The 43301-nt window shown below is 41.7% G+C and carries 33 protein-coding genes; 12 read left to right on the top strand and 21 right to left on the bottom strand.

Annotated features, from left to right (window positions below; genetic code table 11):
* Positions 1–398: 398 nt before the first annotated feature.
* Positions 399–1172 (bottom strand): hypothetical protein, encoded by a 774-nt coding sequence (locus tag ACM0OX_RS22965; protein WP_414517300.1) that lies wholly within the window; start codon positions 1170–1172, stop codon positions 399–401.
* A gap of 113 nt (positions 1173–1285) precedes the next feature.
* On the opposite strand from ACM0OX_RS22965, the gene ACM0OX_RS22960 reads away from it, so the two are divergent.
* Complete coding sequence (locus ACM0OX_RS22960; protein ID WP_414517299.1) at positions 1286–1753, top strand: hypothetical protein; 468 nt, start codon at positions 1286–1288, stop codon at positions 1751–1753.
* Between the two features lie 40 nt (positions 1754–1793).
* Here ACM0OX_RS22960 and ACM0OX_RS22955 read toward each other — a convergent pair whose 3' ends face one another.
* The gene (locus ACM0OX_RS22955; protein WP_414517298.1) at positions 1794–2201 is read right to left on the bottom strand and encodes a hypothetical protein; all 408 of its coding nucleotides are present in this window, start codon (positions 2199–2201) and stop codon (positions 1794–1796) included.
* Positions 2202–2268: 67 nt separating this feature from the next.
* On the opposite strand from ACM0OX_RS22955, the gene ACM0OX_RS22950 reads away from it, so the two are divergent.
* A complete protein-coding gene (locus ACM0OX_RS22950) occupies positions 2269–2934 on the top strand; it encodes a class I SAM-dependent methyltransferase (RefSeq protein ID WP_414517297.1) in 666 nt (221 codons plus the stop codon).
* Positions 2935–2988: 54 nt separating this feature from the next.
* Here ACM0OX_RS22950 and ACM0OX_RS22945 read toward each other — a convergent pair whose 3' ends face one another.
* From ACM0OX_RS22945 to ACM0OX_RS22925, 5 genes are all read right to left on the bottom strand, one after another.
* Positions 2989–4668 carry a fasciclin domain-containing protein gene (locus tag ACM0OX_RS22945; protein ID WP_414517296.1) on the bottom strand — a complete coding sequence of 560 codons (1680 nt, stop codon included), beginning with the start codon at positions 4666–4668 and terminating at the stop codon, positions 2989–2991.
* A 744-nt stretch (positions 4669–5412) separates the two neighbouring features.
* Positions 5413–5880 (bottom strand): N-acetyltransferase family protein, encoded by a 468-nt coding sequence (locus ACM0OX_RS22940; protein ID WP_414517295.1) that lies wholly within the window; start codon positions 5878–5880, stop codon positions 5413–5415.
* Positions 5881–5941: 61 nt separating this feature from the next.
* On the bottom strand, positions 5942–7627 hold the full coding sequence (locus ACM0OX_RS22935; RefSeq protein WP_414517294.1) for a M14 family metallopeptidase: 1686 nt from the start codon (positions 7625–7627) through the stop codon (positions 5942–5944).
* A 40-nt stretch (positions 7628–7667) separates the two neighbouring features.
* A complete protein-coding gene (locus tag ACM0OX_RS22930) occupies positions 7668–11525 on the bottom strand; it encodes a CHAT domain-containing protein (RefSeq protein WP_414517293.1) in 3858 nt (1285 codons plus the stop codon).
* 197 nt (positions 11526–11722) lie between these two features.
* On the bottom strand, positions 11723–12409 hold the full coding sequence (locus ACM0OX_RS22925; protein WP_414517301.1) for a hypothetical protein: 687 nt from the start codon (positions 12407–12409) through the stop codon (positions 11723–11725).
* A gap of 386 nt (positions 12410–12795) precedes the next feature.
* Between ACM0OX_RS22925 and dnaX the strand changes: the two genes are divergently transcribed.
* Positions 12796–15357 (top strand): DNA polymerase III subunit gamma/tau, encoded by a 2562-nt coding sequence (gene dnaX, locus ACM0OX_RS22920; RefSeq protein ID WP_414517292.1) that lies wholly within the window; start codon positions 12796–12798, stop codon positions 15355–15357.
* Positions 15358–15424: 67 nt separating this feature from the next.
* Here the strand turns inward: dnaX and ACM0OX_RS22915 are convergent, their stop codons facing one another.
* A complete protein-coding gene (locus tag ACM0OX_RS22915) occupies positions 15425–16831 on the bottom strand; it encodes a glycosyltransferase (RefSeq protein WP_414517291.1) in 1407 nt (468 codons plus the stop codon).
* An 821-nt stretch (positions 16832–17652) separates the two neighbouring features.
* Here ACM0OX_RS22915 and ebsA point away from each other — a divergent pair.
* Entirely contained in the window at positions 17653–18027 is a 375-nt protein-coding gene (ebsA, locus tag ACM0OX_RS22910; RefSeq protein WP_289797664.1) for a type IV pilus biogenesis protein EbsA, read from the top strand.
* A gap of 478 nt (positions 18028–18505) precedes the next feature.
* Here ebsA and ACM0OX_RS22905 read toward each other — a convergent pair whose 3' ends face one another.
* Both ACM0OX_RS22905 and ACM0OX_RS22900 read right to left on the bottom strand, forming a co-directional pair.
* Positions 18506–19309, bottom strand: coding sequence for a PEP-CTERM sorting domain-containing protein (locus tag ACM0OX_RS22905; protein ID WP_414517290.1), 804 nt, complete (start codon positions 19307–19309; stop codon positions 18506–18508).
* Between the two features lie 381 nt (positions 19310–19690).
* Entirely contained in the window at positions 19691–21688 is a 1998-nt protein-coding gene (locus ACM0OX_RS22900; RefSeq protein WP_414517289.1) for an AAA-like domain-containing protein, read from the bottom strand.
* A 487-nt stretch (positions 21689–22175) separates the two neighbouring features.
* Here ACM0OX_RS22900 and ACM0OX_RS22895 point away from each other — a divergent pair, with 487 nt between their 5' ends.
* Positions 22176–23726, top strand: coding sequence for a PAS domain-containing protein (locus ACM0OX_RS22895; RefSeq protein WP_414517288.1), 1551 nt, complete (start codon positions 22176–22178; stop codon positions 23724–23726).
* A gap of 303 nt (positions 23727–24029) precedes the next feature.
* Here the strand turns inward: ACM0OX_RS22895 and ACM0OX_RS22890 are convergent, their stop codons facing one another.
* From ACM0OX_RS22890 to ACM0OX_RS22870, 5 genes are all read right to left on the bottom strand, one after another.
* The gene (locus tag ACM0OX_RS22890) at positions 24030–24233 is read right to left on the bottom strand and encodes a hypothetical protein (protein ID WP_414517287.1); all 204 of its coding nucleotides are present in this window, start codon (positions 24231–24233) and stop codon (positions 24030–24032) included.
* Between the two features lie 54 nt (positions 24234–24287).
* Positions 24288–24890 (bottom strand): nickel/cobalt transporter, encoded by a 603-nt coding sequence (locus ACM0OX_RS22885; RefSeq protein WP_414517286.1) that lies wholly within the window; start codon positions 24888–24890, stop codon positions 24288–24290.
* Complete coding sequence (locus tag ACM0OX_RS22880; protein WP_414517285.1) at positions 24887–25438, bottom strand: DUF6640 family protein; 552 nt, start codon at positions 25436–25438, stop codon at positions 24887–24889. Before ACM0OX_RS22880 ends, ACM0OX_RS22885 begins: the two co-directional genes overlap by 4 nt.
* A gap of 176 nt (positions 25439–25614) precedes the next feature.
* The gene (locus tag ACM0OX_RS22875) at positions 25615–26484 is read right to left on the bottom strand and encodes a helix-turn-helix transcriptional regulator (protein WP_414517284.1); all 870 of its coding nucleotides are present in this window, start codon (positions 26482–26484) and stop codon (positions 25615–25617) included.
* Between the two features lie 79 nt (positions 26485–26563).
* Positions 26564–28219: an SIMPL domain-containing protein gene (locus ACM0OX_RS22870; protein ID WP_414517283.1), complete on the bottom strand. Its 1656-nt coding sequence runs from the start codon at positions 28217–28219 to the stop codon at positions 26564–26566.
* A 386-nt stretch (positions 28220–28605) separates the two neighbouring features.
* Here ACM0OX_RS22870 and ACM0OX_RS22865 point away from each other — a divergent pair, with 386 nt between their 5' ends.
* The 5 genes from ACM0OX_RS22865 (at position 28606) to ACM0OX_RS22845 (ending at position 33224) form a co-directional block, all read left to right on the top strand.
* Positions 28606–29202 (top strand): cytochrome b/b6 domain-containing protein, encoded by a 597-nt coding sequence (locus ACM0OX_RS22865; RefSeq protein ID WP_414517282.1) that lies wholly within the window; start codon positions 28606–28608, stop codon positions 29200–29202.
* 27 nt (positions 29203–29229) lie between these two features.
* Entirely contained in the window at positions 29230–30663 is a 1434-nt protein-coding gene (locus ACM0OX_RS22860; RefSeq protein ID WP_414517281.1) for a bifunctional orotidine-5'-phosphate decarboxylase/orotate phosphoribosyltransferase, read from the top strand.
* Positions 30664–30807: 144 nt separating this feature from the next.
* Positions 30808–31908, top strand: a complete 1101-nt coding sequence (locus ACM0OX_RS22855; protein WP_414517280.1) for an AI-2E family transporter — start codon at positions 30808–30810, stop codon at positions 31906–31908.
* Positions 31909–32026: 118 nt separating this feature from the next.
* The gene (locus tag ACM0OX_RS22850) at positions 32027–32743 is read left to right on the top strand and encodes a serine/threonine protein kinase (protein ID WP_414517279.1); all 717 of its coding nucleotides are present in this window, start codon (positions 32027–32029) and stop codon (positions 32741–32743) included.
* A gap of 256 nt (positions 32744–32999) precedes the next feature.
* Positions 33000–33224 (top strand): DUF4351 domain-containing protein, encoded by a 225-nt coding sequence (locus ACM0OX_RS22845; RefSeq protein WP_414517278.1) that lies wholly within the window; start codon positions 33000–33002, stop codon positions 33222–33224.
* A gap of 128 nt (positions 33225–33352) precedes the next feature.
* Here the strand turns inward: ACM0OX_RS22845 and ACM0OX_RS22840 are convergent, their stop codons facing one another.
* The 4 genes from ACM0OX_RS22840 to ACM0OX_RS22825 all read right to left on the bottom strand — a co-directional run bounded on the left by ACM0OX_RS22840 (position 33353) and on the right by ACM0OX_RS22825 (position 36985).
* Positions 33353–34636, bottom strand: coding sequence for an ATP-binding protein (locus ACM0OX_RS22840; protein ID WP_414517277.1), 1284 nt, complete (start codon positions 34634–34636; stop codon positions 33353–33355).
* Positions 34637–34977: 341 nt separating this feature from the next.
* Entirely contained in the window at positions 34978–35370 is a 393-nt protein-coding gene (locus tag ACM0OX_RS22835; RefSeq protein ID WP_414517276.1) for a hypothetical protein, read from the bottom strand.
* A 26-nt stretch (positions 35371–35396) separates the two neighbouring features.
* Positions 35397–35951, bottom strand: coding sequence for a hypothetical protein (locus ACM0OX_RS22830; protein WP_414517275.1), 555 nt, complete (start codon positions 35949–35951; stop codon positions 35397–35399).
* Between the two features lie 404 nt (positions 35952–36355).
* Complete coding sequence (locus tag ACM0OX_RS22825) at positions 36356–36985, bottom strand: response regulator (protein WP_414517274.1); 630 nt, start codon at positions 36983–36985, stop codon at positions 36356–36358.
* Positions 36986–37294: 309 nt separating this feature from the next.
* Between ACM0OX_RS22825 and ACM0OX_RS22820 the strand changes: the two genes are divergently transcribed.
* Both ACM0OX_RS22820 and ACM0OX_RS22815 read left to right on the top strand, forming a co-directional pair.
* Positions 37295–39205 carry a GTPase family protein gene (locus tag ACM0OX_RS22820; protein ID WP_414517273.1) on the top strand — a complete coding sequence of 637 codons (1911 nt, stop codon included), beginning with the start codon at positions 37295–37297 and terminating at the stop codon, positions 39203–39205.
* Between the two features lie 323 nt (positions 39206–39528).
* Entirely contained in the window at positions 39529–41208 is a 1680-nt protein-coding gene (locus tag ACM0OX_RS22815) for an ATP-binding protein (protein ID WP_414517272.1), read from the top strand.
* Positions 41209–41244: 36 nt separating this feature from the next.
* On the opposite strand, the gene ACM0OX_RS22810 is transcribed toward ACM0OX_RS22815, so the two are convergent.
* Positions 41245–41703: a DUF29 domain-containing protein gene (locus ACM0OX_RS22810; RefSeq protein ID WP_414517271.1), complete on the bottom strand. Its 459-nt coding sequence runs from the start codon at positions 41701–41703 to the stop codon at positions 41245–41247.
* Between the two features lie 360 nt (positions 41704–42063).
* Positions 42064–43173 carry an S-(hydroxymethyl)glutathione dehydrogenase/class III alcohol dehydrogenase gene (locus ACM0OX_RS22805; RefSeq protein ID WP_414517270.1) on the bottom strand — a complete coding sequence of 370 codons (1110 nt, stop codon included), beginning with the start codon at positions 43171–43173 and terminating at the stop codon, positions 42064–42066.
* Positions 43174–43301: the final 128 nt, after the last annotated feature.

The following is a 43301-nucleotide window of genomic DNA, read 5'->3' as shown; positions in this document are numbered from 1 at the left end:
TATCAGTAAAATTGCTCTTTCCTATTGTACTGGACTAGACTAATAACCGCTATAAGTAACCAATACCTAAAGTCAGTTGTATCTGATTCACCGTGAGTACTCCTGAAGTTATGTGAGCTTCACTAAGGGAACTCCAAGAAATAAATTATCCAATATTGTGGGGTGGGCAACATGAGCGCCCTATGGACTGGGCGGGCGAGACGCCCACCCCACAAGAGTTAATTATTTGGAAATCCCTAATCATCATTCGTACAAAGTTATAACATATACATTCGGAACCTCACCCCGTATTTGCTTATGCAAACACTCCCCTTTGTGAGGAGAGGTTTGGGGTTGAGGTTCAAAAATTTACTTTATATAAACGATAACTGCTATAGCTGTAGCTATTAAAGCAATCATTAAGCAGTCTTAAAAAATCGAATAATTTCGCGGACATGATCGAGAAATTGCCCGTCGGTAGAAAGTTGCGCGATCGCATTTCTGGCTTCTCTCCCCAAACGCTCATGTTCTGTTTGATTTGTCGCCCGTAATTCTTCTAAGTTAGCCGCAATCCGGGCTAAATCTCTGCGAGTTTCTTCGGCAAAACGTTGTTGAGTTGCGGATAAAGAATAGGGTTGTTCCGGGTTGAGCTGATCTTCCAATGACTGGATTTTTTGTTCCAATATAGAGAAGCGATCGCGCAGTTCAAAAATATCTTCGCGCGGATACTTCCATTCTTGGCGAATCATCGCTAACCGCGCATATAAATACTCGTAAGCGCGAATCGCGGGACGCAGAATTGTTAATAACAAAGCTGCACCAGAACTTATATATCCCACCGTACTAATCCCAGTGACAGCAAGCGTATAAAGCCCAATGGCTGAGAATAAGTGTAAAGCAATAGCAACCCAGAGCGATCGCTTTGCCAAAAGTGTGACATACTTCACTTGTTTCTCATCAACTGGAATTCCTTTCTCAGTTGATTGTGCTGCTTCTGCTAAGACTTCTTTGGCTTGAAAATGCACATTCCACGGTACGGTGACAATTACCAACAGCCACCAAAAACTTGCACCACCAATCACCCAATCAAGAAAGTTACCTGTAGGGATGTGCAACCATTGCAGTAAGCCAAAAGCCACTAGCACCGGAACCACAATTCCAACAATGGAACTGATGAAAAAGTTGATATACATCTTACCCTGTCTCCGATGAAACTATCACCTCGATTATGGCTAGTGGTTCTCAATTATACAAATATATTTGTGATGGTTTTTCTAGTTGCACATAATAAAAGAAGGGAAGAATAATGGAATACTGTTTTGTAGAGTTTCAAGTAGATGATTCCAAAAGATTCAATGCTCTTTGTGAAGTTTTCAACGAAATTAAAAAAGATAAAGACAACGATTCTTGGCGTAATGAAGAAGATTGGCTAATTTTTTTTGATCGCAAAGCATTATCACATTTTTGGTGGCCTAGTGAAGAGGAAGTGACTGAACATTTCCGTCGCTGGTTTGCAACACCTGTAGAACAGAGGTGGACAGATCCTAGCCTCAAACATCCTTGGGGATTTTATTCTATGTTTGATGCTTTTCAAAATGGTGAATATCAATTAATTGCTTGTAGGATGGTTTCTGCCGACAGAGCTAAACTTGAATTTGAACCCTTTGGTCATCCCTATGGCGGAACTGCTGCAATACAGGCGTTAGTTAAATCCTTCGATTTTGTAATTTTTGCAGAAGATGACGGTATAGAATACACAAATTTTAACCTGTAGTTTGGGAAAAGAATGAGACAATTTAAACCTTTCCCCGTCACTATTGGATGAGATAGCTACGCCAAATTGATTGACTATCTTTACTACCTTTTTCTGGAAGCAGCAATCGCCAAGTTTTACCTTCTTGCTGAATTTGCAAGTAAACGTCAAATGCTTGTTGTGGTTGCGTTAAGCGTCGTTTTGGTAGCTTAACAATCAAGTCGTAGGTTCCCCGGACGTGGAAAGCTGGTAAATTTTCAATCGTCAGGGGTTGTTCCTGGGTAATTGATAGCCGCTTGATTTCAAATCCTTGAAAATCTAAATCCAACTGTTGGCTAAGTTTTTGTTGAGTTTGTTCTAGCCCAAGTGCGATCGCTTTTTGCACTAAATCGCTAGTTGGTAGCAGTCCAATACTGCCACAAGCTGTCACTAGCACCAGCAATATTGCTGTCAAAACTAACCGCACCATGTTATTCCTGAGATTCCACTTATCAGCGATAGTATAACTGTAGATTCTCTCAATTCTCTCATTTACCATGCCAAAACAGTCTATAGGTCTTGATAATCAACTCTACAATTATCTTTTATCCGTTTCGCTGCGAGAACCAGAAATTCTTGAAAAGTTGCGCCAAGAAACCGCCAATCATCCCCGGAGTGGAATGCAGATTTCGCCAGAACAAGGGCAGTTTATGAGCCTTCTGGTACAGTTAATTGGAGCGAAGAAAACCCTAGAAGTTGGAGTGTTTACGGGTTATAGCTCACTTTCTGTAGCTTTGGCGCTACCGGCTGATGGCAAAATTATTGCTTGTGATGTGAGTGAAGAATTTACTGCGATCGCTCGGCGATATTGGCAAGAAGCTGGGGTTGCCGATAAAATCGATTTACGATTAGCACCAGCTTTGGAAACTTTAGATGAGTTATTAGCAACTGGGCAAGCCGAAACTTTTGATTTTGCCTTTATTGATGCTGATAAAGAAAATTATGATGGATATTATGAGCGATCGCTGCAATTAGTTCGTCCAGGTGGATTGATTGCGATCGATAATGTTTTATGGTCTGGACAAGTAGCTGACGAGCAAAATCAAGATGAAAGCACCCAAGCAATCCGGGCGCTGAACGAGAAGTTACATCATGACGAGCGAGTTACCCTCTCCCTTGTCCCCATCGCCGATGGACTTACTTTAGCAATCAAGCGACCTTAATACAGCAAGAGCGCACAACTAGCTGTGCGCCCTTATTACATGTTCTACTTCTACTTACCTGAAGTTATAGCCAATTCCTAACTGTAGTCCTACATCAGTATCATCTACAAAAGCAGCATTTACACCACCTGTTAGCGTAAGTCTAGAACCGAGAGGAACGTCTACACCACCTGTTAACAGTAATCCAATATCAGTATCAGCATTAGCTTCAATTGCTATACCAGCACCTATGTAAGGAGATATACTATAGGTTCTTTCACCCACTGAACCTGCTCTGCGAGGAGAAAAATCTAAAGTTACGGGAACTAGAAATATTGTATCGTCCCCAAAGATCACTGATGGTCGCACTGATAGATAGTTTGTCAAACCAAGTTTACTGATTACTGTAAAGTTAGTGTCGCTCAGAGCGGTATCGTTGCCGCTCAAACCAATGTTACCACCAACTCCGATATAGCTTCTGCCACCACGAGTAGCTCTACCTACGTTAACATCAGGTGTCCCATTATTTCCTGTTGGTGGCTGATTTAACTGACTGATGTTAACATCAGGCGGAATCAGGACTTGGTTAATTGCATGGATGACACCATTGCTAGCTTTCACGTCTGCCTGGAGAACTCTGGCATTATTCACCGAGACTTGACTGTTAGCGGAATCGATTTGAATATTTACAGGTCTTCCTTCATCGGTTGTCAATTCCCCTGCTGAGAGTTGACTAGCAGTTACCGCACCGGGAACCACATGATATCTCAAAATCTTGACTAACGCTTCTCTGTTTTCTGGTTGCTCTAACTGCTGTAAGGTAGCAGCAGGCAAAGCAGCAAAGGCATCATTGGTGGGAGCGAAGACTGTATAAGGGCCTGGCTGTTGAAGAATATCTGCTAGACCGGCTGTCTTTAATAAAGAAGTCAGAGTTGTAAAAGAACTACTGGATGCCGCTAGAGAAACAATATCAGTACCGCCAGGAGTTCCAGCTACAATGTACTGGCTAGCTGGAAGATTGCTAGCAATAGGTTGCACCCGTCCTTGTTTAACTAAAGCTTGATATAAAAGTGCTGCTGCTTCAGCACGAGTCAAAGACTGTTGCGGATTGAGTTGTTTTACATCTGGGTAGTTGACAACAAGATTACTTACTGTCGCTGCTGCCACACTGCCAACAGCATACTCTGGGATAGCTGAGGCATCGTTGTAGTAAGTAGTAAGAGTACTTGTATCGCCACCAGTTAAACCTAAGCCACTACTTAAAGCAACGATCCCCTGCACTCTAGGAATTTCTTGATTTGGTCTAAACACGTTCCCAGGATAGCCTGCCAAAAATCCAGTTTCGTAGGCGTTTTGAATTGCCGCAGCCGCCCAGTAGTTAGCAGGAACATCACTAAATCCACCTGCACTTAATTGCCGGACTCGGTTTTGGTTACTGAATGCTTTTTGAATTAAGGCAGCAAACTCAGCACGAGTCACAGGCTGATTTGGTCTATAAGTGCCATCAGGAAAGCCACTAATCACGTTATTCTCAGCTAGGGCTTGAATGAAGGGACGCGCCCAATAATCTGAGGAAACATCAGATAGGTTAACTGTTGAAGTCGGCGATGGTGTCGCAGGTGCTGGTGTCGCAGATGGAACAGGAGTTTGAGATGAAGCTGGGGCAGAAATTACGATGGGGGTTAATGTAGCAGCTGTCATTCCCAGAACTAGCAAAGTAACCTTTGTTGATGACCAACGAAACAAACTAGACATGGAAATATCCTCTTTTCAATTTCTTGGGTTGACTATTGGAAAATACCGGATGCAAGGTTAAGTGAATACAAATATCCAGATAATTCTTTGGTTCGCCTTGATATGGAAACCAAAAATGAAACCCGTTAACTCTGGAAAATTTAAATGTGGGACATTATGAGTAGCTGCTCTGATATCTCATAACATTTATCTAAATGTTTACCACATGTAGTATCGGATTCCTATTTGTGTGTTTTTTAAAGAACCGCAGATCGCACTAAAGAGAAGCAGGCATACTGTGGTCATCTCTTCTGTTGCAACAATAAAGATAATTAATGCAGGTAGGCGATTTTATCAGTTCTAAAATTGCAGTCAAGCAGTAAAATAATTGGCTTTTAATAGCCATCTCTTTATAATTGCCGACGAGGGTTCATGCCGTCAAACTTAATGTATCATGATCTTTAGCAAGATTTAAGAAATAAAATGCCTCTTGGCGATATCATGTATTATTAATCTTTGATCGAAATTATACAACTAACTCAGGGCTGGATTTTGAGGAAAAAGTTTCACTCTTTAGATAGTTGTCCTTGATGGTAAATTTTCAAATACTAGACTGAAAATTAGCGATCGCAATCAAAAATTCCGAGCCTGATTGCGCCAAGATTTTTGGCTAAGAATTATTTTTTTACAAAAGACTATTTTATAAAAGGGAACCCAAAGATAAACTAGGATTTTTGGAAGCTGGCTAATCTGTATAAATTTTGCTCACAGCTCCTCTGGAGGTAGGGCAACAAATCCGGTTTTTAGTCCACGCTTGAATCCTGCCTTTTCATAGAAGTGCAACGTCTCCTCGTTTTTTGAGCCGCTTAGAAGCATCACTTTATAGCACTGTTGCTGCCATGCTAAAGCTAAGGCATAATGTAGCACTTTTGTACCAAATCCCTGTTGTCGAAAATCGAGATGGGTGACAACATTTTCAATAATGCCGTATGGACGTGCGGCACGCGTTAAGTTAGGAACAATAGTTAAATTACATGTTGCTACTAGCTGGTTATGAACATCAGCCACTATGTAATACAAACGGGGATCGTGTAAAATCTCATCCCAAATAGATTGTAAAACATCATCAGTCGGTAGAGATGCATCGACAGGATTTAGGTGGTTATATAAAACCAAAAGTTGGGGAAGTTCGTCGCGTGTAATTAGGCGAACGGTAATTATCGGTTTAGACAAAACTGCATTAAAGTAATTTAATTATCCCAGGAAGTATATTTGACAATTTCAAATGTCAAAATTATGGGAATGTCAATTCAGTGCGAATAACTCCAGCGCGTTCGTGGCGGGCTAGTAGTTTAGCTGTACTACCTGAAGGGGCACGCACCACCCATTCCACTTTTGCCCGATCCTTGGTAGGATCGCTGTGCCGCCTAATGGGAGTTGAAGGCTTGTAGGCTCGTCCTTCTAATTGACCTAACTCTTCACGCGGCTTACCCGTTACCAAAGTTCCTCCAGAAGGCAGTTCAATTTCACAGATACAGCCCCGTACTAGCTTTTTTTCTAAAGCTTTTTGGGTGACATTGGTGGGCAACCAGCCTGTATTATGCACAACCAATTGCACCCGATAAGTATCATCACCCAAGCTGTGGATACTGGTTTCGTAAATCTCTAAACGCGGAGATATTAATAGATGCCAAACCAGCCATTCTGGGAAGAGGGCTATTTCTTTCTCCAGAAACTGAGAGGGTGGATTTGCCCAAGCGTACATGGTATCCCAGCCGCCTAGTTCAATCTGACCGAGTTGGGGATGCTCGAAGGGATACCAATCTATGTAGCCCTTACCTGCAAGTTTTTCATCGTTCCAACGCAGTAATTTCAAGTCATCTTCTATAGGGTGTTCTCGCTGCCAATCAATGTATTTGTAATCAGTGATTCCAGCTTGGCGTTGCGGACTCCAGACTTCTACTGTCCAGGCAAATAGACCTTGATATTCATAAGCCCAGTCATGGAATGTACCTGTAATTACATCTTTGGGGTCATAGCGGAAATCATGAAAGGCAGAGATGGCTGGGTATTGAGTAAGTTCAGTACCTTTTGCGCCAATGTGTTGATAGGTGCGGAGGTCATTGACCGGGAATTCGTCATCGCTGAGGTGCGTGTAGGAACGGATAAGAACACCGCTGAAAGTGTGAAAGGCGATCGCTCCTGTAATATTAGGATGTGTAGTGATAAACTGAACAAGCGATCGCACTTCTGTTTCAGATGTAGGATAAGAACCAGCCCCCGATTGCTCAGATTCTTGCCGCCACAAAAATGGAAAATTCCGGTTTAAATCTAGCCCTTCTTTAGAAGGCTGAATTTTAATCTGAACTCCGTCATAATTTTCGATATTTCCTTCTGGTAGTACGCGATAATACTGACCACCTGTTTCTGTTGGTTCGCGTCGTATCAGCAGGCGTGGTTCAGTTGGACAAACTTTCCAAGCCCCATTAGCATCGGGGATTCGCATCAGTAAAATCCGACCATCGCCATCGATATCTTCCATCACTAACCCATCGTTGCCTTCCTCATCATGGGGATAGGGACGAGTACCGGAGCGAATAAATTTCGGTTTGTCAGCCAATGCCAACTCCGCACCATCAGGATTAACACGGGGACAAATGTAGAAGGTGCGGGTATCCAAACAACGGGTAATTTCTGAGTGAGTACCGTAAGCTGTCACTAATGTTTGCAAGAGATATAGACAAACACTTGACGGTGCTAGTTCAGTGGCGTGAATGTTGCCATCAACCCAGAGGGCAGGTTTTTCTTGATGTGCGCCAGTGGCAAAGTTGCTAACTGTTAATACCCAGATGTCACGTCTTTCGTAACTTTTGCCAATGCTTTCTATGCGTACTAGTTGGGGAAATTCCTTCGCATAACTGTGCAGAATGCGTGTTAAGTCTTCATAACGATAGTATTTATCAAACCGAACATCTGGCATAACAAACCTCCCCATTACGAATTACGAATTACGAATTATTCTAATTAGGTTTACCCGTAATCGTGAATGCTGCCCAGTAGTAAGGATGGTTATAAAGAATTTTATCTGATGCCATTTTACTATTTCTATATAGTTGTGTCGCTAAATAAGTTTGAATTCTTACTTCCTCTGGATGCAGATTATTTAAGATGTCTTCATACCATTTTGTCAGTTCTCCAGCAGTTAGTTCTTTCAGCCATCGTGTTGCTTCGGCTAAAGCAGTAACGGCTGATTTATTGGGCTGTAATCGTCGGTAAAACTCGATCATCACTAAGGCACTAGCCGAAGATTCTACACTCCAGAGAGTACTCACTACATGAGGTATACCCTGAGTTACAAAACCACTGACTAAACTAACATATTCACTGCTGATGGTGTAGTTGTTAGTACTTAAATTTTCACAGGCAGAGAGGGTAATAAGGTTGTAACTATCTAGATGTTGTTGGCAGATTTCATCTAGAGTAAGTCTGTCTTCACCTGCTAATGCTAATTCTGATTTTTTAGGTTCAGCTAAATTATGAGTGACATTACCCGCAAAATGCAAGATATTATAATTATCAGATAGGGCATTTTCAACAATACTTTTTGTAGCTTCTGCACCCTGAATTCTTTGGATATTATTGAACATCTGACTAACAATTTCAGACTCCAGTTTGGCAAATTTCAGTGTGGGATAACCTGTACTTTCAGGATGTTCAACACTGAGCAAGAACTTATTTTGCCACTGCCAAATATCTTCAGTTCTGATTGATAAACCTATTTGGGCACTAGGTAGATAGGTGACACTGAAATTTGATTCTACGTTGGGTAACTCTTCTGGTGATGGCGAAGAAAGATGGAACAGTGTATGAATGGGCAATCTGTACAAGTCACGGTGAGGAATTAATACCAGTTGGGTGATGCCTTCGAGCTCCTGTGCAATTGTGGAAATATTTAGGATTTCATACAGTTGCAACAGTTTCTCTTCCATCTCAACTCGCCAAGAATGGTGACTTTTACTTTCTTTGTCTTGGGCTGTGCTGCGATATTCTTGGTATTGTTGATGCCAATCTTCTAGCCAAATTTCAAATTCAATTAGGCGCTGCACTGCTTCGGGTAGAGGCAATTCATTGAGACGAATAGCATCTTCTCCTAAAGGTATTACCCCAGTATCTTGCATGGGTGTAAACAGGAGAATTGGTGATGGGGCTTGGTCTTTGAGAATGAAAGTATGTAGGGCAACTGGACTAATATGCCAGTAAATAATTGCTGTTGTGGGATTGAATAGTTGTTGAATTGCGCCATAATAAGGCGAGTAAATATTATCATTCCAACCAGAAAGCAGCCAGTTTAAACAAGCATTTTTACCTTGTTCGGCAATTTCCCAAGCTTCTACTAAATCACCCGACTCTACAGCTAAGTCAACTGCCAATTGATCGAAGCCGACAAATTTTAGAGCTAGCTGTTTTTTACTTTCATCTGAGCGAGTTTCTTCGCTCAGTAATTGTCGCAATAAATCTGTCCCACGTTGCAGCAATTCTTGAACTTGTGTGGTTTGTCCCAAACCCATCAACACTTTGCTTAGAGATTGTAAAACCTCTAAATGCAACTGGGGAAAATATTCTAATGTCAGAGTTAAGAGCGCCTGATGGTACTCAGATGCAGCTTTGCGCCAATAATCACGGGTATTGGTATGTTTTTTACCTTCTTCGTAGTAAGTATTAGCGATCGCAAAATGCAATCTACCCCAACCTTCTGGATGGGTATCTGTCCGTAGATGCCTTAACCCTTCTTCGTAGCTGGCTAATTTTCCTTCGTAGCCGCCCTGTTGTAAGGCGGGATTTGTCGCTATGATACTACTCGACAAATTCAGCAATACGTCAAAATCTACTAAATGACCGATCGCAGTTCCCCGACCAATCCAAGCTTCCCAATAATCTTGTTTGATTTGCAAAGCGTTGTCATAACAAACGATCGCATCAGCATACTGTTCTAAATGAAACAGTGCTATTGCCTGATTATACCAAGCTAAGTGGAAGTCGGGTTTAATGGCGATCGCTTGCCGATAGGAGGCGATCGCTTCTTCTCTCCGTCCTAAGTTGTCTAATGCTATACCCCGGTTGTACCAAGCTAAGTAGAAATCAGCTTGAACTGAAAGGGCTTTATCCCAGGAGGCGATCGCTTCTGACCATCTACCTAAATTAAACAGCACTACACCCCGGTCTATCCAAACTTCATGGTACTCTGGGTTAATTTCTATAGCTCTGTCGTAAGATATAATCGCCTCGGCAAATTGTTCGCTGACAGCTAAAGCTATGCCTCGGTGATACCAGTTTTCCTGGTCTTCTGGTTCGAGTTGCAGCGCTTGGTCATAACTAGCAATAGCTTCTGGTAGCCAACCTAATTTCAGCAGTGCCAAACCCTTGCTAGACCACGCTTCTTGATAGTCTGGCTTGATTTCTATAGCTTTGTCAAAAGAAGCGATCGCTTCTTCAAAGTATCCTAATTCTCCGAGAGTTCCACCCCGGTTGTACCAAGCTTTGTAGAAGTCTGGCTTCAGTTCAATGGCTGTTTCATAAGACGCGATCGCTTCATCAAAACGTTCTAAATGGAACAGCGTTAAGCCTCGATTAAACCAATATTCTGAGAATTCGGGTTGCATTTCAATCGCTTGGTCATAAGATGCGATCGCGCCTAGCAAATCGCCTGTTTTCGCTTGCTGAAGACCTTGGTAAAACCACCCTTGAGCGTGGGTAATCGGATTATCGCTATGCCGCTCAATAACACCAGGGGAATTACTGCTTTGAACTGCCAAATCCGAAGCAAGTTGCTGGACTAAATTGGTACTTTGATCCAACCTCACCCACAACTCATCTAAAGTATTTGCCACATTCGGCTCTAAATTCGTCAAAGTGTTATCCCAGGTTTCCACCGAGGGAGACGTTGCTAATTCAGTCCTTTGTCTAGTGGAAAGGAGATTTGCTGGTGTTGTAATTTGAACAACTTCTTCTTCGTCGAACCGAAGTTGGGTTAACAAGCTGATTGAATCTTCCGCTGCCGGGAGAGGGATATTTTCTGGTATTGTGGTTTGGGCATCTTCCCTTTCATATTCCCATACCACTTCCTCGAAGTTTTCGGGGGATGTCTCATCAAAAGAGGCATTTTGAGGTGCTGACGTTATTGGTTCAACATCTGGCACATCATATTCCCATAATTGTTCACCAAAGCTAACGATTAGCTCTTGTTCAGGAGGAGTGGGGAGAATTTCTTCATCGGTTGTAGTTTCTACCACATGTGGCTCATCATACTCCCATAACTGTTCGCCCAAATCGCGGATCAGTTCTTGCCCAGGAGTAGTTTCTAGATCATCTGGCTCATCATACTCCCATAACTGTTCGCCCAAATCGCGGATCAGTTCTTGCCCAGGAGTGATTTCTAGATCATCTTGTGCCTGATTCTCCTGGTAATCTTCTATTTCTGTAGGTAAGTTTTGCATTAGCCGAATGCCAATGTCATAAGCAACTTCTCCAATTCTGCCAACACCAAGTTCCCCCAATTGCACCATCTGTGTTGCTAAAAGAGGATTTGGTGTAGGTGAAGCTAGTAAGCTTTCACCAAACATCACCAACCAGTCTATCCAACGTTCAGCCGGAACGCGATTTTCGATCCGTTGCAGATACCTCAATGCCCACTGTCGTCCTCGTGCTTGATGCACGCCTTCTAACAATTGAATGAACAATTGTTCCAGATCCGCATTGGTTAGTTCTGGTAGTACCCCCACCAGATTGCGTCCTCTCGCACCCTTGAGAGAACTATTCTGTTTACTTGCAATGAGGCGCTTTAAAAACCTTTTAAGCGACTGCGATATCCGCCTGAGCATCTGCCACACTCTTGGATTTTGTTTTTCTAGATTGTAGCCATCGTTGTGTTAAAAAAATCATCAATTACGTAAAAATCCATTAGATTCGGACAGCGCTTCCGTAGCAGGTTAGCAAAAAATATACAAATCTTCAAGAGCATAGCATTACAACGTTACAATTCCCAGATTTAACTCTTGAATTTGACTCTGGCAAGCAGTTAATTTTCAGTTTGCTCTGTAGTCGATTGACCAGCAGGATATAACTGACTAATTAATGCCTGGACAAGCACTTGTGGATCGTCTGTTTCAACGGCAAGCTGTTGAGCAATTTGCTGACGTAAATTTTCATCCTCCTGTAACATTACAAACAACTGTTCTAGGGTGACAGTTTGGTATTCTCCCTCTGGGAGGTTTTCTGGTGCATCTGCTGACTCTAATACTGGGGCAACTACCTCAGAGGGCAAAGGAGTGCTAAAAGCATCTGGGCCTTCATATTCCCAAACTGGTTCGCCTTCATTGCGTGTCAACAACTGCATCCCGATATTATAGGCAACATCTCCAATTTCTCCGACGCCCAACTCACCCAATTGCACTAACCGCGCAGCCATTTCATTATTGGGTGTCGGAGATGCGAGCAATCTGTCGCCAAAGCGCCCTAACCACTCAACCCACTCTTGAGTTGTAATGCGATGTTCGATATTATGCAGCCACTTCTGTGCCCATGCTTCCCCTCGTGCTTGATGTACTCCTTGCAACAGTTCGTTGAAGAGAAATTCCAGATCCGTATCGCTCAAGGGTGGTGCTGGTTCTTTTTCCACATTTCCCCTAGATTTTGAGGTAGTCTGTTTTCCACCAAACAAGCTCTGAAAAAGCTTTTTGAGCCATTGAAATAGCCGCTTGAGCATCTGCTGCACCATCGAGTTTTACTTTATCTATAAAATTGTAGCGATCGCACTGGACTATGGCGTTAGTTCAGTCAATAAAACGTATAGTCATTTGTCATTTGTCACTTGTCATTTGTCAAGAGTTTTTTCCTTGCTCTCTACTTCTTAATTAGAACAAATGTACTAAATGGTATGCTATAATTCCCATACATTGATGTTGAAATCATAGTAGAGGATAAGCTCTGGTTGCTTGCTTTGCTGAGTGCCAAAATTTACGGCATTAGTTGAGTCTTGGGCTATGGCAACATCGATAAATAAAGCCAGGTACGAGAGTTTAAAATAATTGAATCCTCAACTCGACTCGGTGCTACTAATTCACGTTGAAAGGCATTGAAGTCTATTTTTCCATGTCTTACGAACCCCTGCACCACAAATATCGCCCCAAAAGTTTTGCTGAACTGGTGGGACAAGAGGCGATCTCGACCACCCTCACGAACGCGATCGGCACATCCAAAATCGCCCCCGCCTATTTATTCACCGGGCCAAGAGGTACGGGGAAAACTTCTAGTGCCCGGATTTTGGCTAAATCCCTCAATTGTCTCAAAGGTGACAAGCCCACTGCTGAACCCTGCGGCGTGTGTGAGGTTTGTCAGGGGATCGCTAAGGGGTATGCCTTAGACGTAATTGAAATAGACGCCGCCAGTAACACTGGTGTCGATAATATCCGCGAGTTGATTGAAAAAGCCCAGTTTGCTCCTGTGCAGTGTCGCTACAAGGTTTATGTTATTGATGAATGCCTAACTGGAGATTCTCTGGTTTTGACTGATGAGGGACTTCAAAGAATTGACGATCCCACAATTAAAGACAAGAAAGTTCTAAGTTACAACGACTCATCTCTTAAATGGGAATTCAAGAAAGTTGTCAGGTGGTTAGACCAAGGAGAACGGCAAACCCTGGTTATCAAGACAACTAACCGAGAAATTAGATGTACGGGTAATCATTTAATTAGGACAAACCAGGGATGGCTACCAGCAAAGGACGTAAAAGAAGGAGTGAAGATACTATCCCCTGTGAATGTGGATGCGGCATCTTCATTTACAAATTTGGTATTGATGGACGCACCAGTAGAAAATGGCTGGCAGACCTTAAACAATATTCCATCCCCTCGATGGATTACAAGTTTGGAGACAGTCGAATCTGTCCACCTCGCTGGGGTTGAGCGAGTTTATGACATTGAAGTAGCAGATAATCATAACTTTGTGGCAAATGGGCTTTTGGTACATAATTGCCACATGCTCAGTACCCAGGCATTCAATGCGCTACTCAAGACACTAGAGGAACCACCGAGACACGTGGTTTTTGTATTGGCGACAACAGACCCGCAACGGGTGTTACCAACGATTATTTCGCGCTGTCAAAGGTTTGATTTTAGACGCATTCAGTTAGAGGCGATGGTGAAGCATTTAAGTGCGATCGCATCTTATGAAAACATTCATATTTCACATGATGCTGTCACCCTGGTAGCCCAACTTTCTCAGGGGGGATTACGGGATGCCGAAAGTCTACTCGATCAATTGGGCTTGTTAGCGGGTGAAGTCACACCAGAGCGAGTTTGGGATTTGGTGGGGACGGTAAGCGAACAGGACTTGCTAGCGCTTTTAAATGCGATCGCTCAAGATAAACCGGAAGCTGTTTTAGACTGTACTCACTACATTTTAGATCGTGGTCGAGAACCCCTAACTATTCTGCAAAATCTCGCTGCTTTTTACCGCGATTTACTGATTGCTAAAACAGCACCTCACCGCCACGATTTAGTTGCTTGTACTCAGCAAACCTGGACAGCGTTGGTTGAGTTTGCTCAATACTTCGATATGAGCGTGATTTTGGCGGGACAGAAACACTTGCGAGAAGCTGAAGTACAAATTAAAAATACCACTCAGCCGCGTTTGTGGTTAGAGGTAACATTACTAGGATTGTTACCCAGTGCGACGGCGAATATTCAGCCACAAGCCCCAAGTGTCGCGCCACGAGTTAATAATACACCTGCTGTATCTCCAAGCTATCCTCCAGTAGTTGCCCAAAATCACCCAGTCTCTTCTGTACCTCTGGCTGAACTGCAAACAAATCATAATTCTGCATCTGCCAATCATCAAACGGTTGCCCAAAATCAGCCCGTCACTTCATCTCCCCCAGTTGAACAGCAAACAAATCACAATTCTGCTGCTAACTCAGTTTCACCACCAATCCCAGAACCTGTATCTGTTCCTGCGCCACCTGCGAACATTGAACCAGTAACTTCAGAAGTTGTTGGCGAAGCAGAATATGACTTAACTCAGATTTGGCAACAGGTGCTTGCCAACCTCCAGCCAAAATCAAGACAAGAAATGCTGCGTCAAATGAGCCAACTCATAGATTTTGATGGTGTTGTGGCTCGAATTGCTATTAAACAGGCATGGTATGACAAGGGAAAATCTTATCTACCGATGATTACGGCAGCTTTCCAACAGACTTTCCAGCGTGAAATCCAGATAAATATAGAAAAAGGAATTTCTTCAAACTCTACCTCAGCCAAAAAAAATCCTCCGCCAAAAGACTCTACTCGCGTTCAGCAACCACCTACACCTAGCTACAACCAGCAAATTTCGCCTCCAGCGCCAGCACCACAGCCAACTAATCCACCACCAACATCGACAGCAGCAAAAAATGGAAATGGTGTAAATGGAAATGGGACAAATGGAAATGGGGCAAATAGAAACGGCGCAAATGGAAACGGAATGCAAACTTTGCCTCCACCCCCAAAACAAACACCCGCACCTGATTGGGAACCTGACGAAGTAGCGATCGCAGCTCAACGTGTAGCAGAATTTTTCAATGGGCAAATTATCCGTTTTGCAGATGATTTCCCAGAATTCTCCGATTCCATAACTACACCAGAATGGGTAGAAGAAGCAGACGTGGATGATGAATAAAAAAAATGCAAAATTATTTTTGGTAATTTTGCATTTTTAATTTTTAATTTTTAATTCCCCAAAGGGGCTATTCCCCATCCCCCGTATGCAAGGTTTTCACCCATTTCAGGCGCTTTGGTCTTACCGACATCCGGGCAGTAGTACTGCTCATGACGACTAACCAGTGCAACATATATAAACTGCCACGCAGGGTTTGCACCAGCATCGTAAGATATGTAGAAAGTAGGAACTTTTGATCTTGACGTACCCGCTTCAGACCTGTAAACATCCCTACCATCGACATAGAAATGGACAAACCAGTGATGGGACTTAACATGGGTGGGCGATGACGAGCGATCGCCATTAATAAATCTGGGACTGCTGCTGTCGGTAAGATATACATAATCAGCATAAAAATCAGCAAATCCCAGCTTTTACGCGTTCCCATCCGGTTTTTGAGAATTAAATCCCAATAATCCAAATAGCGCTGATAACCGCCTTCTGCCCAACGGTTGCGCTGATGCCAGAGTGAAACTGCATTTGTCACTCCTTCTTCTTGCACCGCTGGATGGAAAACACACTCAATATCCCATTTATCCAAATGTAAGCGGATTGTCAAATCCAAATCATCGGTAATGGTTTCTTCATTCCAGCCACCGCAGCTTTCCAAGGCGGAACGCCGGACAAATTGACCATTGCCCCGCAGTTCGCCAATGCCACCAAGGGCAGTCCGCTGTTGCTGAAACCAGGTATCAAGTGCCATTTCGGCCATTTGGCCCTTAGTCCAAAAGTTGTCTTTAGCGTTGGCGATCGCTTTTCGCACCTGCACCGCCCCCACATTTTCTCTTTGAAATAAAGGTATTACCTGTTGCAGCAAGTCTGGTGTTACTTGGGCATCAGCATCAAATACTGCTATAATGTCGCCCTTTGTCAGCGGCAATACCTGATTCAACGCCCCCGATTTGCCACCAGTAGCTTCTGCTGAACGCCTTAGTACTTTCAGTTGGTCGTGTTTTTGTTCGAGTTCCGCTAATAAATGTGGCGTGCTATCACTGCTGCGATCGTCAATTATCCAAATTTCGTACTGCCCACCTGGATATTCCAGATTACAAAGATTTTTGACTAATTTAGCAATTACCGCTTCCTCATTTTTCGCAGCTACCAGCACAGAAACAGAAGGTAAATCTCCCTGTATTTCTTTTGGATAGCGACGGGATTTAGTAAACACCACCACCAAAGCATGAAATCCTAGAATGGTGGTTAGTCCTAGAATAAAAATTGAAGCCCAAGAAACTAAATGTAGAGCGATCGTGCCACTCCAGACGATAGTCAAGACTAGAGCCGCTTTGCGTCTACGACCTTGAAACCGGGATGGTAGAGACATAGAATCTGTCTCTAACACTGGCTCCTCATCTACTGATAGGTCAGATAACAAGGAGTTGAGCGGATCGAGCTCTTGATAAGAATCTTCTTCGGGCCAGGAATTCGCTGGCATAGGTTAGGTTGCTTGATTCAAAAACCACTATTTGTCTACAGTTAGTAATTTTACGGACAAATATCCCTAAGCTACTTTTCCCGATATTAATCGGAATGGGCAAACTGCAATACCCGCTATCCCTAAGCCAAAAGCCGCTGGGACTACCTTTGTTGTCACCGCCACTGTGCGTAATTACCTCATATTAACCGCGTTTGCTACTCTTAGACAGAAGCTTGATTCCTTTGATAGCCACTTCGGCAGGAAGCTTGTAGAGTCGGACTTTCTCTAATGAGAACTCCGGTTTGGGTAAAGTAATAGCAAGGTAGCAGCAGCTTTTTGTTGGGAAAAACTGCAATAACGGCATCCACCACTATACAGTAGGGATTTTTAGTGTTACCGTTCCCAGATTCGATAACAGTTAATGCAGCATCATTGTAACCGAAATTTTAATATTTCTTAGTAGTAACTTCATTTATTAGGCATGGGGCATTGGGATTAGGGAGAGGTGATAGGTGACAGGTGATAGGTGACAGGTGACAGGTGACAGGTGATAGGTGATAGGTGACAGGTGACAGGTGATAGGGAATAATCTGTACCCTATACCCCAATACGGTTCAGTTAAAGGTTATTGGTGTAGATAATTGGTATTTGAAGACGCGATAAATCGCGTCTCTACATGAGGGTTTTTGGCTTATCTGAACTGTATTGCCCTATACCCTGTAACCTGTACCCTATTCCCTTCTTCACTGACCACTATGTGCTTTAGACACATCTTTGGGGAATACTACTAACATCCACTAATATCCCCAGTTGCTAACTAACTTGAGGAATATTTAACTATGTCTATTGAGCAACTCCAGCCTGCAACTCAACAACAAGCCAGTGTTTACTTACCCTATGTTCAGGGCGCTAGGCGCAATTTCTTACCCTATGCCATCAGTCTTTATCAAAAAGGGGTCTTGGAGGGACATCGGAAAATCGAAGCCAGCGAACATGTCCCCTTTGTCGCCTCCTGGAATGTTGCTACATTACCCTCAGACTTAACCCGTTGCCGAATTCAGTTTGATGGCAATGCTGACCTGAGTTATGAACTGATGATGGCTAGTTTCGAGTTTATTAATTTTTTAATTGAACTTATGGACAACTATAAACGTTATCGTATAACCGATTTTTCACAACCCTTTTACCGCAAACTACTGCGTATAGATGATTGATTAAACTCAGCCGGATTTGCAAAAGTCCGACTGAGTTTAAATTGATAGATAAATAAGTTCGTAGTAAGGACTTTAGTCCTTATTTTCTAAGATTATAGCGGTTCTCGAATGGAAGTAATACAGTTTGACCTCTCTCCTTTTAGGCTACGGTGTACACACAAGTCTTCTAGAGTTGCACCACAGCCTTTTGATCCCCCCAACCCCCCGATAAATTGGGGGGCAAAAAGCTCTCAAAGTCCCCCTTTTTAAGGGGGATTTAGGGGGATCTTCAACGATTTTGGTTTTATACAAAGATGTGTGTACACCGTAGCCTTTTAGGAGAGAGGCTTTGAATCTTACTCCCCTTCCCTATAAGAAAAGGGGCTGGGGGTTAGGTCTGTATTGCACTCAACTGATAACCGCTATATTTGCTCACAAGGCACTGATTTTCACGATTCAGCTTCAGCCTTGTGAGCTTTCTTACAACAACCTTTCAGTTTTAAAACGTCTTCCTAAGTCCGCTGTCTTTTCTTCTTTTCAGAACGATACCAAAACTAGCAACCATCAGAGTTCCGAGAAGGCTAGCGGGTTCTGGAATAGAAGTTTCATTTATAGGTACTATGATTCTTAAATTTGCTAAACTAGCGTTAGTTATGGTCAAGGATGTTACGCCTGGCAAACCTGGGATATCAGACTGGAAATCAAAGACCGTGGGAGTTAAATTCCCATTGGGATTACTATATCGTTCCCCATATCCACTCACTTCAAAAGTACCTTGATACTTCTTTCCGGTGTCTGGGTCGGTGACAGTACCAGTGTAGAAAGCTTTTGTGAGATTAAATTCGTCTTGAACTACTCCTTGAAATGTGGTTCCTGGCAATTGTCCCTGATAGAGGAAGGCAGTCAACTGACCACCAGAAAGCACCGGCGATGTCAGAACACCATTAAACGAGACAATTGGAATACCTTTAAAGTCAACAAAGTAATGCAGACTTCCATCAGAGCGTGTTTCTACCTTTAAATAATCTGATTGGTATACAGGAACATAATTAGGATTATTATTAGTGCCTAAGTTCCGGTAATAAGTTCCAGTTTCATCCGTATCAATACGAGTAGTACTATTATTGAAATTGGGATTATTTCTGGGAAGTTCGATAGTTCCTGATAATGTACCAGTACTTTCAATTGTGATGAATTGAGCAGCAATTGCACTTGCTCCACTCATAGCGATCGCGACTGCTGCAAGACAACTGCTGCTAACAGCTGCAAAACCTAGCTTAATCCCTGATGAACTGACTTTCATTAACAAATTGTCCTTTAATTGCCGATAGTAAACACACCTAATCTGCTGAGATTTATTACAAATATTTCTCACGCATGATTTATTATTCCCAAGCTGGTGATGGAAGTTTCATCGGCAACAAAAAGTCTTATCAATCGCTATTTTTATCGAAACAGAATTCAGGAGTCAGGAGTCAGAATTCAAAATGAATTTTGTGCGACTGGTGGATGAATCCAGGGGTTTAAAACCTCCACTAAATCTGCATATTTAGTGGTCTTCTCTAAGAGACGCAAGCGCGAACAATCAGTGGGGGGTCTGACCCCCCACACTGATTTATTCTAACTCCTGAATTCTGACTCCTGAATTCTTCTTCAATTTCTTTATTTGATTCTAATTGTTAGATTAAACTACAACGCGATCGCGTCCTTTTCTTTTGGCTTGATTGAGTGCTTTTTCAGCAGCATTAACTAAAGTAGCAGGTTCAATTCCTATTAGCGGAATCACGCTAGCCACTCCTAGACTCACAGTTAAAACAGCAGCAGGTAAACCACCAATATTAGGATACTCACATTTAATGCCTAAAGCTTTTACTTGCTCTCGAATATGTTCGGCAATGTCCATTGCAGCAGTAACTTCTATTTGAGCAAGAATGGCAAATTCTTCACCACCATAACGAGCCACTAACATTCTACTGCTTTCGTCTCGAAAATATCCTGTTTGGGAACTTACAAAAGCACTGCCAGTTGAATGATTCATATTCTCACTGGATGAGAAGCTGCTATTATTTAGTGAGTGCTTGACACAGTTACAGATAGTATTAGCGATTTGTCGTAAACACTCATCTCCTGCCGATCTACCATAAGTTTTATTGTAAATTTTAAAATAGTCGATATCGCACAAAATCATTGAGATTGGAGTGTTTTGACTAGCGAAATTTTGCCACTCAATTTGTAGGTAGCTTTCAAAGTAGCGGCGATTAACTAATTGAGTTAGTTCATCTAAACTAGAGAGGAAAAGAAACTGTTGATTTTCTTGCCTCAACCGTTCAACATGAGTATTATTGAAATGCTCACTTTTTTTGAGATATTGTTGGAAATATAACCGATATAATTCACACGCAGGAGTACTGCGATCGCCTTCTAAATTAATTAACCCTATACTTTGTAATTTATATGCCAATCTTGGCTCTAATTTCACATAATTTGTAGTATTAATCAATTCATAAAAAGCATCTCCCAATTCTGGCTCATCTCGAAGTGCTAGTAAATACTGCCTTAGAGACTGGTTATAGATTCCGGCTTCTGTGGGTGCTTGTTGCAATAATTGCCCTAAATCCCCTTTTAATCCGCCTTTACCCACAAGGTGATACAATGCCAATCGCACCAAATAAGGATTTCCTCCCAGCATTGCCATCAAACTATCGACATCTTTACCATCTGTCCAATCCAAGCCGTGACGTTGTGCTAAATCCTGCACTTGCTCTTTTGTAAAGGGAGGTAAATTAATTGTCAAACCAATATTAAATGGCGATTGAGTTAGTTTTATGGGAACAAGAATTTCCGTTGAATAAACCAGAACCAGACGTAATTTTTGCCAAATTTCTACTCTTTTGGCTTGTTCATGCCACGATCGCATCAATGGTAGCAATTCTTCAGTAATTTCCTGATACTCAAATAGCCAATCCACCTCATTTAATACTAAAACCAGTGGACTTGAGAGCGCAGACAGTAAATATTTTTGGAAATAGATAGAGCAGCTGACTTTGCTACCCATATCTTCGTCCCAATAATCATTGAGTTTTGTTTCTAGCTGTAACTCCCGACTAACATTGGCACAGAACCAGCGCAAAAATTTATCTAAACTGGCAAATACTGCTTTGTCTGCTTGCTGAAAGTCCAAAGTTACGGTGCGAAAGCCTTGCTTGTTAGCGCGTGCAAGCAACCGGAGAATCAAAGAGCTTTTCCCCATCTTTTTGGGCGCTTTGATGCAAATTACACTCCCAGGTTCAGCCATTTCTGCGTAAGCGAGTTCTTCAATTGGCGGGCGAGGAATGTAAAATCTGGAATTAAGAGATACTGGGCCAGTAGGGAATTCTAAGGATATCGCTGTGGCGGCTCGGTTGAATTCCTTAATTAACTGCTGATGGGCTTCGCTAAAAAGGTGATTTTCTAGAGTCTGGCGAAAGTTGGATTTATGTACTGGTTCTTTGCAAAAATTACTCAGTACTTGCCATAAATGAGCAGCAATTTTCTTGACACGTTCTTCGCCGTAGTGCGCTTCACTAGCTATATTAGTGTAGGTTTTTCCTTCCCACGAAGAACGCAATATCAATTCTTGGAGCGTCGTTAAACCGGTTGCTTGACTGGCTTTTAGTAGCAATACTAGTTCATCTATAGTCATTACTCATTGACTCTAATTCAGTATGATATTTTTTCACACCATTCAGCCTTGGAAGTCAATGTCGGCTGCCTTGTATGCATAGCAGCCAGCTCTGACTAAAAAAGCTACAAAAAAGCCTTGACAATTTTTTGCATCCTTAAATTATTTGGCGTGATTTAATCATAGAATTTTTTTTACAAATTTTTCGGGGTTTTTAGGTAATTATATGTGACTTGAACTACTTTTTTTAGACATATCTTAGAATGTAGATGCACACAATGTAGCGATTTTTTCTAAAAGATTGCTATTGCGATCGCAACAGAGGTTATACTCGTCCGTTTACTTTTTTCTAAATTCCATCCCAATTTATGATATGGGCTGATATATCCCTGACCTAAGCTACAGCCTTATAAACCAACTAGGCAATTTGTCCATAACTGAATCGTCAGGGTGCTAAAACAGCGTAGAGAGAAAGCTACAGAATATCTTCCTCATCGTACCAGCAGCTATGCATATCCAAGAACCCGCTACCCATGAATCGGAAGCTCCACTTTCAGTACAAGATTCTCAAAGTTTCCCAGAGGCCAAAGACTTATCTCTAGAAAATTTAGATCCTTGCCAATGCTCACAAGCCGCCTTACAAATGGCATTAATCGCTAGTGGCTTGGGGTTGTGGGATTGGAATCTGGTAACTGACAAAACCTATTACGATCCCCATTGGAAAAGCATCCTGGGATATAAAGTAGAAGAAATCGACAACGATTATAAATCCTTTGAACAACTTGTACATCCACAGGATTTACCGAGAATTCGTCAGGTATTGCACGATTATCTCCAAGGATGCATACCTATGTTTGAAGTCGAACTGCGAATGTTGACTAAATCTGGGGAGTGGAAGTGGATTTTGACTTGTGGCAAAGTATTTGAGTGGGATAAATTCGGTAAACCAGTGCGGATGGTGGGAACGCACAAGGATATTAATCAGGATAAGGCGATGTCTACGACGGGCTGCGCCTACGCTACTCAACAATACCAACTATTTGAACAACTCCAAACAGAAATTGCTCAACATCAGTCTACCGAAGACCAAGTTAGGGAAAAATCAGAGCAGCTAGAAACTACCCTTGATGAACTGAAATATACCCAAAAGCAGTTATTGCAGAACCAGAAAATGGCTAATCTCGGTCAACTGGTGGCGGATATGGCTCACGAAATTAACAACTCCGTTAGCTTTATCTCCGGCAATCTCCATCCTGCTAGTAAATACGCTGAAGATTTAATCAGAATTATTGAACTTTACCAATATTACTATCCCACCCCTACGCCAGTTATTGCCTTACATTTGCAACACCTTGACCTTGGTTTCGTGAAGACAGAATTTTTAAAATTACTGTGGTCAATGCGAGCCGGTTCTGAGCGCGTGAAAGATATTGTTTTCGCCTTGCGGAATTTTTCTACTTCTGACGAAAGTCAAATGAAAAAGGTTGACCTGCATGAAGGATTTGATAGTGTTCTTAGGATTTTGCAACATCGTCTCAAAGAAAAACCTGATAGAGCAGAGATTAAAGTAATTAAAACCTTTGGTGAATTACCCTTAATCGAATGTTATCCTGGTGAACTGAATCAGGTATTCATGAACATCTTGACTAATGCCATTGATGCTTTAGAAGAGAGGATGAAGCATGATGATTCTTTTACTCCAAAAATTTTGATTCATACAGAAGTTGTTAGCAGTCATTTATCATTAGTCAATAATCATGAACCTTGGGTAAATGACAAACTACTAGGGAAAAAACACAAAGTTATCATTCGCATTTTTGACAATGGCAAAGGTATACTTCCCCATATCCAAAAACATATATTTGAACCGTTTTTTACAACCAAGCCAGTAAGCAAAAGTCAAGGACTAGGGTTATCAATTAGTCGGCAAATTATCGTTGAAAAACATCAAGGTAAACTTAAGTGTAATTCTCAATTAGGTCAAGGGACAGAGTTGGTGATTGAGATGAATACAACAGCAAGACACTATGCCGCGATTAGAAAACACGCCAACTTTTAGGTAATGAACGAATGGCACTAAGTTAAGACACAGCCCTTGCCGTGAATGGTTCCCAGCCTTCAGGCTGGGAAACCATTCTGGGAGGCTCTGCCTCCTCTTTCTTGACGAGAGGCAGAGCCTCTCTGAATACATTCCCAGTCTTAAGACTGGGAACGAGACTACACAAGCTTTTAGGCTTTTCTTAGTGCCATTCGGTAATGAACTTTGGGGAGGAGGTGTTAATTTTTGCAAGTCGATGCATTAACAAGGCGTCCGTCGCATTCATAATGCAAGTCGATGCATTTGGTATTGTCTTTAGAACACCTAAATTACAGCACAAGCCATCAGTACACTTCCTACGATAATCACCGCGTAGGCGTAGCCCGCCGTAGGCATCGCACTAATTATCGGCGTATACTGCTGCAATGGTTGAACCCATGAAAAACGCTTCAGCCATTGGTGAGCATAAATAATGATTAAACCAATGGTTACTAGTACAACTGCTAATCCCACACTGAATGCACACACCAAGATTAAACCGTATGCAGTTTGGTGAAGTGCGATGTCTACGACGGGCTACGCCTACGCACTCAACAATAATACCAGCGCTGACGGGCAAGGAACTAAACCACCAGCTATCCCCAAAGTTAAAAGAGACTGTAATGTAACTTGATTTGCAGAATGATGGCGATCGTTGTGAGTGTGGTGATGATGCTCAGAATCATTGTGAGTGTGATCGTGGTCTGGTGCGGGGTTGAGATAGCGATCGAGTAACCAAAAACCAACACTACAGACCATCAATCCGCTCAATAAACTGAGAAATGGATACAATTGCTCTGGTAAAATATATTGAGATAATAATAAAGCTAAAATACCCAGTGCAAAAACGCTGATTGTGTGAGTAAGAGTTGTCACTAATCCCAGCACAACTGCTTGCCCAGGAGTGCCCCGCGAACCAACGAGATATGCTGCTACCATCGTTTTTCCGTGTCCAGGTGAAAGAGCGTGTCCGGCTCCAGCCACCAAAGCGATGCCAATACCACTGAACATTAAGGATGGAGAGAGGGTCATCTGAGCCAGATTTTGCATCAGAAAGCTACCATGTCCGATATGAGCCACGGCTGATTGACTCGGCAGGAAACTAACTAGCAATGCTAAACCTAAAATCAGCATCGGCCTGTTCATAAACTACTCGCTTCCGATTTTGAAGCGCGGTACAAACCATAGCCAATCAACGCCAAAATAACGCTGACTGTTGCAACGGCGACGTTAGGATAAATCGGAATGCCTCCTATGATTGGTGGAGGTTCTTTCAGATCGGCTTGCAAACTGGTTCCAGGAACCACTAGCGTCACAAAGAAAAAGGGCGACCAGAAGATTACAGGTACTAACATGGCAAAGGTATAAGCGATGTCAGGTTCAGTTGTTCGTCGCCATAGTAACCACAGCGCCACAATACTCATGCCACTGAGCAACCACAGCATCACTGCATCATGAAATTTAGCATGGGGATGCCATTCAGAGTTAAAGAGGTGAGTCGCGTTCCAATCGACTGCTACGGAAACTACAGCAGTGCTGACGAGAACAATAGAAAGCAAAATGCGACTAATTCTTCTCATAAATTTAGTTAATCGGTTTCGTTGATTTGTGGGTTCATCAGCCGTAGATCCCACAAATGAAGGTACAGTGTGCTGCTGGATAAACGATAGACTTTTCTTGCTATATCTAATCATGATTTAGGTCATTCTTGCGATGCCTACGGTGGGCTACGCCCAATACGGTTCGGTTAAAGGGTAAAGGGGAAAGGGAAAGGTTTTGAATACATCCTTTCCCCTTTACCCCTTACCCTTTCCCCAGACCAATCCGAACCGTATTGGGGCTACGCCTACGCAGTTAGCATTGCAGAGTTCTACTTTTTCTTTAAAAACATCCTGGGTGTGACTCCGACATATTTTTTAAAATGCCTTGTAAAACGGCTTTGATCTGCACAACCAACAAGTAGAGCAATTTCTGCGTAGGCGTAGCCCGCCGCAGGCATCGCATATTTTCTTTGTTGCAATAGTTCTTTAGCTTTTTCCATTCGTTGCCCCAGCACATATTGATAGGGCGCTACACCCATTGACTGTTTAAATAATCGGCAAAAATAATATTGACTCATACCCACAATTTCTGCCAGTTCAGCCAAATGTAACGGTCGATCTAAATAGCTGTGAATGTAGTCCAACACTGGTTGGAGTCGATTTTTGGGCATCTCTCCCACATCATCAGGCTGCATTTTTGGTGAAAATGCACAATATTGTCGCAGCAAGTGAACAATCAACACCTGTATCAGCGATTCAGCATAAAGATGGCCGCCGATTCCACCCGTGTCAAACTCTGCTTGAAACAAACGAGCGATCGCTTCAATCTGTGGATCGTGGGCATTTACCATACTGAGCAATTCAACTTTGTTTTCATTCAGCCCCCCGACTTCTTCTGCCGTTTGAGACAAAAACAATGGATCGATCGCAAACATCAATGATTCATCGGTACTCTCCCACGCCCAAACCCCCGACATCTTCGCAGGACAAATCCAGAAATCTCCTTTAGCTTGAGACTTTTCCGATTTTTGTTCGCCGATATGAGTGATTTTTTGTTGATTATAGTCGCTTAACAAGATACAAAGCAGATGATGGTTGCATCCAGGGAATTCCAGCTCGTTCGGTGCTGAGATATGGCGATCGATAGTTAATCCAGGCAATTGAATCACCTGGCGCTCAGAAATCCATGTTTCCTTCATAAGCAGTCCAATTAGCGATCAATGGTACGTGGCGCGACTACACCGCGCCACGTGCTTGTGAAACTTGCATAAGTCCTGATTAAGCAAATTGCTGCAATCCATTAAGAGGTAGATCGAGAATCACTCCTGAATTTGGAGAATAACCGATATCTAAAGAAACACTAGCTTTTATCGTCTGAGGACTACCAATTATAGGAGTTGTAGCGCCTAGTGCAAAAGTCTTATCTACTGTTAGATTAGACACCAAGGGAGATGGTCTAGAATTCTCATTTGAGTTAATATCAATGTCAATAATCTGTCCGGGGGTTAACTGCAAGGTACTAAAAACAGCCTGAGCCTGAGCTTTAGCATCTTTAACAGCTTCGCTCAGAACTTGCAGGCGTGCCTGCTGCAATACTTCGTCTGAAGCAGTGAAGCTAATATTCTGTATGAGATTTGCGCCTGCTTGAATAGCTTTGTCAATTGCTGCCCCAGCTTGATTTGTTGGTAACTCAAACTGAAGTGTGTTGAGGCCTTCAAAGCCGGTTAAAGTTTGAGTACCATTTTCATAGCTATAGACAGGATTTAGTTGAATAGATGTAGTTTGAAGTTCTTGCGCCCCAAGCTTTTGCAGTGCATCAACTACTGCACTTGAACGTTGAGCAACTTGTTGTTGAACTTCGGTTGCAGTTTTTCCCTGTACTTTAATCCCCAATTCTACATCAGTTAAAGTAGTGGCAACATTGACCTCGCCTTGACCAGTAACTTCCAATATCTGAGTAGTCTTTGGAGCAGTGCTACTAATGAGGGGATCGGCGATCGCAACACCCGGATTTCTCACACCGATGAGATTATCAGCAGCCGAAGCAAGAGTCCCTGCTGAATTTGGAGAATAACCGATATCTAGAGAAACACTAGCTTCTATCGTCTGAGGACTACCAATTATAGGAGTTGTACTAGCTGCTGCCAAAACCCTATCTGCTGTTAGATTAGACACCAAGGGAGATGGTCTAGGATTGTCATCTGGGTTAATATCAATGTCAATAATCTGTCCGGGGGTTAACTGCAAGGTGCTAAAAACAGCCTGAGCCTGAGCTTTAGCATCTTTAACAGCTTCGCTCAGAACTTGCAGGCGTGCCTGCTGCAATACTTCGTCTGAAGCAGTGAAGCTAATATTCTGTATGAGATTTGCGCCTGCTTGAATAGCTTTGTCAATTGCTGCCCCAGCTTGATTTGTTGGTAACTCAAACTGAAGTGTGTTGAGGCCTTCAAAGCCGGTTAAAGTTTGAGTACCATTTTCATAGCTATAGACAGGATTTAGTTGAATAGATGTAGTTTGAAGTTCTTGCGCCCCAAGCTTTTGCAGTGCATCAACTACTGCACTTGAACGTTGAGCAACTTGTTGTTGAACTTCGGTTGCAGTTTTTCCCTGTACTTTAATCCCCAATTCTACATCAGTTAAAGTAGTGGCAACATTGACCTCGCCTTGACCAGTAACTTCCAATATCTGAGTAGTCTTTGGAGCAATGCTACCAATGAAGGGATCGGCGATCGCAAGACCCAAATTTCTCACACCTGTGAGATTATCTGTGTTAGCCATCTTATTCTCCTTGCTTAAATGATGTTTGATACCTGTTGATGTTTTAATCTTAATCGTATCTGGACATTCACTCGTGACAACCAGCATTTTCAACATTCTGATACCTTGAAGCGTTTTATTAGTCGTGTTCGTCAGCGTGTAGAAGGTGTTTTTCATAAAATTCAAAACACTAGTCGTAATTCCGATAGCGCAGTGTTAGCCGGTACTCCGGCGTCACGCTTGCTTAACAAAACTTCGATGGCTTTTGTGTACATATTGCTGCCAAAATTACATCTCACACACTACTTTTATTGCTTCGTCGCAGTTTTGGTATCGATGTTCTCACTTTCCAATCTCAAGCGATTTAATTCACATTAGGCGTAATTTAGCTTAGAACAACCTTAGCCATACCTAAACTGACAGCTAAAACAGCAGACGGTAGACCATTAATGCCAAAATACTGAATCTAAATGATGGGAAAATAAAAGTGAGCAATACCCACCCAAACTTGCTGGGCTATTTACCCAAGACAGATAAACAGCAAATTTTATCAGTCAAAATTTATGACTTCCAACGTTCCCTCTCCAACTCGAAAGCGACCCACTCAAGCAATAGGAGCCAAAATTTTCCACTGGTGTAACATCATTAGTCTATTTATCATGCTCACCAGTGGACTACAAATTTACAACGCCAACCCTGTTTTTGGTGGACGCGCAGGTTTGCACATTCCGCCGATATTTACTTTAGGAGGTTGGCTGGCAGGAGGTAGACACTGGCATTTTGCAGCAATGTGGCTATTCTCGCTGAATCTGTTGTGGTATGGAATTTACATTTTAATTACTCAACACTGGCGACATCGCTTTGTCGGTGCTAATGACTTCAAAGCATTACAAAAAACTCAAAATTCCCAACGTCGAATTTATGCTTGGCATCGGATTGCTTATACAGCAATTATTCCTATTTTGCTGCTGGCATTATTTACAGGGATAGGAATGTATAAACCTGCTCAATTTCCCTGGGTTGTGGATTGCTTTGGCGATTGGCAAGCATTGCGAATTGTTCACTTTGCCTCAGTGCCGATAGTTATTTTGTTTGCAGTAATTCACTATCAATTAGGGCGTCAGGCTGGTGGTACTGAATTAACAGAATCAATGTTTTGATCGACGATCCTTTTTTAAACAAAAAAAATGAACTTTTTTGATAAATTGAATGGAAATATCTTACAAAATCAAAGCTTACTATTTGTAGGACTCGATCCAAATCCAGAGATGATGCCTGAGCGTTATGAATCTGAAGAACTCATCGCTGGTTTGGAGAAGTGGTTACAATTCATTATTGCGGAAACTTCTGATTACGTTTGTGCTTATAAACCGACACTTGGCTTTTATGAAGCATTAGGTATTCCTGGTTTAGAACTGTTGTACAAAACTTTAGCAGCTATTCCAGCCCATATCCCAGTGATTTTAGATGCCAAACACAGTGACTTAAATACTAGTACCATCTTTGCCCAGACTGTGTTTACACAATGGCAGGTGGACGCAATCACTCTCAGCCCCTATACAGGACAAGATCACGTAGCACCTTTTTTGGTCTATCCTGATAAAGCGGTGTTTATTTTATGTTGTACTTCTAATCCAGGTGCAGAAGTTCTACAGCAATATCCTACAAAGGAATCACCCCTTTATTTACAGGTAGTAAAAGAATCAAAAACCTGGGGAACTCCAGAACAATTGGGTTTGGAAGTGGGAACTACAAATCCTGAAGTTTTAGCACTTATTCGAGCAGTTGCACCTGAACGAATTATTATGGCGCGTAGCATCTGGGCGGAGGCTCAAAACCTGAAACAAATTTTAGAAGCTGGCTTGAATAGTAATGGTGATGGTTTACTGATTCCTGTTCCTCAAGATATGTTGGTAAATACACAATTATCAGAAGAAGTCCAGTCTTTACGTGCAGAAATCAATCAAATTAAAACTGAAATTGTTCACGAAAACTCTACTTGTTCTGTGTGGTTTCCTGATGTTTGTTTTCTAAATCAGCACCCCCACCAAGATTTGATTTTACAACTTTACGATCTTGATTGCATTATGTTTGGCAGCTTTGTCCAAGCATCAGGAGCGATATTTCCTTATTACATCGACTTACGCAAAATTATTTCCAATCCCCAAGTTTTTAATCAAGTTCTCACAGCTTATGAGGATATTTTGAAGAATCTAAATTTTGATAGATTAGCAGGTATTCCCTATGGTTCATTACCTACTGCGACTGGTTTAGCTTTGCGCCTTCACTGTCCGATGATTTTTCCGCGTAAAGAGGTGAAAGCACACGGAACTCGGAGAGTAATTGAAGGTAACTTTCATGCTGGTGAAACAGTTGTAGTGGTTGACGATATTCTCATTAGCGGCAAAAGTGTTATGGAAGGGGCAGGAAAGTTGGAATCAGCAGGATTAAAGGTTAATGATATTGTGGTATTTATCGACCATGAACAAGGGGTGAAAGATAGGTTACAGCAAAATGGTTATTGCAGTCATGCGGTTTTAACTATTTCAGAAATTACTAATACTCTCTATCAAGCAGGGCGAATAAATGAAGAACAATTTTCAGCTTTTGCTGAAAGTTAGTAATTGGAATAATGGAGAATTGGGAGAGACACGATTAATCAAGCCTGTACTGGAGGAAGATTTTGATTGTCTACTTCTTCTTGAGCAGATTTAATTACTCGGTTCAATCTAGTAACTAGAATAATTTTCGCTTTGAAATTAATTATGAATTTTTCACTGAATCAACTACTTAGATGGTTAATTTTTACGTTGTTATTTCCTCTAGTATTTCTCAATGCTTGGCTGGCATTTTTGCTGGTTAAAAACTTTCAACCTGTCTTCACAATTCTTGTCTTAGCTACCTTGCTTGCATTCGTTTTAAACTATCCTGTTTCGATTCTCCAACAGCGGAGAGTTAAACGCGGCTATGCAGTAGCATTAGTTTTTATATTAGCATTGGTAATTGTTGTAGCTCTGGGTATCACTTTAGTACCCATTGTTTTAGAGCAATTCAATGAAATGGTTAAAGTCTTTCCCCAATGGATTGATTCTAGCGAAGAAAAACTTCAGAGTGTCAATAATTGGTTTTTCAAACATAAATTAAATGTGAATCTAAGTCAGCTATTAGCAAAAGTTACCGATCAACTACCTAATGAAATAGAGTTTGTTTCAGATAAACTTTTAAGTATTATCATAGATACAATTGATAGTATTTCTGAGGCGTTAATCACAGTAGTGCTAACTTTTTACTTGTTGTTGGATGGCCCAAGAATTTGGGAGGCGATATTTAAGAAGTTACCTGGAAATGTTGCCCCCCAGATAAGCCAGTCTATTCAGCAAAACTTCCAAAATTACTTAATTGGCCAGGGAACTTTGGCTTTGCTGATGGGTGTTTCGATAACATTATTATTTTTAGCTTTTCAAGTCCAATTTGCTTTACTCTTTGGTTTGGGAGTTGGACTTTTGAGCTTAATTCCCTTTGGTGATGTCGTCAGTCTGGTTTTAATAACTTTAATAATAGCGTCACATGACTTTTGGCTAGCAGTTAAGGTTTTTGCGGTAGCTGTTGTTATCGATCAGTTAATCGATCAGGCGATCGCACCACGTCTTTTAGGTAAAATTACTGGCATTAGACCAATATGGGTATTAATTGCTCTGCTTGTAGGAACCAATGTTGGCGGAGTCTTGGGTTTGCTAGTTGCGGTACCTGTAGCTGGTTTTATCAAAGATGTAGCAGATGGTTTTTCTAAATCTGCTAATTCTGATAATCTGGGTGAGGGTGAAGCAGAATCGGAATTGTTGATAGAAGAATCAATATCGCAATGAGTTTTGGATAAAAATTGCTATCTCTAGCGTTAAAAGTAAGTAGCAACGGTGTCATTTAGGTCGTATTCACTCAAGTCAACCTTATTCCCAAACCTCGTAAATTGGCTAAGGAATTGATATGGACAAATTGCGCCCAAAACAGTTCGTCAAAAACATTTATCAGGAACTACTGCCTAAATTACAGATTGAAAGTGTCAATCCCTGCGATCCAATTAAGGTAAGCTATCTTCCACAACCTTGGCGGCTGCTTGGCAAAGGAAATTACGCCGCAGTAGTTTATCACCCCGATTCCCCTGACTATGTAGTTAAGATTTATGCCCCAGGACGGCCAGGCTTTGAAGAGGAAGTAGAAGTTTACCATCGTCTAGGTTCTCATCCAGCGTTTTCTGAGTGTTTCTACGCCAAGGATGAGTTTTTAGTCTTGAAACGGCTTTATGGAACAACCCTCTACGATTGTATGCACTTTGGTTTACTAATTCCCAAGCAGGTAATAAAGGACATTGATGAAGCTCTTGACTATGCACGAAGTCGTGGACTCCACCCTCATGATGTCCACGGGCGTAATGTCATGATGTACCAAGGCAGAGGATTAGTTGTAGATATATCAGATTTCCTGCATCAAGAAGCTTGCTCAAAGTGGAATAACCTAAAAAAGGCTTACTACTGGTTATATCTGCCCGTGTTTTACCCACTGCGACTGCGCCTACCATACTTTGCCTTAGATATCGTCCGCAAATGTTATCGCTTGGGAACTTCTGTTAAAAATTTTTGTTGCCAACTTCCCTTAAGATTAACTAATATTAAATATTTAAGTAAGTATTTAAAACGTTATTAGAATCAAGTGATTTTGTTTAGCTGAAAACTCTTCTCTGTACCAGGAAGAATTTGAAATGCCAGCTATCATTAATAATTACGAGTCTAGCATTAATCCAAGAATACCAAACATCGCCTCTACACGATTATGAATATTCGGGAGGCGTAGACGTAGCCCGTCGTAGACATCACCTGTACTAAAGTATTAGATGCGAGAAGTGCTAGCTGTTTTGAAGTTCGATAAACAACTAATTCGCCAGTATTTCAGGGAGGAACTAATGGAAGAGTCACCAATTTATCAAGAAATACTAGAAAAAGGTGCTAAGAAAGGAAAGATACAAACCTTAACTCGCCAACTTTCACGGCGATTTGGCACAATTTCTGCTGAGTTACAGCAACAGCTTCAAGCACTGTCGATTAACGAGCTAGATGATTTAAGTGATGTGTTGTTTGACTTTTCGGAGATGTCTGATTTGGCAGTTTGGTTGCAACACCAGCAGTAACTCGAATTAATAGTACTATAAATTACTAAGTAATTATATAAGAAAATTGAGAAGCGATCGCCTGTTTTAAAACTATCACCAGAAGTGCGATCGCTCGTAGTAAGATATTAGATGCGATCGCCAGTCCTTCAATTTGTTAAGTTTTGCTCTTCTTTCGATATTTCCTCAAAAATTTCATCTGGTGTTACTTCTTTTAGCCTGATTGAATCTCTAATCAACTTTTGACTCTGTTTAACTTCATTGATTGCATTCAAGTATTCTTCTGTTGATATCATTATTTCTGGTAAACCCAGGTCAACTTTTTCCAGTAATGCAATGCACGACTTATAGACTACATTTGCAAGATCGGAACCAGAAAGACCTCCAGATTTTTCTGCAAGTAGTTGAAAGTCTAATTGTTCGCGTCCAGGTAAATTTGTAGGTGTATGTTTCTCCAAAATTATTGCCCTACCCTTTTCATCTGGTAGAGGAAACTCAATATGATCTAATATACGTCGGCGAAAAGCAGGGTCATAATTAGATACAAGGTTTGTGGCAAATAAAATCACTCCGTTAAACTTAGCTAATTCTATAAGCATTACTGAACGAGTATTATTCACAGCAGTATCATACGATTGCCGAACATCTTCCACGCGCCTTCCCAAAAAAGAATCCGCTTCATCAAAAAATAAGACAGCATCCTTTTTTGAGGCTTCCTCGAAAACAATCTTGATGTGTTTTGAAGTATCACCTACATACTTAGATTCTAAACCTGCATAGTTAACAACCATTAAGGACTTATTTAGCTTTTTAGCAATAGCTTCAGCTGCAAAAGTTTTACCTGTACCTGGTGAACCTACTAAATTTATTGATACAGCTACTTTGTTTTTAAATCCTGGAACTTCTTGTAAACCCCATTCTTCAAATAAAATATGCCGATTTTTAATTATAATTAAATTTCTTAATATTCTCTTTTTTAATTCATCAGGTAGTATCAAATCATCCATTGTTGCTTGAGGTTCAAACAATTCAAATAAATTAACCTCAGTTGTGTCTTCTTGCGGTGCAATATTATTATCTCCACTTTCTATAGGCTGATAATTTGCTAAATGAATATGCAGGGTACTTCCAATTACTCCATTTTTTAATGGTTCACTTAATATTGCCTTCAGAATTTCATTACCCTGTTCTTTGGAAATATGTCCTGAAACGCTAACTTCTCGCAAATCACTGCGAATATGTGAAAATGGGCTTTTTCTAGAAATCAAAGATAGTTGCGTACCACCTCTCATCAATATTTCTGTGTCTTGAACTGAAGGAGCAAACAGTATATGTGTATATTCATTCTCTTTTAAATAGTATTGTAGTTGCTTTTTAACAAATTTATCTATCTCAGCACTATATTCAGTAGGGAACAGTGAAATAAATTTCATCTTTTGTACCTCATAATACATGGAAATTTGTTTTTATTTACTTAAATCACCAGTTATAAAAAAAGCTAGATGCTACTAGACTTCACTAAACTAGGAAACGTTGTAGCCAAAATAAGGATATTAAGCTTTAAAAAACTTGGAACTTGGACTGGTTATTAGGGTGCATTCACTTTCGGTAAATATAAATAAATGAAGCCTGCAAAGACAGACTCAATATAATCCATGCAGGTGGATTTGCTTTTTATAGCCGCAATTTATAGTTGCCAGTTGTTTCTTCCAAAAGTGGAGGCTCCCATTTATGAAGGGAGTTTTCACCCTAAGTTGGAATAGAAAAAACTGACTTAGTTATTCGTAACTACATACATTTTTGCCTTTTTATCGGTGTAATTTTCCCATTCCTCTTTTTCTTTGGATGTTAAAGGTACAGAATGATTATTTTCTTTTTTAGCAGAGTTTAGTACAAGCTGATCTAATATTCCTGCTTTATTACTTTCACTCATTTCTTCGATCTTAATATTGCTTTTCTCCAGTGCATCTTTAAGTGCATTTTCAGAAACTCGAAAACTTTCTTTACCTGTTGTTACGATAATATCATTTCGCTTAATAAGTTGACGGATAGATTTTATCCAATCTGTTACCGAATCGATTATTTTGCGAATAATATCATTTAACCAATAACTAAAGTCATCCCAAGCATTTCCAATGAAATCCAAAAAATCATCTAAAAAATCCATAGCACATCTTCACTCCATATAAAAAATCAATTATAGCGCTTTATGTTCCATACTTTTGCTTTTTTAGAACCGGTTTCCGGCCAGTTTCGTATACTTTCACTACTCCATTTTCTAGTATCAATATCAATTGGAATTTCATCTTTAACAGTAGGTGGTTGTTTTTTTGAAATAAGTAGCACAATAAATGTAGGTTGATCGTTTACCTTCCCAATAGTTAAAGCTACTTCATCAGTACCTTGGTTCAAAGAATCTTCCAACGTTTCGTACAATTGTTCTGGAATTATCAGCTTTTCTCCAACAATACTTTGAGCAAAATCCTCCAATTCATTAAAAATTGATTTAAGAGCATCGGAAAATAAATTTAATGTATCCACTAGATTTATATTACTAAAATAATTAGAAAGTTGTGGAACATTTCCCGCGCTAATCCACCTTGTTTCAGTTCCTTCTTGGCAAACTTTTGTGTCTGCGTTAATCAAATTTCTACTAACAAGTTGTTTCCATTCCTTTTCAGTCAATTGTTCAAGGATAACTTTATATCCAATTGATTTAGACTTTTCTTGACGATTGAAAAAGCTCATAACTGAATTCTCCGTGTGAAAATTTCACTCTTTACTCAAGGTAAGGACTTCATTGCTACAAAAAGAATACTATTGTAGAAATGAACCACAAGTACAAAACTTATGCATTAATAGAAGTTAATTTGTGTAGATTAACCCTGTTTTGTCACTCTCGTAAAACAATAATCGAAGCAAGATTCTGAAGCTTTCATTGAGTCAAGCTTTGCCTGATTTTCAATAACAGACTTGTGCTTGCCAACTTAAGCGTGCGATCAGCATCCCATCCAACTATTTTTTTTGCACTCCTCACAGGCGTACAAATCAAAATAAGTGAATATACGGAGCATAGTAAATTAGCTAAACGTTGTCACTAGCTAAATGTTGGGTTTTAAACCTATCAAAATGTGAGGTCGATAAAATGTTAACTACAGCCTAACAATCCCCCGATTCAGCGCGGTGACTAGGGCTTGAGTCCGATCGCTAACGTTCAACTTACTGAAAATATTATTAGCATGGAACCTGACAGTACTCTCAGCAATACTTAGGACATTGCTAATCTGCTGGTTATTCTTGCCCTTGGCGATTAGGCGCAGCACTTCCAACTCGCGATCGCTCAATTCTTCACTACCCATCCGCTCGGCTAACTTGGCTGCTATACTCGGCGGAATGTACCTTTTACCTTGATGAACCGTGCGAATCGCATCCAAGAGTTCGTTCGGTTCAGCCTTCTTGAGAATATAACCCTTTGCACCCGCCCGCAATCCCCGATAGATATCTTCATCGCCGTCGTAGGTAGTCAACACAATGATTCGGGCGCGTTTAAACTTAGCACAGATAGCTGCGATCGCATCAGCACCTTCCATATTCGGCATTCGCAAATCCATCAGTGCTACATCGGGCTGATGTTGGCAGAAAAATTCTACCGCTTCTCGCCCATCGCCAGCATGGCCAACTACAGTCATATCTGGCTCACATTGAAGAAACATTGTTAAAGCTTGTCCTAAAATCGGATGATCGTCAGCAATCAAGATGCGGATAACATTGGATTGGCTCATACGAAATAGTCCAAGTATTGTTTTAGAAGCAGGGTAAAAGCTCACAAACAGCCTGTAGCAAGCCTCTGTTTGTGTGTCTTAATTACCAACTACCAATTACAAATTACAAATTACGGATTAGTATCATATTTTGATAGTCGCCACTACCTCGGTTAAGAATATTTGTTGCGACTGTCTTAAAAGTCAAGCGATCGCTAACAGAAAACCGGGACTGGAACATCCTGCCTAGATTGAAGACGATAGACTTTTTATAAGAGTAATTTTGACAAAAACTCGAATTTTCTAACATTTCAAAGCAGGTATGGGGCAATGGTGCGATTAAAACTGTGGCAGTGGGTAGTCTTAGCAATTCCGATCGCGTTTATCATCATTTTCTTACTGGTGTCTGCCGGTTCACAAATTCATGCGTGGGGCATTAATTGGATTTGGGGTGTATTCACCGTTTTATTTGTTGGTTGGCGTTGGCTGCTAGTCAAATGGACTCAACCAGCTGTTAACGAGGTGGAAGCTGTATTAACTCAAGTCCGTGAAGAACTGGAATCGACAGCAGAGGATACAGTAAGGCTACCTGTGGGAAGTGACACCACAAAACTTGCAGAAACCGCCCTTCAAGAAATTCTCCAAGCAGCACAAAGCGATCGCCCGATTTGGGAAGACTGGCAAACTTTTTGGACGCGATGTCAGGATTTAGTCGTAGCGATCGCTCATATCTACAATCCTCAGATTCAATATCCCCTACTGAATATTTACGTCCCCCAAGCTTACGGGCTGATTCGCGGAACTGTGGATGATATGGATAAGTGGATGCAAAAGTTATCCCCGATCCTCAATCAGGTAACGGTTGGACAAGCATACCAAGGATATGAGGTCTACCGGAAGTTAGAACCATCGGCTCGGAAATTCTGGAAAGCTTGGAACTGGGCACAGTGGATCTTAAATCCGGTGGCGGCGGTGGCAAAACAAGCCAGTCAGGGTTCTAGTAACCAAGCAACTCAGCAATTATTGGGGAATTTGAGCCAGTTATTTCGGGAAGCTGCCCTGAGAAACTTATGCCGACAAGCGATCGCACTTTACGGACGTAGCACCTTACCAGTTCCAGCAACCGTAGCTTCCCCACCAACTTTACCCCAGCCAAAAACCCAAACACTCCGAGAAATCCTGACTCAAGCTCAACCAGCCGAGGCGGTTGAGCAAAAACCCGTGAATATTCTGCTGGTGGGGCGCACGGGATCGGGAAAAAGTAGCCTGATTAACACGCTATTTCAAGCGGATCTCGCAGCCGTTGATGTTTTACCTAGTACCGATCGCATTCAAAATTATCAATGGCAGACTGAAAGTGGGGAAACCTTAACACTTTGGGATACACCTGGCTATGAACAAGTCAACCGTGCCGAACTCCGAAACTTGGTGCTTGATTATGCCATCAATTCAGATTTGCTGCTGTTAGCTACTCCTGCCCTCGATCCTGCCCTGCAAATGGATGTGGACTTTTTGCAAGACATCAAAGCAGAAATTGCAGATTTACCTGCGATCGCGATTGTCACTCAAGTAGATCGTCTCCGTCCTATCCGCGAATGGCAACCGCCTTATGATTGGGAATGGGGCGATCGCCCCAAAGAAATTGCCATTAGAGAAGCCACTGAGTATCGCGCCAAACTGCTGGGAAACTTCTGTAATCTAGTTTTACCCGTGGTTACAAGTGACAGCAAAACAAATCGAGTTGCCTGGGGAGTAGAAGCGCTATCGTTGGGATTAGTGGATGCGATCGCACCTACCAAGCAACTCCGTCTCGCCCGCTTTTTGCGTAACCTAGAAACTCGCATCGTCGCCGCCGCCAAAATCATCGACCACTACACCTTCCAGATGACGACAACACAAGGATTAACGGCATTGCTCAAAAGTCCCGTCCTTCAGTTTGTTTCTACGCTCTCAACCGGATCTCCAGCCTTAGCGTATATGTTGGCGGAGCAAATTCCCGTGGAACAGTTGCCAATTGTAATTGGTAAACTGCAAATGGGATATGACCTTTTCTCACTCTTGAACCCCAAGTCAGTCAAGTTTGAATTGCTATCCCTTTGGCCGCTACTGCTGGAAAACACCGCTGCACCCGATCGCAACGCCTGGGCATTTGGTCATGCCCTAGTAGAATACTGGACTCAAAATTTGACGGTTGAAAAACTCCGGGAGCGATTTGAGTATTATTTAGCGATCGCCAAATAATTTGTCTGCGATCGGCAATATCTACAAAGGATTGTGACGCATCTTCGATTCTCTTGCAAATACTACGCCTAAATAACGAGTTTAAGCTGCTACACAACCCCAGTAGATTCAATGCCAAAAATTGTATTAGTAAATAAAAGTAAATTGCGAATATTTACTTAGCAATTTTGCGGAATTTCATACTATATAAGTAAAAGCAAAAATGCTGTAACAGATTGTAATCTCAATATCAAGGTTAAGATTACGATTAAGAGTAGGTGTCTGCTGAACCTACCCGCTTTAGCTGAGTTTTTATACAGACATCCTTTTGTTCGGAGTTTTTTATGAAAAATATATTACAAACCTCCATCTCTCAAGCACAGAATTCAGATCGGAGCTATAGCATTTCCTCTTACAACAGGCTGCTTTCGGTGGTGAAGGATTTGGCTTGTGTGCGGACTATTGAAGAAATTATTGAGATTGTGCGTTTGGCTGCTCGCGATCTGACAAATGCTGATGGAGTCACCTTTGTATTGCGGGATGGTGAATGTTGCCACTATGTCGATGAAAACGCCATTGGCCCACTTTGGAAAGGTATGCGTTTTCCGCTCAAGTCTTGCATCTCCGGTTGGGCAATGCTCAATAAAAAAGCAGCCGTAATTGAGGACATTTACCAGGATGCGCGAATTCCGATTGAGGCGTACAAAGTAACTTTTGTCAAAAGTTTAGTGATGGTTCCCATTCGAGTTTCCGATCCACTGGGTGCGATTGGAGCTTACTGGAGTACACGCCACCTAGCCACGCCCGAAGAGATCGGAATGCTTGAGATTTTGACAGATACTACAGCAGTTGCGATCGCTAACGTGCAACTTTTCCAGAAATTGACGAACCAAAATGCCCTAAAAGACAAATTTATTGCCATGCTGGCTCACGAACTGAGGAATCCCGTTGCCCCTATCTCCAACGGCGTTCAGCTACTGAAGTTGAAGCTAGGACAGGCTGGCGCAGTTGGGGAAACAGTTTTAATGATGCAAAACCAGATTAAGCACCTCTCGAAATTGATCGATGAGTTACTTGACGTATCGTCCATCACTTATGGAAAGATTTCATTAAATCTTGAGAAGGTTAATCTGGTGGAATTGGTTCGCCAGAGTCTCAATGACCACGCACAAGCAATCAAGAGATGGAACCTTAATGTAGTAGAAAACCTGCCAAACGCGCCCGTGTGGGCTTATGTTGACTCCACTCGCTTCTTCCAAATCTTTGGGAACCTTCTTGATAACGCCTTAAAGTTTTCCCAGCCAGATGGGACGATCTGGGTAGATTTCTCAGTTATTCCAGGTGAGAATGGCTCAGGTAGTGTAGCGGCCTTATGTGTAAGAGATACAGGCATAGGGATAGACCCGACAATATTAGCAGAACTTTTCGAGCCGTTTACCCAGGCCGATCGCAGTTTAGACCGTTCAAGAGGCGGGCTAGGTTTGGGACTTTCGGTAGTAAAAAGTCTTGTAGAACTTCATGGTGGTAATGTTGAAGCCTCAAGTAGAGGGATAAATTTGGGAGCAGAATTCAAAGTCACTCTCCCTGTATGCGAAGAGATTACAACCTTGGACAAAGACCTAGAGATTACAGAGGCGGCGAAAAAATCGTTGAAGATTTTAGTCATCGAAGATAACGAGGATTCAGCCGTATCATTACAAGCAGTACTTGAGCATTTTGGGCATGAAGTTTCCATTGCCGAGAATGGAATTTTAGGGGTAGAAACTGCAAAGAAGCTTGAGCCTCATGTGATTATTTGTGACATCGGACTTCCTGAAATGGATGGATTCGCCGTTGCACAGGAACTAAGTAAAGACTCCAAATTTACTCGCTCAATTCTGATTGCGCTTACCGGCTACGGTAGCCAAGAGGATCGGCAGCTGGCGCTGAAGGCTGGTTTCAAATGCCACTTAACCAAGCCTGTAGACTTTGAAATACTGATAGCAGAAATCGATCGATACTTTGATCAAGTATTATCAAGTTGAGAAATTTTGCTACTTGTGAATTGTGACTGAGGAGTGTCAATCCATTAAATCATCTGTGGTAGAATCACCGGGATAAAAGCGATCGCTCAGAATTTCCTCAAAAAGATATAAACATTGGTTGGGAAAAGTTGAAAGTGGCAGATTTGTTTCTCCTGATGCTAAATCCCTACCATTGTCATAAGATTCCTGAAGTGCTTCTTCAAGGTAAGGTTTCAGACTAGGATTTTCGTTCAGCAATTTGAGAATTTCCCGTCGTTGTACTCTAATTGTTGCTAACCAACTACGGCTGCGTTGCTTTGGTTGATATTCCCATTTGAGTAAATGTCCAATTAACACACTAAAACGATTTCTCAATTCTTGGCGTTCCTTTCTTCCCAAAGATTCAATTTCCTCGATTAAATTGGGCAGGTCAAGCTGGTTCCATTGATGATGACGCAAAAGGTTAGCCTGTTGTTTAGTCCAACTGTAGAAGTCTGCTTCATAGAAGTTTGGCATCAGCTTTTTTGTTGTTTTTCAGCTTTGTAGTGTCTACATAATTTTAAAATGCATAATTCATAATTATGTTTCAGATAGAGATTTAAACCTTATCTGAAACAGGACTGTCTGCTTAACCATCAAGCAAAAATTACGAATTACGAACTTGTACTGAGCTTGTCCTGAGCGTAGTCGTAAAGCCTGCGGCATAGCTACGCTTCGGGCGCAGCCTCTCGTAGAGAAGGGCGTAGTCGTTGGCGTGGTCACTGAGCGTAGTCGTACCACTTCGTGGAAGCAAGCTACGCGGAGCGTCTCGTAGAGAAGTGCAGCCTCTCGTAGAGAAGTATTACGAATTACGAATTACGAATTACGAATTACGAATTAGAAAGTTACCACACTGCGAATTGATTCACCTTTGTGCATTAATTCAAAAGCATCATTAATTTGCTCAATGGGCATTACATGGGTAATTAAATCATCAATATTTATCTTGCCTTCCATATACCAATCAACAATTTTTGGCACATCTGTACGTCCTCTAGCACCACCGAATGCTGAACCTTTCCAAACGCGGCCAGTTACTAATTGAAAAGGACGAGTACTAATTTCCTGTCCAGCACCAGCAACACCAATAATCACGCTCATACCCCAACCTTTGTGGCAGCATTCTAATGCTTGACGCATCAACTTAACATTACCGATACATTCAAAGCTGTAATCAGCACCGCCTTTTGTTAAATCAACCAGATAAGGAACTAAATCACCCTCTACTTCTTGGGGATTGACAAAGTGCGTCATGCCAAACTTTTCCGCCAAAGCGCGTTTGTTGGGATTAATATCTACCCCGACAATCATATTTGCCCCTACCATCCGCGCCCCTTGGATGACATTTAAGCCAATACCACCCAAACCAAAAACCACAACATTTGCTCCAGGTTCCACCTTGGCAGTATTGATAACTGCACCAATACCAGTAGTCACACCGCAGCCAATGTAACAAACCTTATCAAATGGGGCATCTTCCCGAATTTTTGCTAAGGCGATTTCCGGCAGCACCGTATAGTTAGCAAAAGTGGATGTACCCATATAATGATGAATCATTTGCCCATCGATACTAAAGCGACTAGTGCCATCAGGCATCACACCGCGTCCTTGAGTTAGGCGAATGGCTTGACAGAGATTAGTTTTGAAACTCAGACAATATTCGCACTGACGACATTCGGGAGTGTAGAGGGGAATCACACGATCCCCTGGTTTGAGACTGGTGACACCAGCGCCTATTTCCACTACCACGCCAGCACCTTCATGTCCCAAAATAGCCGGAAACAAACCTTCTGGATCGTCACCAGACAAGGTAAAAGCGTCGGTGTGACAAACCCCGCTTGCTTTCACTTCAACTAACACTTCGCCGGCTTTTGGCCCGGATAGTTGAACGGTTTCAATCGTCAATGGCTTACCTGCGCTGTAAGCTACTGCTGCTTTAACTTCCAATGTCAGCGCTCCTGTATAGTTTTGTCATTTGTCATTGGGATTAGGGGAGAGGTGACAGGTGATAGGGAATAATCTCTACCCTGTATCCTCTACCCTGTATCCTCTACCCTGTATCCTCTACCCTGTAT

Origin of the sequence: Nostoc sp. PCC 9305 (assembly GCF_963920915.1) — a bacterium.
Lineage (GTDB): Bacteria > Cyanobacteriota > Cyanobacteriia > Cyanobacteriales > Nostocaceae > Nostoc.
Note: the sequence above shows the minus strand (reverse complement) of the source record. Positions and strands in the feature narration are given on the sequence as shown.

What these genes read in the sequence shown, in the direction of transcription:
- ACM0OX_RS22810 (WP_414517271.1), bottom strand. Translation starts at nt 41,703, where the DNA reads ATGCCAAACTTCTATGAAGCAGACTTCTACAGTTGGACTAAACAACAG.
- ACM0OX_RS22965 (WP_414517300.1), bottom strand. Translation starts at nt 1,172, where the DNA reads ATGTATATCAACTTTTTCATCAGTTCCATTGTTGGAATTGTGGTTCCG.
- ACM0OX_RS22885 (WP_414517286.1), bottom strand. Translation starts at nt 24,890, where the DNA reads ATGAACAGGCCGATGCTGATTTTAGGTTTAGCATTGCTAGTTAGTTTC.
- ACM0OX_RS22900 (WP_414517289.1), bottom strand. Translation starts at nt 21,688, where the DNA reads ATGACTATAGATGAACTAGTATTGCTACTAAAAGCCAGTCAAGCAACC.
- ACM0OX_RS22825 (WP_414517274.1), bottom strand. Translation starts at nt 36,985, where the DNA reads ATGAGCCAATCCAATGTTATCCGCATCTTGATTGCTGACGATCATCCG.
- ACM0OX_RS22930 (WP_414517293.1), bottom strand. Translation starts at nt 11,525, where the DNA reads ATGCTCAGGCGGATATCGCAGTCGCTTAAAAGGTTTTTAAAGCGCCTC.
- ACM0OX_RS22855 (WP_414517280.1), top strand. Translation starts at nt 30,808, where the DNA reads ATGAATTTTTCACTGAATCAACTACTTAGATGGTTAATTTTTACGTTG.
- ACM0OX_RS22835 (WP_414517276.1), bottom strand. Translation starts at nt 35,370, where the DNA reads ATGGATTTTTTAGATGATTTTTTGGATTTCATTGGAAATGCTTGGGAT.
- ACM0OX_RS22925 (WP_414517301.1), bottom strand. Translation starts at nt 12,409, where the DNA reads ATGCTCAAGCGGCTATTTCAATGGCTCAAAAAGCTTTTTCAGAGCTTG.
- ACM0OX_RS22865 (WP_414517282.1), top strand. Translation starts at nt 28,606, where the DNA reads ATGACTTCCAACGTTCCCTCTCCAACTCGAAAGCGACCCACTCAAGCA.
- ACM0OX_RS22840 (WP_414517277.1), bottom strand. Translation starts at nt 34,636, where the DNA reads ATGAAATTTATTTCACTGTTCCCTACTGAATATAGTGCTGAGATAGAT.
- ACM0OX_RS22860 (WP_414517281.1), top strand. Translation starts at nt 29,230, where the DNA reads ATGAACTTTTTTGATAAATTGAATGGAAATATCTTACAAAATCAAAGC.
- ACM0OX_RS22945 (WP_414517296.1), bottom strand. Translation starts at nt 4,668, where the DNA reads ATGTCTAGTTTGTTTCGTTGGTCATCAACAAAGGTTACTTTGCTAGTT.
- ACM0OX_RS22955 (WP_414517298.1), bottom strand. Translation starts at nt 2,201, where the DNA reads ATGGTGCGGTTAGTTTTGACAGCAATATTGCTGGTGCTAGTGACAGCT.
- ACM0OX_RS22880 (WP_414517285.1), bottom strand. Translation starts at nt 25,438, where the DNA reads ATGATTAGATATAGCAAGAAAAGTCTATCGTTTATCCAGCAGCACACT.
- ACM0OX_RS22935 (WP_414517294.1), bottom strand. Translation starts at nt 7,627, where the DNA reads ATGCCAGATGTTCGGTTTGATAAATACTATCGTTATGAAGACTTAACA.
- ACM0OX_RS22950 (WP_414517297.1), top strand. Translation starts at nt 2,269, where the DNA reads ATGCCAAAACAGTCTATAGGTCTTGATAATCAACTCTACAATTATCTT.
- ACM0OX_RS22815 (WP_414517272.1), top strand. Translation starts at nt 39,529, where the DNA reads ATGAAAAATATATTACAAACCTCCATCTCTCAAGCACAGAATTCAGAT.
- dnaX (WP_414517292.1), top strand. Translation starts at nt 12,796, where the DNA reads ATGTCTTACGAACCCCTGCACCACAAATATCGCCCCAAAAGTTTTGCT.
- ACM0OX_RS22905 (WP_414517290.1), bottom strand. Translation starts at nt 19,309, where the DNA reads ATGAAAGTCAGTTCATCAGGGATTAAGCTAGGTTTTGCAGCTGTTAGC.
- ACM0OX_RS22850 (WP_414517279.1), top strand. Translation starts at nt 32,027, where the DNA reads ATGGACAAATTGCGCCCAAAACAGTTCGTCAAAAACATTTATCAGGAA.
- ACM0OX_RS22875 (WP_414517284.1), bottom strand. Translation starts at nt 26,484, where the DNA reads ATGAAGGAAACATGGATTTCTGAGCGCCAGGTGATTCAATTGCCTGGA.
- ACM0OX_RS22870 (WP_414517283.1), bottom strand. Translation starts at nt 28,219, where the DNA reads ATGAAAAACACCTTCTACACGCTGACGAACACGACTAATAAAACGCTT.
- ACM0OX_RS22830 (WP_414517275.1), bottom strand. Translation starts at nt 35,951, where the DNA reads ATGAGCTTTTTCAATCGTCAAGAAAAGTCTAAATCAATTGGATATAAA.
- ACM0OX_RS22960 (WP_414517299.1), top strand. Translation starts at nt 1,286, where the DNA reads ATGGAATACTGTTTTGTAGAGTTTCAAGTAGATGATTCCAAAAGATTC.
- ACM0OX_RS22845 (WP_414517278.1), top strand. Translation starts at nt 33,000, where the DNA reads ATGGAAGAGTCACCAATTTATCAAGAAATACTAGAAAAAGGTGCTAAG.
- ACM0OX_RS22820 (WP_414517273.1), top strand. Translation starts at nt 37,295, where the DNA reads ATGGTGCGATTAAAACTGTGGCAGTGGGTAGTCTTAGCAATTCCGATC.
- ebsA (WP_289797664.1), top strand. Translation starts at nt 17,653, where the DNA reads ATGTCTATTGAGCAACTCCAGCCTGCAACTCAACAACAAGCCAGTGTT.
- ACM0OX_RS22915 (WP_414517291.1), bottom strand. Translation starts at nt 16,831, where the DNA reads ATGCCAGCGAATTCCTGGCCCGAAGAAGATTCTTATCAAGAGCTCGAT.
- ACM0OX_RS22895 (WP_414517288.1), top strand. Translation starts at nt 22,176, where the DNA reads ATGCATATCCAAGAACCCGCTACCCATGAATCGGAAGCTCCACTTTCA.